The organism is Devosia limi DSM 17137 (assembly GCF_900128975.1).
Taxonomy (GTDB): domain Bacteria; phylum Pseudomonadota; class Alphaproteobacteria; order Rhizobiales; family Devosiaceae; genus Devosia; species Devosia limi.
Genome location: NZ_FQVC01000005.1, coordinates 1 through 55,573, shown reverse-complemented (window position 1 = coordinate 55,573; position 55,573 = coordinate 1). Strand labels below are relative to the sequence as shown.

General features: G+C 63.9%; 57 protein-coding genes. 34 read left to right on the top strand and 23 right to left on the bottom strand.

The genetic code is table 11. The annotated features are described in order from the left end of the window. Positions 1-68 precede the first annotated feature (68 nt). From BUA69_RS09375 to thpR, 3 genes are all read right to left on the bottom strand, one after another. Positions 69-572 carry an invasion associated locus B family protein gene (locus tag BUA69_RS09375; RefSeq protein WP_046135484.1) on the bottom strand — a complete coding sequence of 168 codons (504 nt, stop codon included), beginning with the start codon at positions 570-572 and terminating at the stop codon, positions 69-71. A 146-nt stretch (positions 573-718) separates the two neighbouring features. Next, positions 719-1,240: an invasion associated locus B family protein gene (locus tag BUA69_RS09370; RefSeq protein ID WP_046135485.1), complete on the bottom strand. Its 522-nt coding sequence runs from the start codon at positions 1,238-1,240 to the stop codon at positions 719-721. 220 nt (positions 1,241-1,460) lie between these two features. After that, the gene (gene thpR / locus BUA69_RS09365) at positions 1,461-2,000 is read right to left on the bottom strand and encodes an RNA 2',3'-cyclic phosphodiesterase (RefSeq protein WP_046135486.1); all 540 of its coding nucleotides are present in this window, start codon (positions 1,998-2,000) and stop codon (positions 1,461-1,463) included. A 208-nt stretch (positions 2,001-2,208) separates the two neighbouring features. Here thpR and BUA69_RS09360 point away from each other — a divergent pair, with 208 nt between their 5' ends. Together BUA69_RS09360 and BUA69_RS09355 are read left to right on the top strand one after the other, a co-directional pair. Beyond that, the gene (locus BUA69_RS09360) at positions 2,209-2,979 is read left to right on the top strand and encodes a Bax inhibitor-1/YccA family protein (protein WP_046135487.1); all 771 of its coding nucleotides are present in this window, start codon (positions 2,209-2,211) and stop codon (positions 2,977-2,979) included. A 93-nt stretch (positions 2,980-3,072) separates the two neighbouring features. Continuing rightward, entirely contained in the window at positions 3,073-3,582 is a 510-nt protein-coding gene (locus tag BUA69_RS09355) for a GNAT family N-acetyltransferase (protein ID WP_046135488.1), read from the top strand. A 189-nt stretch (positions 3,583-3,771) separates the two neighbouring features. Here BUA69_RS09355 and BUA69_RS09350 read toward each other — a convergent pair whose 3' ends face one another. From BUA69_RS09350 to BUA69_RS09340, 3 genes are all read right to left on the bottom strand, one after another. Then, positions 3,772-4,119: a DUF2794 domain-containing protein gene (locus BUA69_RS09350; protein ID WP_244468764.1), complete on the bottom strand. Its 348-nt coding sequence runs from the start codon at positions 4,117-4,119 to the stop codon at positions 3,772-3,774. Between the two features lie 362 nt (positions 4,120-4,481). Beyond that, on the bottom strand, positions 4,482-5,219 hold the full coding sequence (locus BUA69_RS09345) for a DUF1223 domain-containing protein (RefSeq protein ID WP_052950577.1): 738 nt from the start codon (positions 5,217-5,219) through the stop codon (positions 4,482-4,484). A 15-nt stretch (positions 5,220-5,234) separates the two neighbouring features. Continuing rightward, the gene (locus tag BUA69_RS09340; RefSeq protein WP_046135489.1) at positions 5,235-5,849 is read right to left on the bottom strand and encodes a TetR/AcrR family transcriptional regulator; all 615 of its coding nucleotides are present in this window, start codon (positions 5,847-5,849) and stop codon (positions 5,235-5,237) included. Between the two features lie 85 nt (positions 5,850-5,934). Between BUA69_RS09340 and BUA69_RS09335 the strand changes: the two genes are divergently transcribed. Continuing rightward, entirely contained in the window at positions 5,935-6,519 is a 585-nt protein-coding gene (locus tag BUA69_RS09335; RefSeq protein ID WP_046135537.1) for an NAD(P)H-dependent oxidoreductase, read from the top strand. A gap of 741 nt (positions 6,520-7,260) precedes the next feature. Here BUA69_RS09335 and acnA read toward each other — a convergent pair. After that, entirely contained in the window at positions 7,261-9,933 is a 2,673-nt protein-coding gene (gene acnA / locus BUA69_RS09330; protein ID WP_046133950.1) for an aconitate hydratase AcnA, read from the bottom strand. Between the two features lie 210 nt (positions 9,934-10,143). On the opposite strand from acnA, the gene ccmA reads away from it, so the two are divergent. Genes ccmA through BUA69_RS09300 form a run of 6 tightly spaced genes read left to right on the top strand, consistent with a single transcriptional unit; the run spans position 10,144 to position 13,411 of the window. After that, a complete protein-coding gene (ccmA, locus tag BUA69_RS09325; RefSeq protein ID WP_046133957.1) occupies positions 10,144-10,752 on the top strand; it encodes a heme ABC exporter ATP-binding protein CcmA in 609 nt (202 codons plus the stop codon). Next, positions 10,749-11,414: a heme exporter protein CcmB gene (gene ccmB / locus BUA69_RS09320; protein WP_046133949.1), complete on the top strand. Its 666-nt coding sequence runs from the start codon at positions 10,749-10,751 to the stop codon at positions 11,412-11,414. The genes ccmA and ccmB overlap by 4 nt, the downstream gene beginning before the upstream one ends. An 11-nt stretch (positions 11,415-11,425) precedes the next feature. Beyond that, positions 11,426-12,190, top strand: a complete 765-nt coding sequence (locus BUA69_RS09315) for a heme ABC transporter permease (RefSeq protein ID WP_046133948.1) — start codon at positions 11,426-11,428, stop codon at positions 12,188-12,190. After that, positions 12,187-12,360 (top strand): heme exporter protein CcmD, encoded by a 174-nt coding sequence (gene ccmD, locus BUA69_RS09310; protein ID WP_072866522.1) that lies wholly within the window; start codon positions 12,187-12,189, stop codon positions 12,358-12,360. Before BUA69_RS09315 ends, ccmD begins: the two co-directional genes overlap by 4 nt. Continuing rightward, a complete protein-coding gene (locus BUA69_RS09305) occupies positions 12,360-12,893 on the top strand; it encodes a DsbE family thiol:disulfide interchange protein (protein WP_046133947.1) in 534 nt (177 codons plus the stop codon). The genes ccmD and BUA69_RS09305 overlap by 1 nt, the downstream gene beginning before the upstream one ends. A 50-nt stretch (positions 12,894-12,943) precedes the next feature. Then, positions 12,944-13,411 (top strand): SRPBCC domain-containing protein, encoded by a 468-nt coding sequence (locus tag BUA69_RS09300; RefSeq protein WP_046133946.1) that lies wholly within the window; start codon positions 12,944-12,946, stop codon positions 13,409-13,411. 246 nt (positions 13,412-13,657) lie between these two features. On the opposite strand, the gene BUA69_RS09295 is transcribed toward BUA69_RS09300, so the two are convergent. After that, entirely contained in the window at positions 13,658-13,879 is a 222-nt protein-coding gene (locus tag BUA69_RS09295; protein ID WP_046133945.1) for a DUF1674 domain-containing protein, read from the bottom strand. 95 nt (positions 13,880-13,974) lie between these two features. On the opposite strand from BUA69_RS09295, the gene htpX reads away from it, so the two are divergent. The 8 genes from htpX (at position 13,975) to BUA69_RS09250 (ending at position 24,836) form a co-directional block, all read left to right on the top strand. Continuing rightward, positions 13,975-14,958, top strand: coding sequence for a zinc metalloprotease HtpX (gene htpX / locus BUA69_RS09290; RefSeq protein ID WP_046133944.1), 984 nt, complete (start codon positions 13,975-13,977; stop codon positions 14,956-14,958). Between the two features lie 9 nt (positions 14,959-14,967). Continuing rightward, the gene (locus BUA69_RS09285; RefSeq protein ID WP_046133943.1) at positions 14,968-16,269 is read left to right on the top strand and encodes an RsmB/NOP family class I SAM-dependent RNA methyltransferase; all 1,302 of its coding nucleotides are present in this window, start codon (positions 14,968-14,970) and stop codon (positions 16,267-16,269) included. Positions 16,270-16,376: 107 nt separating this feature from the next. Beyond that, positions 16,377-18,017 (top strand): heparinase II/III family protein, encoded by a 1,641-nt coding sequence (locus tag BUA69_RS09280; protein ID WP_046133942.1) that lies wholly within the window; start codon positions 16,377-16,379, stop codon positions 18,015-18,017. 105 nt (positions 18,018-18,122) lie between these two features. Then, positions 18,123-19,559, top strand: coding sequence for a GGDEF domain-containing protein (locus tag BUA69_RS09275; RefSeq protein WP_052950374.1), 1,437 nt, complete (start codon positions 18,123-18,125; stop codon positions 19,557-19,559). A gap of 86 nt (positions 19,560-19,645) precedes the next feature. Then, positions 19,646-21,232: a bifunctional phosphoribosylaminoimidazolecarboxamide formyltransferase/IMP cyclohydrolase gene (gene purH, locus BUA69_RS09270; protein WP_046133941.1), complete on the top strand. Its 1,587-nt coding sequence runs from the start codon at positions 19,646-19,648 to the stop codon at positions 21,230-21,232. 309 nt (positions 21,233-21,541) lie between these two features. Then, positions 21,542-22,906: a lipopolysaccharide biosynthesis protein gene (locus tag BUA69_RS09260; protein WP_046133939.1), complete on the top strand. Its 1,365-nt coding sequence runs from the start codon at positions 21,542-21,544 to the stop codon at positions 22,904-22,906. Between the two features lie 107 nt (positions 22,907-23,013). Continuing rightward, a complete protein-coding gene (gene leuC / locus BUA69_RS09255; protein ID WP_046133938.1) occupies positions 23,014-24,420 on the top strand; it encodes a 3-isopropylmalate dehydratase large subunit in 1,407 nt (468 codons plus the stop codon). Next, on the top strand, positions 24,411-24,836 hold the full coding sequence (locus BUA69_RS09250; RefSeq protein WP_046133937.1) for a metallopeptidase family protein: 426 nt from the start codon (positions 24,411-24,413) through the stop codon (positions 24,834-24,836). Before leuC ends, BUA69_RS09250 begins: the two co-directional genes overlap by 10 nt. Before the next feature lie 168 nt (positions 24,837-25,004). On the opposite strand, the gene BUA69_RS09245 is transcribed toward BUA69_RS09250, so the two are convergent. Continuing rightward, positions 25,005-25,304, bottom strand: coding sequence for a hypothetical protein (locus BUA69_RS09245; RefSeq protein WP_046133936.1), 300 nt, complete (start codon positions 25,302-25,304; stop codon positions 25,005-25,007). Between the two features lie 172 nt (positions 25,305-25,476). Then, positions 25,477-26,577 carry a 3-isopropylmalate dehydrogenase gene (leuB, locus tag BUA69_RS09240; protein ID WP_046133935.1) on the bottom strand — a complete coding sequence of 367 codons (1,101 nt, stop codon included), beginning with the start codon at positions 26,575-26,577 and terminating at the stop codon, positions 25,477-25,479. A gap of 210 nt (positions 26,578-26,787) precedes the next feature. Here leuB and BUA69_RS09235 point away from each other — a divergent pair, with 210 nt between their 5' ends. After that, positions 26,788-30,033, top strand: coding sequence for a S41 family peptidase (locus BUA69_RS09235; protein WP_046133934.1), 3,246 nt, complete (start codon positions 26,788-26,790; stop codon positions 30,031-30,033). A 66-nt stretch (positions 30,034-30,099) separates the two neighbouring features. Here the strand turns inward: BUA69_RS09235 and BUA69_RS09230 are convergent, their stop codons facing one another. After that, entirely contained in the window at positions 30,100-31,365 is a 1,266-nt protein-coding gene (locus tag BUA69_RS09230; protein ID WP_046133933.1) for a Glu/Leu/Phe/Val family dehydrogenase, read from the bottom strand. Positions 31,366-31,637: 272 nt separating this feature from the next. Between BUA69_RS09230 and BUA69_RS09225 the strand changes: the two genes are divergently transcribed. Further along, the gene (locus BUA69_RS09225; RefSeq protein WP_072866521.1) at positions 31,638-32,018 is read left to right on the top strand and encodes a GreA/GreB family elongation factor; all 381 of its coding nucleotides are present in this window, start codon (positions 31,638-31,640) and stop codon (positions 32,016-32,018) included. A gap of 11 nt (positions 32,019-32,029) precedes the next feature. Here BUA69_RS09225 and BUA69_RS09220 read toward each other — a convergent pair whose 3' ends face one another. From BUA69_RS09220 to argC, 4 genes are all read right to left on the bottom strand, one after another. Further along, on the bottom strand, positions 32,030-32,671 hold the full coding sequence (locus tag BUA69_RS09220; protein WP_046133932.1) for a CPBP family intramembrane glutamic endopeptidase: 642 nt from the start codon (positions 32,669-32,671) through the stop codon (positions 32,030-32,032). A 14-nt stretch (positions 32,672-32,685) separates the two neighbouring features. Beyond that, the gene (locus BUA69_RS09215; RefSeq protein WP_046133931.1) at positions 32,686-33,075 is read right to left on the bottom strand and encodes a RidA family protein; all 390 of its coding nucleotides are present in this window, start codon (positions 33,073-33,075) and stop codon (positions 32,686-32,688) included. Between the two features lie 71 nt (positions 33,076-33,146). Next, a complete protein-coding gene (gene leuD / locus BUA69_RS09210) occupies positions 33,147-33,752 on the bottom strand; it encodes a 3-isopropylmalate dehydratase small subunit (RefSeq protein WP_046133930.1) in 606 nt (201 codons plus the stop codon). Positions 33,753-33,872: 120 nt separating this feature from the next. Continuing rightward, positions 33,873-34,817: an N-acetyl-gamma-glutamyl-phosphate reductase gene (argC, locus tag BUA69_RS09205; RefSeq protein ID WP_046133929.1), complete on the bottom strand. Its 945-nt coding sequence runs from the start codon at positions 34,815-34,817 to the stop codon at positions 33,873-33,875. 196 nt (positions 34,818-35,013) lie between these two features. On the opposite strand from argC, the gene deoD reads away from it, so the two are divergent. From deoD to BUA69_RS09180, 5 genes are all read left to right on the top strand, one after another. Continuing rightward, positions 35,014-35,724 carry a purine-nucleoside phosphorylase gene (gene deoD / locus BUA69_RS09200; protein ID WP_046133928.1) on the top strand — a complete coding sequence of 237 codons (711 nt, stop codon included), beginning with the start codon at positions 35,014-35,016 and terminating at the stop codon, positions 35,722-35,724. Between the two features lie 77 nt (positions 35,725-35,801). Beyond that, complete coding sequence (locus BUA69_RS09195) at positions 35,802-36,425, top strand: hypothetical protein (protein ID WP_046133927.1); 624 nt, start codon at positions 35,802-35,804, stop codon at positions 36,423-36,425. A 119-nt stretch (positions 36,426-36,544) separates the two neighbouring features. Next, positions 36,545-37,903, top strand: coding sequence for a hypothetical protein (locus BUA69_RS09190; protein WP_046133926.1), 1,359 nt, complete (start codon positions 36,545-36,547; stop codon positions 37,901-37,903). Beyond that, the gene (locus tag BUA69_RS09185; protein ID WP_342019956.1) at positions 37,900-38,718 is read left to right on the top strand and encodes a COG3904 family protein; all 819 of its coding nucleotides are present in this window, start codon (positions 37,900-37,902) and stop codon (positions 38,716-38,718) included. Before BUA69_RS09190 ends, BUA69_RS09185 begins: the two co-directional genes overlap by 4 nt. A 64-nt stretch (positions 38,719-38,782) precedes the next feature. Further along, positions 38,783-39,079 carry a hypothetical protein gene (locus tag BUA69_RS09180; protein ID WP_046133925.1) on the top strand — a complete coding sequence of 99 codons (297 nt, stop codon included), beginning with the start codon at positions 38,783-38,785 and terminating at the stop codon, positions 39,077-39,079. Positions 39,080-39,086: 7 nt separating this feature from the next. Here BUA69_RS09180 and BUA69_RS09175 read toward each other — a convergent pair whose 3' ends face one another. Further along, positions 39,087-40,313: a GGDEF domain-containing protein gene (locus tag BUA69_RS09175; RefSeq protein WP_046133924.1), complete on the bottom strand. Its 1,227-nt coding sequence runs from the start codon at positions 40,311-40,313 to the stop codon at positions 39,087-39,089. 100 nt (positions 40,314-40,413) lie between these two features. Then, positions 40,414-41,436 carry an LLM class flavin-dependent oxidoreductase gene (locus tag BUA69_RS09170; protein ID WP_046133923.1) on the bottom strand — a complete coding sequence of 341 codons (1,023 nt, stop codon included), beginning with the start codon at positions 41,434-41,436 and terminating at the stop codon, positions 40,414-40,416. 228 nt (positions 41,437-41,664) lie between these two features. Between BUA69_RS09170 and BUA69_RS09165 the strand changes: the two genes are divergently transcribed. Beyond that, complete coding sequence (locus tag BUA69_RS09165) at positions 41,665-42,237, top strand: acyloxyacyl hydrolase (protein ID WP_160300090.1); 573 nt, start codon at positions 41,665-41,667, stop codon at positions 42,235-42,237. Positions 42,238-42,494: 257 nt separating this feature from the next. Next, a complete protein-coding gene (locus BUA69_RS09160; RefSeq protein ID WP_046133922.1) occupies positions 42,495-42,863 on the top strand; it encodes a glyoxalase superfamily protein in 369 nt (122 codons plus the stop codon). Positions 42,864-43,091: 228 nt separating this feature from the next. Here BUA69_RS09160 and BUA69_RS09155 read toward each other — a convergent pair whose 3' ends face one another. After that, entirely contained in the window at positions 43,092-44,282 is a 1,191-nt protein-coding gene (locus BUA69_RS09155; protein WP_046133921.1) for a BaiN/RdsA family NAD(P)/FAD-dependent oxidoreductase, read from the bottom strand. 476 nt (positions 44,283-44,758) lie between these two features. Here BUA69_RS09155 and BUA69_RS09150 point away from each other — a divergent pair, with 476 nt between their 5' ends. Together BUA69_RS09150 and BUA69_RS09145 are read left to right on the top strand one after the other, a co-directional pair. Further along, on the top strand, positions 44,759-45,799 hold the full coding sequence (locus tag BUA69_RS09150; RefSeq protein ID WP_046133920.1) for an aspartate-semialdehyde dehydrogenase: 1,041 nt from the start codon (positions 44,759-44,761) through the stop codon (positions 45,797-45,799). A 61-nt stretch (positions 45,800-45,860) separates the two neighbouring features. Continuing rightward, positions 45,861-46,739, top strand: coding sequence for an EamA family transporter (locus tag BUA69_RS09145; protein WP_046133919.1), 879 nt, complete (start codon positions 45,861-45,863; stop codon positions 46,737-46,739). A gap of 80 nt (positions 46,740-46,819) precedes the next feature. Here BUA69_RS09145 and BUA69_RS09140 read toward each other — a convergent pair whose 3' ends face one another. Together BUA69_RS09140 and BUA69_RS09135 are read right to left on the bottom strand one after the other, a co-directional pair. Continuing rightward, complete coding sequence (locus tag BUA69_RS09140) at positions 46,820-47,062, bottom strand: EF-hand domain-containing protein (RefSeq protein ID WP_046133918.1); 243 nt, start codon at positions 47,060-47,062, stop codon at positions 46,820-46,822. A 390-nt stretch (positions 47,063-47,452) separates the two neighbouring features. Continuing rightward, positions 47,453-48,094, bottom strand: coding sequence for a carbonic anhydrase (locus BUA69_RS09135; protein ID WP_046133917.1), 642 nt, complete (start codon positions 48,092-48,094; stop codon positions 47,453-47,455). A gap of 74 nt (positions 48,095-48,168) precedes the next feature. On the opposite strand from BUA69_RS09135, the gene BUA69_RS09130 reads away from it, so the two are divergent. Then, positions 48,169-48,375 (top strand): DUF1737 domain-containing protein, encoded by a 207-nt coding sequence (locus BUA69_RS09130; protein WP_046133916.1) that lies wholly within the window; start codon positions 48,169-48,171, stop codon positions 48,373-48,375. On the opposite strand, the gene BUA69_RS09125 is transcribed toward BUA69_RS09130, so the two are convergent. Continuing rightward, positions 48,362-48,958 (bottom strand): NUDIX domain-containing protein, encoded by a 597-nt coding sequence (locus BUA69_RS09125; protein WP_046133915.1) that lies wholly within the window; start codon positions 48,956-48,958, stop codon positions 48,362-48,364. The two genes, BUA69_RS09130 and BUA69_RS09125, sit on opposite strands and share 14 nt — an antisense overlap. 204 nt (positions 48,959-49,162) lie before the next feature. Here BUA69_RS09125 and sdhC point away from each other — a divergent pair, with 204 nt between their 5' ends. The 5 genes from sdhC to BUA69_RS09100 all read left to right on the top strand — a co-directional run bounded on the left by sdhC (position 49,163) and on the right by BUA69_RS09100 (position 52,963). Beyond that, positions 49,163-49,549: a succinate dehydrogenase, cytochrome b556 subunit gene (gene sdhC / locus BUA69_RS09120; protein WP_046133914.1), complete on the top strand. Its 387-nt coding sequence runs from the start codon at positions 49,163-49,165 to the stop codon at positions 49,547-49,549. Position 49,550: 1 nt separating this feature from the next. Further along, positions 49,551-49,943, top strand: coding sequence for a succinate dehydrogenase, hydrophobic membrane anchor protein (gene sdhD / locus BUA69_RS09115; protein WP_052950371.1), 393 nt, complete (start codon positions 49,551-49,553; stop codon positions 49,941-49,943). A gap of 4 nt (positions 49,944-49,947) precedes the next feature. Then, positions 49,948-51,762: a succinate dehydrogenase flavoprotein subunit gene (sdhA, locus tag BUA69_RS09110; protein ID WP_046133913.1), complete on the top strand. Its 1,815-nt coding sequence runs from the start codon at positions 49,948-49,950 to the stop codon at positions 51,760-51,762. Between the two features lie 79 nt (positions 51,763-51,841). Beyond that, positions 51,842-52,129 carry a hypothetical protein gene (locus BUA69_RS09105; RefSeq protein WP_046133912.1) on the top strand — a complete coding sequence of 96 codons (288 nt, stop codon included), beginning with the start codon at positions 51,842-51,844 and terminating at the stop codon, positions 52,127-52,129. 51 nt (positions 52,130-52,180) lie between these two features. Beyond that, positions 52,181-52,963 carry a succinate dehydrogenase iron-sulfur subunit gene (locus tag BUA69_RS09100; RefSeq protein WP_046133911.1) on the top strand — a complete coding sequence of 261 codons (783 nt, stop codon included), beginning with the start codon at positions 52,181-52,183 and terminating at the stop codon, positions 52,961-52,963. A gap of 84 nt (positions 52,964-53,047) precedes the next feature. On the opposite strand, the gene BUA69_RS20950 is transcribed toward BUA69_RS09100, so the two are convergent. Then, positions 53,048-54,166, bottom strand: coding sequence for a hypothetical protein (locus BUA69_RS20950; RefSeq protein WP_052950370.1), 1,119 nt, complete (start codon positions 54,164-54,166; stop codon positions 53,048-53,050). Between the two features lie 101 nt (positions 54,167-54,267). Then, positions 54,268-55,218, bottom strand: coding sequence for a DMT family transporter (locus BUA69_RS09090; protein ID WP_046133910.1), 951 nt, complete (start codon positions 55,216-55,218; stop codon positions 54,268-54,270). Positions 55,219-55,573 lie beyond the last annotated feature (355 nt).

The following is a 55,573-nucleotide window of genomic DNA, read 5'->3' as shown; positions in this document are numbered from 1 at the left end:
TGGGGGATCGGTGATGACGATGGGGAGAGATGCTGGGGTGGGACGCGGCGGTTCGCGTCCGGCCGGTCCTAGCACTCCGCGTTGATGGCCTGCGAGGCGGCGGTGGCGCCGGAGAGGGAGAAGGTCTCGACGATCTTGATGCCGGCGGCGGAGGTGCCCTCGACGGTCATGCTGGAGCCGGCGCGGATGGCACTGGCCAGGGCGGAGGACTGGCCGGCATCGTCGAGCCAGGCGGCGTCGTTCTGGGTGAAGAGCGTGAAATTCTGGCCGCCAACGCTGACGGTGGCGGTGCTGTCGGGCTGGAAGGCAAAGCCGGCCACCAGGTTGAACTCGTTGGCAACGCTCTCGCCGGGGCGATTGGTGATGTAGAGATGGGCCTGGGTGAAGCCATCGGGGGTCGGGGTAACGGATTTGGGCTTGGTCATGGCAAAGCAGACCTGGCCCGAACCATCGGTGGCCGCGTAGCTGGACCAGTCGCGGAAATCGCCGAGCAGGCGCACCGACTGGGCCGATGCCGCAACGGTCAGGACCAGGCTCAGGGCGAGGGCGAGCGGGACGATGCGCTTATTCATGTCTGCCTCTTGAATGCAGGAATGGGCGAGGGGCCGCGACAGCCTCCCGCCCAGATATGGTCTTTGGGCGCCTCAGGCAACCAAAACCGGTGCCGATGGGATTCGGCACTTTGTGCCAATGGGATCGACACGTTGTGCCAATGGGATCAGGAGCAGGCGCCGTCGATGGCGTTCATCGCCGCGGTCGCACCCGACAGGGAATAGGTGTCGGTGGTATCGGTGCCGCGCTGGCTGGTGCCCTTGATCAGCAGCTTGCTGCCGGCCTTGAACGCCTGCACGAAACCGCCTTCGTCGCCGGTCGAAGCCAGCCAGGCGGCGGTGCCTTCGGTGACCATCGGGTAGGTCTTGCCGTCGATAGTGGCGCTGGCGCCGGCATTGGTGGTGTTGAACGGGTAGCCGATAATGGTCTGGACCTCGTTCTTGGTGCCCATGCCCTTGCGGTGAATGATCATGAAGTGGATCGGATCGCGGTTCGCGCCGGCCGGTTCGCTCGTGGTGGGCGTGGCCGAGATATAGCAGATCACTCCGCTTGCATCGGTCGCCTTCCAGGCGGTCCAGGCATTGAAGGTGCCAAGCTCGGTCGCCTGCTGCGCCTGAGCAGCAGGGGCCAGAGCCATGATCGCGCCGACCGCGAGCCCGCATACTAGGCCGCCGGTTTTCGTCGTCATCGCAAATTCATCCTCTGTTTTAGGGTCGCCAGTCTGGGGTTGCCGCCCGCAAGCTTGCCCGCACATGGTTACCAAGGTGTCAAACGCCGCCGCATTTGATTTATATTGAGTGCAATGAGGGCCAATCGTGACGGCAATTTGGCGCGGCGCGGCGCCGGGGGGAGGGTTTGCCCCCTCAGCGTTAACAATCGTCTAACGAAGCCGTGAAGTGAACAGGGTTTCAGGCCGCCAATGGATAGGTCTGTTCCACCACATAGGGGCCGCCCCCCACCGAATCCTTGCTCGAAAACAGCACGAACCGGCCGACGCCAAAGGCCAGCGGCTCGAAGCGCCCAGCCTCGGCGATGAAGCGTGCGACATCGCCGGCGGCGGCGCCGCGCAGCCGGGCCAGCGAGACATGGGGCACGAATTTGCGGCCTTCGGGGGGCAGGCCCGCCCGTTGCAGCACCCGTTCCTGCGCCGCCTGCAGCCGGGTCAGCGTCTCGTTGAGTTCGAGCCCGGCATAGAGGGCGCGGGGCTTGTCGCCGCCAAAAGCGCCCAGATGGGTCAGGCGCAGCTGAAAGCTGAGGGAATTGGACAGCCGGTCGAGACTGTCGGCCACCTCATTGGCGGTCACATGATCGACATCGCCGATAAAGCGCAGGGTGATGTGATAGTTCTCTGCGTCGATCCAGCGGGCACCGGTGAGCCCGCCTCGCTTGAGGGAGAGGGCAAAAGCCACATCGGCCGGGATTTCCAGGCCGGTAAAGAGCCGGGGCATGGAGCCCTCCTCTTCAGAAAGAGTGCGCAATAGATTCGCTCCAGGAGCCTAGCACACGCACTTGCCGGGACCAGCCCCATCGTCGCAGGCGGGCGATCAACCTTGTAAATCACTGGTTCTGAATCCATATTGAGCCTCAAGTGGCGCAAGAAACGCCTCAGGCGGTGCAAGAGACCGCAAATGTCTGTTAGGGAAAGGGAATCCACCGATGGCTGAATATGACCGTCAGACCCTCAATGCGCGGGCCGGCTCGGCCGCCGCCATTGATGAGGGCCTTCGCAGCTACATGCTGCGCGTTTACAATTACATGGGTGTCGGCCTGATCGTCACCGGTCTGGTCGCCTATTTCGGCGCTGCCGCCGCGATCACTGCCGATCCGGCAAATGCTGTCGGCACGCTGGCCAATGGCCAGATGGTGACGCAGTGGGGCTACCTGCTGTTCGCCAGCCCGCTGCAATGGGTAGTGATGCTGGCGCCGCTGGCCTTCGTGCTGGTGCTGAGCTTTGGCATCAACAAGCTGAGCGTTCCCGCCGCGCAGGCCACGTTCTGGGGCTTTGCCGCGATCATGGGCCTGTCGATCTCCTCGATCTTCCTGGTCTATACCGACGCTTCGATCGCCAAGGTGTTCTTCATCACCGCCGCAACCTTCGGCGCGATGAGCCTTTATGGCTACACCACCAAGCGTGACCTGACCGGCATGGGCTCGTTCCTGATGATGGGCCTGATCGGGCTGATCATCGCTTCGATCGTCAATATCTTCATGCAGTCCTCGATGATGGAATTCATCATCTCGATCGTCGGCGTGCTGATCTTTGTCGGCCTGACCGCCTACGATACCCAGAAGATCAAGGAAGGCTATTCGGAGTCGCATGGTTCCGAAATGCTGGCCAAGGGTGCCATCATGGGCGCGCTGAGCCTCTATCTCGACTTCATCAACCTGTTCATGATGCTGCTCCGCCTGTTCGGCAATCGCGAGTAAGCCTGAAATCCTTGATCGCTGAATCAAGGAAATTGGTTGGACGACATTTTGGACCGCAGTCTAGAAAGACTGCGGTCCTTTTGTTTTATGGGAATGCCTGCCTTGTCCGACTATCAGCTGCGTCCCTTCCGCTGGGCCGACGTGCCCGCGATCACCGCCATCTATGACCACTATGTGGCCACCACGACGATCACCTTCGATACCGAGACGCCGAGCGAGGCCAGGATGGCCGAGAAATTCGGGGCCATGCTGGATCTGGGTCATCCGCTGATCGTGGCGGAAGGCAGCGATGGGCAGGTGCTGGGCTATGCCTATGCCTCGACCTACCGGCCGCGCCCGGCCTATCGGTTTACCTGCGAAGACTCGATCTATCTGCACAAGGATGCGGTGGGGAGGGGACTGGGCAAGGCGATGTTGGCGGAACTGCTGGTGCAGAGCCGGGCGGCAGGGTTCAAGCAGATGATCGCCGTGATCACCGCCGATACCGAGATCTCGATCAGCCTGCACGAAAGGTTCGGCTTCCGCCATGTCGGGCGCTATGAGGCGGTGGGGTTCAAGTTCGATCGTTGGCTGGACATCGTGCATCTGCAACTGGCGCTGTAGGGGGCGTTTTTCGGCGCTGGGCGTTGGTGCGCGCTTTTCATCAGCACACGCGGCGTCACCCCCGGCGAAAAGCCGGGTCCAGTTTCGGTGTGCGTGAGGTAACTGGATTCCGGCTTTCGCCGGGATGACGGCTGGTGGGTTTGGCGGGATTGGTGATTGCAGCAGCCGGGCCTGACCCGAGGCGGGGCGTCAGCCCACCACCACCAGATGCGGATCGAGCACGCGGAGGACCTGGGCCAGGTCGTGGCCGCGCTTGAGGATGCGGCCTTCCTGATTGGTCACGGTATATTGGCCTTGCCGGTTGCGGAGGCGCGGGATCTTTTCGATGATGAAGAGCGGGCGTTCCGACATTCTTGCATAGATGGAAAAGACGGCGCGTTCGCGCAGAAAGTCCATGGCGTAATCGCGCCAGTCGCCCGAAGCGACCTTGCGACCATAGACATTGAGGATCAGGTTCAGCTCGCGCCGCTCGAACGCGACAATGGCCAGGGATTTCGAGCTGGCGGCACTGGCAGACGGCTCACCAACATGCACCAGGGCGATGCTGGCGATAGTCTGATCTGGGGGGCGACCCTGCGACAATGCCTCGTCTCCACGTCATCCAGTCGTCATGATTGCGGCATTCGACGATGGATGCAAGAGGGGCGTGGCGGCTGCCGGTGTCGAAAATTCCGCAATTCGGTCACAGTTTGTCCCTTTCCCCGCCAGAATGAGACGGCACACTTCAACCATTGCCTCCAGTGGCTGACAGCCGGGCCGACCGAGCCCCCAAACCATGAAGTCCGGTTGTCAGCCGCCTAAATTTGTTGACCAGTCAGTCACTAAACTCTCCCGTCTTTGCCCCCATGGACGGGAGTTTTGTTTTTGGGCGGACGGTTTTGGGGCGGGAGCCTGTCGTGCTAACGCTCGAAGGCGGCGGCGCCAAGAATGGCCCCGGGCAGCCCCGATCTTTCCTGCTGCACGATAATGGCCAGACCCGAGGCATGATCGCTCAGCAGCTCGCCAAGCGGGAGCTTGAGATAGGCGCCGGTGGCGGCTTCCCACATGCCCAGTACCTGCCGGCCGGTCACCACCTGGGTATAGACCACCTTCTTGCCGGCATTTTCGCCGCGCTCGATATCGACATCGGCGCGGTCGAGATAGGTCACCAGCCAGACCGTGGCATCGGCGACGCCTTCCTGCGGCGCGATGGCGATCTTGAGCATGTCGCCATCGACACTGAGACTGACCGGAACCTTGAGACTGGCGGCATCGATGGCGCCATGCACCTCCGGCCGCCGCGAGCCGACGACGCCCTTGGTGCCGTTGACGACCATTTGCGGGGTATAGATACGCGAGGACCCCCAGCTCTTGGCGTAATCGCGCTGGCGGTCGGAATTGGCTTCGGCGCCGAAGGTATCGGTCCAGCCGATATAGTCCCAATAATCGACATGATAGGCCAGCGCGATCACGTCGGGCTGTTCGGCCAGACTGGTCAGCAACGCATCGGCCGGCGGGCAGGCGGCGCAGCCCTGGCTGGTGAACAGTTCAACCACGGCGCGGGGGCCGGCGCGCACGCTATCGGCGCCCACAGGAGCGGCCAGCAGCAGGATAGCGGCGATGCCCAAGGCAGTGCCCAGAAAGCGTCTCGAAATCATGGGCACGGTTGTAAGTCAGCCTGGCGCGACCCCGCCAGTCAAATCAGGGTGAGAGGCACTTTTTCCGTTGGGATAGAGCACGCCGAGCAGCCGCGCCAAGGACAGGGTGGCCCGCTGCGGCGCGGCAGCGCATTCCTGCGACACCGCAACATGGACGATGAAGGCCAGCGTCACTTCGGCGTGAAGGCTGGGATCGGCGTGGCCCGCAGCGGCAAAACTGCCCGCCAGGGTCTGGTGCGCCTGCGCCATGACCGGGTCGAGTATGTCATGGCACTGGGTGCCGTCACCGTCGGTGGCGAGCAGGCGCAGCAAGGCGCGATCACTGCTCAGGTAGACGAGAAGCGGGGTCAGGGCCGCGGCCAGGCGCTGCGGGGTGGTGGCGCTCTGCGGATCGGCGGCGAGGCGGACGCAGGTCGTGTTGAGTTCATCGGCGAGGAAGCTGGCCAGGATCGACAGCTTTTCCGAGAAGTGGGCGAGCACCGAGCCCTTGGCGATGCCGGCCTCGGCGGCGATCTCGGCAATGGTGATGGCGTCGAAGGGTTTTTGGGCAAGCAGGCGCGTCACGGCCGCGAGAATGGCGGCGCGTGTATCGAGCGCGCGCTGCTGGCTGCCTTTGATCCGGGTGGTCATTGCACCATGATAACAGAATTGACCGCGGTCAAAAAGAGCCCTATCAAGGCAAATAATTGACCGTGGTCAAATTATGGAGCTGATGATGGGACTGAAATGCCTGGTGCTGGTGGGGCATCCGATTGCCGGGAGTTTCAATGCGGCGCTGGCCGAGCGGTACAAGCAGGTGCTGGCGGCGGGCGGTGCGGAAGTGCGGGTGATGCATCTCGATGCGATGGACTTTGAGGGCAGCCTGCAGACGCGCAAGCCGGGTGATGCCGAACTGATCGGTGACGCGGCTGACTTCTGGAACAATCTGGTGTGGAGCGAGCATTTCGTGCTGGTGCACCCGCTGTGGTGGGGCGGCATGCCGGCCAAGCTCAAGGCGCTGCTCGACCTGACGCTGCAATCGGGCAAGGCGTATCGCTATGAGGGGAAGCCGCTGCCCAATGGGCTGCTCAAGGGGCGGTCGGCGCGGCTGGTGGTGACGTCCGATACCCCGGACTGGTTCATGCGGCTGGCTTATGGCAGTGCCCATTTCAAGCAGATGACGCGGCAGATCCTGAAATTCTGCGGGCTGGGGCCGGTGCGGCGCAGCCATGCGTCGGTGATCAAGGGGTCCACGCCGACGGCGCGCGCCAAGATGCTGGAGCGGCTGGCCCGGGATGCCGGGCGGGATCTGCGGGGATAGGGGCGCGGTTGTTTTGCGCTTTGTCGTCACCATGCGTGGGTGGTGGGAATCGGAGCGGTGACGAGCGTGGAATTGCCCCCCTCCCCTCAAGGGGGAGGGGACGCAGATTGCGGCGCAGGTGGGGAGGGGAGGCCGTAGCGGCTGTCGCGGGATGCGGGGCGGGATCTGCGGGGATAGGGTTGTTTTGCGGTGGGTGTTGGGAAGTGGAGCGTTCAGGCGGCACCATGTGACGTGCTGCGATAGAAATGGACGCGGAGTTTGGATAACGCGCAGCACCCCCACCCTGCCCCCCTCCCCTCAAGGGGGAGGGGACGCAGACTGCGGCGCAGGTGGGGAGGGGAGGCCGTAGCGGCTGGCGCGGGATGCGGGGCGGGATCTGCGGGGATAGGGTTGTTTTGCGCCGTGTCTGGCTAGCACTGGGCTGTCCCCGGACTTGATCCGGGGACCACTCAGAGCGCGTGCCGGGGTGAGGGTGGCCCACGGATCAGGTCCGTGGGCAGCGCGGTGGGTGTTGGGAAGTGGAGCGTTCAGGCGGCACCATGTGACGTGCTGCGATAGAATTGGACGCGGAGTCTGGATAACGCGCAGCACCCCCACCCTGGCCCTCCCCCTCGAGGGGGAGGGGACGCAGACTGCGGCGCAGGTGGGGAGGGGAGGCCGTGGGCCGACTATGGGGTTCGTTGCCCACCAAACAAAAATGGCGGCCCGGGGGCCGCCATTTGCATTCAGGACTGACCAGTCTTACGCGGCGACGAGGCTGCGCAGGACGTAGTGCAGGATGCCGCCATGCTTGTAATAGTCGAGCTCGTTGGCGGTATCGATGCGGCAGAGGGTTTCGATGTTCAGCACGCTGCCATCGGCGCGGGTGATCTTGACGGTCACCTGGGCGCGCGGGGCGATCTCGGTGACGCCTTCGATGTCGATGGTCTCGGAGCCATCAAGGCCCAGGGTCTGCCAGCTTTCACCGTCCTTGAACTGCAGCGGGATGACGCCCATGCCGACCAGGTTGGAGCGGTGGATGCGCTCGAAGGACTGGGCAATCACGGCGCGGACGCCGAGCAGGTTGGTGCCCTTGGCGGCCCAGTCACGGCTGGAGCCGGTGCCATATTCCTTGCCGGCAAACACCACCAGCGGCGTGCCGGCGGCCTGATAGGCCATGGCGGCATCATAGATGGCCATCTGCGAGCCATCGGGGCCCTTGGTATAGCCGCCTTCGACGCCGGGCAGCATCTGGTTCTTGATGCGGATATTGGCAAAGGTGCCGCGCATCATGACTTCATGGTTGCCGCGACGGGCGCCATAGGAGTTGAAATCGCGCGGGGCGACCTGGCGCTCCTCGAGATATTTGCCAGCGGGAGTGGAAGCCTTGAACGAGCCGGCCGGGGAGATGTGGTCGGTGGTGATCGAGTCGAGGAACAGCGCCAGCACCTTGGCCTTCTCGACATTGGTGATCGGCTTGGGCTCCATCGACATGCCCTCGAAATAGGGCGGGTTCTGCACATAGGTCGAGGACGCGTTCCAGCCATAGGTCTCGCCACCTTCGATGACGATGTTCTGCCAGTTGGTGTCGCCCTTGAAGACGTCGGAATAGCGACCCTGGAACATCTCCTTGGTGACGTGCTGGCGCACGATCTCGGCGACTTCCTGGTTGGTGGGCCAGATATCCTTGAGATAGACCGGCTTGCCGTCGCTGGAGGTGCCAATCGGATCCTTGGTGATGTCGATCTTCATCGAGCCGGCGATGGCATAGGCAACGACCAGCGGCGGGGAGGCGAGGAAGTTCGCCTTCACATCGGGGTTCACGCGGCCTTCGAAGTTACGATTGCCCGAGAGCACCGAAGCGGCAACGAGATCGCCAGCCTGCACGGCCTTGGAGATTTCGACCGGCAGCGGGCCGGAATTGCCGATGCAGGTGGTGCAGCCATAGCCGACCAGGTTGAAGCCGATGGCGTCGAGGTCTTCGGAAAGACCGGCGCTGTCGAGATAGTCGGTGACGACCTGCGAGCCGGGGGCCAGCGAGGTCTTGACCCAGGGCTTGCTGTCGAGGCCGAGGGCGCGCGCCTTGCGGGCGACGAGACCGGCGGCAACCAGCACCGAAGGGTTGGAGGTATTGGTGCAGGAGGTGATCGCAGCGATGACCACGTCACCATGGGTCAGGGTATAGTCGGCGCCATCGACCTGGACTTTGGGCTCGTCGGTCTTGCCGAATTCCTTGGGCAGGGCGGCGGCGAAGGCAGCCTTGGCATTGTCGAGCGCGATACGGTCCTGCGGGCGCTTGGGGCCCGAGATGGACGGCACGACAGTGGTCAGGTCGAGCTCGAGGGTCGAGGTGAAGACCGGATCGGGCGAAGAGGTTTCGCGGAACATGCCCTGGGCGCGGCTATAGGCTTCGACCAGCGCGACGCGCTGGGGATCGCGACCCGACGTGGTCAGGTATTGCAGGGTATCGCTGTCGACCGGGAAATAGCCGCAGGTGGCGCCGTATTCCGGGGCCATGTTGGCGATGGTCGCCTGGTCTTCGAGGCTGAGATAGTCGAGGCCGGGGCCGTAGAATTCGACGAACTTGCCGACGACGCCCTTCTTGCGCAGCATTTCGGTGACGGTCAGCACCAGATCGGTGGCGGTGATGCCTTCATTGATCTTGCCGGTGAGCTTGAAGCCGACGACTTCGGGGATCAGCATGGTGATCGGCTGGCCGAGCATGGCCGCTTCGGCCTCGATGCCGCCGACGCCCCAGCCGAGCACGGCCAGGCCATTGACCATGGTGGTGTGGCTGTCAGTGCCGACCAAGGTATCGGGATAGGCGACGGTTTCGCCATTCTCGTCCTTGGTCCAGACGGTCTGGGCCAGATATTCCAGGTTCACCTGGTGGCAGATGCCGGTGCCGGGGGGGACAACGCGGAAATTGTCGAAGGCCGACTGGCCCCAGCGCAGGAATTCATAGCGCTCGCCATTGCGCTCATATTCGAGCTCGACATTCTGGCCAAAGGCCAGGGGCGTGCCGAAATTGTCGACCATCACCGAGTGGTCGATGACCAGATCGACAGGGACCAGCGGGTTGATCTTCTGGGGATCGGCGCCGAGCTTGGCGGTGGCGTCGCGCATGGCGGCCAGATCGACCACGGCGGGAACGCCGGTGAAGTCCTGCATCAGCACGCGGGCCGGGCGGTATGAGATTTCATGCTCGGAGGTGCGGGTCTTGAGCCATTCGGCCACGGCCAGGATGTCGGCCTTGTGGACGGTGCGCCCGTCTTCGAAGCGCAGCAGGTTTTCCAGCACCACCTTCATGGAATGGGGAAGGCTCGAAACGCCCGCCAAACCGTTCTTTTCAGCTTCGGTGATGGAATAATAGGTGTAGGTCTTGTCCCCGACCACAAGGGTCGATTTGGACTTGAAGCTGTTCAATGAGGTCACGCGTGTTCCGCCCTGTCATCTAGAGTTGCGGCAGGCGCACCGGTCGGAGCAAAAGCCCGCAAAACCGCGCAGCAGCGCTGCCTTTCCTGGAATGACTCCAATCTGAAGGGCTTATAGACAAAGAAGATTGCCCTTGCCAGTCCGACCTTGGGTTCAATACGAGATGGGGTCATGACGGAACGGCAAGTCTTTGGCCCCAGCTTTGGCGAAATGGTATTGCGTGCGCAAGGGCTTGCCTGCGGGCGTGGTGGCGTGGTGCTGGCCGAAGCGCTGAACTTCGTGGTGGCCTCGGGCAGGTGCCTGTTGCTGCGCGGGCCCAATGGCGCCGGCAAGTCGACGCTGCTGCTGACGCTGGCCGGGATCGTGTCGCCGCTGGCGGGCGGATCGGTGCTTGAGGGCACCGACGAGGATGCCGGGCCGCAGCTGCATTATTGCGGGCATCGCAATGCGCTCAAGCCGCGGCTGTCGGTGCTGGAAAATCTCGATTTCTGGGCGGCGCTGAACGGGCCGACCGGCATGGCGGCGCCCGATGCGCTGGATCGGGTGGGGCTGGGCCATATTGCCGGGCTCGACGCGGGCTATCTTTCGGCGGGGCAGGGACGGCGGCTGGCGCTGGCGCGGCTGCTGGTGAGCGTGCGGCCGCTGTGGTTGCTGGACGAGCCGACGGCGGCACTGGATGTCGAGGGTCATGCTCTCGTGACCGAGTTGATCGACGCGCATCTCGACCGGGGCGGGCTGGTGGTGGCGGCAACGCATGACCCGATCACCCTGCCGGACCTGACGCGGATGCAAACGCTGGCCATGGGCAGGGCGCGATGACGGGCTTCCTGGCGGTGATCGGGCGCGAGCTGCATCTGGCGCTGCGCGGCGGCGGCGATGTGCTGACACTGGTGCTGTTCTTCGTCATCATCGGGGTGGTGGTGCCGTTCGCGGTGGGGCCCGACCAGGCGCTGCTGGCGCGGCTGGCGCCGGGCGTGGTGTGGATCGCGGCGTTTCTGGCGATGCTGCTGGGGCTCGACCGGCTGTTCCGGGCCGATAATGAAGACGGCACGCTGATCCTGCTGCGGCAGGCGGATCTGCCATTTGCCGCCATTGTTGCCGCAAAAGTGATGGCCCATTGGCTGGTCTCGGCGCTGCCGCTGATCGTGGCCAGTCCGATGCTGGCGGTCCTGCTGGCCATGGATCTAGAGGCGTTCGGGCGCACGGTGCTGTCGCTGCTGGTGGGCACGCCGGCGCTGGCGGCCTTCGGGGCGGTGGGGGCGGCAATAACCGTGTCGATCCGGCGCGGCGGGCTGATTGCGCCGGTGCTGATCGCGCCGCTCTGCGTGCCGGTATTGATCTTTGGCGTCGGGGCGATTGCCACCGGGCCGGGGCCGGACCAATCGGGCCCCGCGCTGCTGTTTCTTGCGGCATTGAGCCTCATGGCACTGGCTTTGGCTCCCTTTGCCGCCGCGTTTGCGATAACCTCCGGCGAAGACTAAAGCAAAGGGCCATGACCATAGAGACCGCACCCAAGCAAAGCTGGTGGAACCGCATCGCCCATCCCGGCCAGTTCGTGGCGATGACGCAGCGCCTGTTGTGGCCGCTGACCATCATCACCGCACTGCTCTTCGTGGTCGGGCTGTGGTTTGCCTTCTTCAACTCGCCCGAGGACTACCAGATGGGCGATACGGTGCGGATCATGTATGTGCATGTCCCCAGCGCCTGGCTCAGCCAGTTCGTCTATGCGGTGATGGCGGTTTCGGCTTTGGGCACGCTGGTCTGGCGCCATCCGATGGCGGATGTGTCGATGAAGGCCGCGGCGCCGCTGGGCGCGACCTTTACCGTGCTGGCGCTGTTCACCGGCTCGCTCTGGGGGCGCCCGACCTGGGGCACGTTCTGGGAATGGGACGGGCGGATGACCTCGACGCTGGTGCTGCTGTTCATCTATCTCGGCATCATCGCGCTGTGGCGCGCCTTTGACGATCAGCTGCGCGCGGCGCGGGTGATTGCGGTGTTCACGCTGGTGGGCGCGGTCAATATTCCCATTATCAAGTTTTCGGTGGATTGGTGGAGCACCTTGCACCAGCCGGCCAGCGTGTTCCGCGCCGATGGCCCGACCATGCCCGGCTCGATCCTGACGCCGCTCTTCGTGATGTTCTTTGCCTTCACCTTCCTGTTTCTTACCCTGCATCTCAAGGCCATGCATACCGAGGTGCGCCGCCGCAAGCTGATGGCGCTGGAGCGGCAGGCCGTACAGGCAGGAGTGTCGGCATGATCGATCTGGGACCGCATGCCATTTTCATCGTCAGCGCCTATCTCGGGGTTGCCGCTGCCATCGCCGGGCTGATCGCCTATACGCTGGGGGATGCGCGCCGCACCGCCAGGCGGCTGGCAGCGCTGGAAGCGCAGGGCATTCGCCGGCGCTCGGCCGGAGCCAAATCCTGATGCGCTATGTGCTGTTCGGTCTGCCGCTGATCTTGCTGGTGGCGCTGGTGGCGGTGTTTGCGCTGTCGATGGACCGCGATCCGGGCCTGGTGCGCAGCGTGCTGATCGACAAGCCGGCGCCGCAATTCTCCCTCGCTGAAGTCGAGGGGCTGGGCGTGCCCGGTTTCGATACGGCCAGCCTCAAGGGCGACGTCACCGTGGTCAATGTGTTTGCCAGCTGGTGTATTCCCTGCCGGGACGAACATCCGTTGCTGATGGCGCTCAAGGATACGGGGGGCGTGCGCCTGTTCGGCATCAACCAGTCCGATGCGCCGGAAAACGCCCGGGCGTTTCTGGAAGAGCTCGGCAATCCCTATATGGCGGTCGGCAGCGACCGCGACCGGCGGGTGTCGATCGACTGGGGTGTCTATGGCGTGCCCGAGACCTTCGTGGTCGACGCCGACGGGGTTATCACCTTCAAGCATGTCGGGCCGCTGACGCCCGATACGCTGCGCAGCCAATTGCTGCCGGCAATCGAACAGGCCCGTTCCTAGCGCAAGGGGCCGGGTCCCATAGTATTGGGTCGCCAAGGCAGGAGGACCAAATGGCAGGACGGACCGACCGCGCCACGCGCATTATCAAGGCATCACCACCGGCGATCTACCGGGCTTTTGTCACCGCTGCGGCGCTGGAACGCTGGCTGCCGCCCAGCGGCATGAGTGGCGAGATGGTGGATTTCGATCCCCGCCCGGGTGGGCATTACCGGCTGGTCCTGCGCTATGACGATGCGGGGATATCCGGCAAGAGCGGCGCCAATGCCGATATCGTTGCAGCGCGCTTCGTGACGCTGGAGCCAGACCGGTTTGTGGTGCAGGCGGTGGATTTTGTCTCCGACGATCCGCAATTTGCCGGGACGATGACCATGCGCTGGGTGCTGACGCCGCTGGGTGACGGCACCGAGGTGGCGATCATTGCCGAGAATGTGCCGGCGGGCATCAGCGCGGCGGACCATGCCGAGGGGTTGGCGTCGTCACTGGATAATCTCGCGGCCTATGCCGAGGGGACGGCTTAGGGGGCCCCGGCACGCTGAATAAGCGATGTCACATTCCGACCCACGGGTCGCCTTGCGCCCGAGGGCAGGCTCCGGCCGGAATCCATGCTGTGCTGTAGTCGCGAACGGGATGGGGGCTGATCACCTTCAGAATGGATCCCGGCCTGCGCCGGGATGACCCGGTGGGAGGCGAGGCATTTAGCGCGTGCTGCGGGTGGCCCACGGGTCAGGCAACCGTGGGCAGCACCGGTTTGGTGGCGCATTCAGCTAAAAATCGCTGGTCAGGCCTTTGATCTCCCAGTCGCCATAGCGGCCGGGTTCGAGGCCGCCGCGGCCGCCCTGCTCCTTGGGGGCGGCGGCGATCCTGGCGTCGATCTCGCGGCGGCGGGCCTCAGCCTCGGCGAGGGCCCGCTGGGCGGCGGGAGAGAGCGGGGGACGGGGCGCGTCTTCGGCGTCAGCCGGAGGGTCTTGCTGGATTTCTTGCGACATGTGGGCCTGCCTGGATTACGGTTTGGTCATGGCACTTGCATGCAACCAATGCCTGCACAACATATTTGGTCAGTTACCAACTTTGTCGAGGCCCCATGTTCAACGCATTTCGCACCGGTGTCCTGTTGGCAGCGCTCACCGCGCTGTTCATGGTCGTGGGTTATTTCATCGGCGGCACCGGCGGCATGATGCTCGCCTTCGGCTTTGCGCTGGTGACGAACCTGTTCAGCTACTGGAATTCCGACAAGATGGTGCTGCGCATGCAGAATGCGCAGCCGGTGGAGCGCTCGCGGGTGCCCGAACTCTACGACATGGTCGACATCCTGTCGCGCAAGGCCGGGATCCCGACGCCGGCGGTCTATGTGATCAATACCGACCAGCCCAATGCCTTTGCCACCGGGCGCAATCCGCAGAATGCCGCCGTGGCGGTGTCGACCGGCCTGCTGGCAAATCTTGAAACCCGGGAAGTCGCGGCGGTGGTCGCCCATGAGCTGGCCCATATCCGCTCGCGCGATACGCTGACCATGACCATTACCGCCACCTTTGCCGGTGCGATTTCGGCGCTGGCGCAGTTCGGGCTGTTTTTTGGCGGTGGCAATAATCGCGACAATCCGCTGGGTTTTGTCGGCACGCTCTTGATGGTGTTCCTGGCGCCGATGGCGGCCATGCTGGTGCAGATGGGCGTCAGCCGGACGCGCGAATACGAGGCCGACAAGGATGGCGCCGAGATCTCGGGCGATCCGCTGGCGCTGGCCTCGGCGCTGCAAAAGATCGCGGGCCTGGCCGGGCGGCAGGTCAACGTGGCGGCCGAGCGCAACCCGGCCATGGCCCATATGTACATCATCAACCCGCTCTCGGGCGCGCGAATGGACAACCTCTTTTCCACACACCCCGATACCGGCAACCGGATTAATGCGCTGCGCAAGCTTGCGGCTGAGATGGGAGTGGACGATAAGGGCCGCAGGCCCAGCCCCCGTCCGCCGTCCAGCAGCGTCGGGAATGCCAATGGCGGCGGCTGGCGCGTGCCGTCTGTCGGACGAACCGACCAAGATGGCGGACAACGCGGTCCATGGGGATAGTTAAGCGCAGTGACTTCCAAAAAAAGCGAACCGGCGGGGCTCGCGCTCCGTCTCGCCGCAGCTGAGCGTCTTCGCAGCGTTCTCAATGGCGACAATTTCGTTCCCCTCGGGCCAACCGAGCTGGCCGACGGGCGCGACCGTGCGCTGGCCAACCGGCTGATCACCACGGCGCTGCGGCGCCAGGGCCAGATCAATTTCATCATTCATGCGCTGCTCGACAAGGGCATGCCCGGCAAGTCCGGCACCTTTGAAGCGGTGCTGCGGCTGTCGCTGGCGCAGCTGGTCTTCCTGCCCGATCTCGGTGCGCATTCGGCGCTGTTTCTGGCAGTTGAAGCCACCAAGCGCGATCCCAAGGCGCGCCATCTCAGCGGGCTGATGAATGCAGTGCTGCGCCGGGCGCAGGCCAATTCTGCCAAGTTCGGCACGCTGTCGGACGACCTGCTGATCCCCGATACCTTTGGCGACACCTGGGTGGATGCCTATGGCGAAGCGGCCATTCCGGCTTTTACCGAGGCGCTGCTGGCCGGGGCGCCGCTTGACCTGACGCTCAAGGATAATGATGCCGAGCTGATCGCCGAGCTTGGGGCGACGCCGGTGATGGCCGATACGGTGCGTATCGATATGCGCGACCGCCCGGTCGAGGCGCTGCCCGGCTATGCCGAGGGGCGCTGGTGGGTGCAGGATGCGGCCTCGGCCATTCCGGCGCGGCTGCTCAAGCTGGAGCAGGGCGCGCGCGTGCTCGATCTCTGCGCGGCCCCCGGCGGCAAGACTGCCCAATTGATCAAGGCCGGTTATGCGGTGACGGCGCTGGACAGCGACGCCCGGCGGATGGAGCGGTTGCGCGAAAACCTGGCGCGGCTCGACTATAATGCCGAGACCATTACCGCAGACGCGGGCACATTCGGGCCCAATTCGCTCTATGATGGGGTGCTGCTCGATGCGCCCTGTTCGGCCACCGGCACCTTCCGGCGGCATCCCGAGGTGGTCTGGCACCGTTCGGTCGCGGATGTGCAGGGCCGGGTGCGGCTGCAGCGGGCGCTGCTGACCAATGCCTTCCGGTGCCTTGATGCGGGCGGAGTCCTGATCTACTGCGTCTGTTCGCTGGAGCCGGCCGAAGGCGAAGAACAGGTCAGCTGGGCCCTCGACAGCCTGCCCGGACTGGAGCTTTATCCAGTGACGGCAGACGAAATGGCGGGACTCGAATCGGCGGTGGACCAGCGGGGGCTGGTGCGCACGCATCCGGGCATGGCGCCCGGTGGTCAGGCGGGGGGAATGGACGGGTTCTTTGTCGCGCGGTTCCGCCGTCGCTGACAACCTGGGATGGCGGTGGGGCGCCAAAGAAAGAACGAGTACGGTTCGTTGACGAATAGAGGCGCAGATTTGCCGGTTCCGCCGCACGGCGGAACGGGAGCACAGTAATGGTGGGTCCGGTTGGTTTTGCAACCCGTCGCCTGGCGCTGGGCGTTGCCGATTACATTCTCACCATGGGCCTGCTGCGCTGGACCTGGCGCGGGCTGGCTGACGATGCCTTTGCGGGCGAATTGCCGGAATTCCGCCCATCCGACCGCGAGACCGTGCGCGACATGATGGCGGGGCGGTACCTGCTGTCGTCCAAGCTGGTGGAAACCGGCGGTGCCTCCCCCTTCAGCCTCGAGATCGAGCATGCCGAATGGGAATGGAACCTGCACGGATTTTCCTGGCTGCGCCATTTTCGCGATGTGCGCGATCCCGGCGAGCGACGCTTTGCCCGAACGCTGGTGCTGGACTGGATCGGGCGCGACGGCAATTTCGAGCGCGATAGCTGGGCGCCGGCGCTGTGCGCGCAGCGGGTGCTGAACTGGCTGCGGCATCTGCCGCTGCTGCTCGATGGCGCCAATGCCGAGCAGTCGCGGACCATCCAGCGGTCGCTGGGCACGCAATTGCAGAGCCTGAAGGTGCGGGGACGGCTGGCGAGCGAGCCGAGCGACGCGCTGTTTGCGGCGATTGCGCTGGTGGGTGGCGAGTTGTGCGACCAGGGCGAAAAGACCGATGTCGAGGGGCGTCTGCGGCAACTCAATGCCCTTTTGGCCAATCAGCTCGATAGCGATGGGCTGCATCTGTCGCGCAGCCCCAAGCTGCAGCTGCAATTGCTGGTCGAGCTGGCCAGCATCTGCCGCGCCCTGGGCGGGCAGAAGGGCGAAGCGGTTGGGGAACTGGCGGCGCAGGTCGAACGCATGCATGAAAGTCTGGATGCACTGACGCTGTCCAGCGGCGAGCCGGTCTATTTCAATGGCTGCGGGCAACTGCCCCATGACGTGCTGATCGCGGTGCAGGCCAATGGCTCGGGCCGGCGGCGCAAGAGCGGCCTATTGGGTGGCTATGGCATCATCCGCAATGGCGAAGCCGTGGTCATCGCCGATAGCGGGCTGGTGCCGCCGCCCGAATTTGCCGGCGAGGCGCATTCGAGCGCCCTGGCGTTCGAGTTCAGCCATGGCACCGAACTGATCCTGGGCAGCTGCGGACCGGCGCCCGCCGATCTGCCGGAAAGCCGGGCGCTGTTCCGGCAGGGCATTGCCCATTCGGCCCCAACGATCGACGGGCAGGATGCCAATCCGCTGCGCCAGTCGGGGCCGCTGGCCGGGCGGCTGCTGTCGTCGGCTACGCCGCCATTGCTGCGGCTCGATGCGGCCGATCACCTGCTGACGCTCAAGACCGCCGGCTATGCCAAGCGCTTCGGGGTCGAACTGGAGCGGCGGCTGACCTTGCTGTCGGAAGGCACGACGCTGGTCGGGCAGGACCGGATGATCGCCACCGGTACGCCATCGGGCAATCTCGACCTGCGCTTCCACCTGGCGCCCGGCGTGATGGTGCGGCGCAATCGCGGCGAAGGCATCGTGCGGCTGGTGCTGCCCAATGGGGCGGTGTGGAGTTTCCTCTGGGAGGGGGCCGAACTGCACGAGGAAGACAGCGTGCGACAATCGTCTTATGTGGGCTTTCACAAGACCCACCAGCTGGTGCTGGAGGCCGATGTGGTCGCCGGGGCCGAAATCGCCTGGATCTTCACGCTCGAGCAGCACTGAGCCCGCTTTATTCCGCTGTTTGCCGGCCAAGGCGACAAAGTTACCCGCTGTCAAACATTGCCGTGCCATGACAGGGTTGAAATTGCAGGCGCCTGGAGTTGTTCGATGGCACATGAACGCAGCGTCATGATGGGCCAGCAGGTGGTGCGCACCGTGCTGGTCATAGCAGCGACCGTGTTCCTGGCCAGCCTGTTCGGCATCCTGACGCGTCCGGTTGGTTACCTGGCGGCAATCTGGCCGGCCAATGCGATCCTGCTGGGACTGATGGTGCGACGGCCTGAATTCGCCTCGGCATGGGGGTGGGGCGCCGCCTTTGCCGGCTATATCGCCGCCGATCTGGTGACGGGGGGCAGATTGGGCATCACCCTGTGGCTGACGGCGGCCAATCTGGCGGGGGTTCTTGCCGGTTATCTCTGTTTCCGTCGCCTCGCAGCCGATCACCGGGCACTGCGCCGGCCGATCTCGGTGCTGTATCTGTTTGCGGTCTGCGTGGCGTCTGCGGTTGCCGCGGCGCTGGTCGGTGGCTGGATGAGCAAGCAGCTCTTCGCCGCCGATTTCATCCATGGCCTGGAATTGTGGTTCACCAGCGAACTGGTCAATACCCTGGTCGTGCTGCCGATGATCCTGACCTTTCCGCCGCGCGACGCGTGGAGATGGCCGCGACTGGGGTTTGGCCGGGCGGATCTGGAACACGCCGCGCCAGCGCTGGCGCTGCTGCTCAGCTGCATGGCCAGCGGCCTGATCGGCGGGCCAGGGGCGCTGGCCTATCCGGTGCCGGCGCTGCTCTGGTGCGCCCTGACCTATGGGCGTTTCACCACCGCGGCCGCCACTGCGGCGGTCAGCGCTTTTCTGCTGGTTCTGGTCACCGGCGCCGTCGGTCCACAGGTGGAGGCGTTCGCCGCGATCAATTCGACGTCCTCGACGCGGTTGGGAATTGCGCTGATGGCGCTGGGGCCGCTGACCGTGGCCAGTGTCAATTCGGCCCGCAATGAAGTGCTGGCGTCGCTGTCGCTGGCGGTCAACCACGATGGGATGACCGGGGTGCTGTCGCGGCGCGCCTTCATGCGGATCAGCCGCGCCATTCTCGCCAAGGCAGCGCGACACCGTCGGTCGGTGACCCTGTTGATGTTCGACATCGACAATTTCAAGCAGATCAATGACGGCCATGGCCACCAGGTGGGCGACGAGGTGCTGATCATGGTGGCCAAGGTACTCGACCGCGAACTTGGCGCCCATGGACGGCTGGCGCGGATCGGCGGCGAGGAATTCGCCGTGGTGGTGGCGGACCTGTCGGCAGAATCGGCGCTGGCCCTGGCCGAGCGGCTACGGGCGGCTGTGGAGGCAGCACCACAGGGCGAAGGCGCGGTGGTGCCGTTTCCGATTTCGACCTGTGTGGGGGTATCGCATATGCTGGTGGCGCCCGATGGCGATCCCGATCACGGGCTGAGCCTCATGCTGGGGCTGGCCGATGGGGCGCTGTACCGGGCCAAGAGTGCCGGCCGCAATAGCGTGGTGAGCGCGGCACAGGCCGCCATCGCATAGCGTGTTTCGGCACTCGCCGGGTTTTCTTGGCAGGCGCAACGTGCTAGCCCACGCCCAACTCCAAATTCAGGGCGAGACACGGTTTCATGGGCAAGACAGTCAAGGTCGGGCGGGCGCTGCTTTCGGTATTCGACAAAACCGGGATGGTGGACTTTGCGGCGGGGCTGGCGGCAGCCGGTGTCGAGCTGGTTTCCACCGGCGGCACCCATAAGCTGATCGCTGGCGCCGGCCTGCCGGTGCGCGAGATTGCCGACCTGACCGGCTTTCCCGAAATGATGGATGGCCGGGTCAAGACCCTGCATCCCAAGGTGCATGGCGGGCTGCTGGCCGTGCGTGACAATGCCGAACATGCCGCCTCGATGGATGAGCATGAGATCGGCGCCATCGACCTGGTGGCGGTCAATCTCTACCCGTTCGAGGCGACCATCGCTTCGGGCGCCGGCTATGACGACGTGATCGAGAATATCGATATTGGCGGCCCGGCCATGGTGCGCTCGGCGGCCAAGAACCATGCCTATGTGACCGTGGTGGTCGATCCCAGCGATTATCCGGCGATCCTGGCGGCCATCGCCGCCACCGGCGGCGTGCCCTATGAGATGCGCCAGAAGCTGGCGGCCAAGGCCTATGCCCGCACCGCTGCCTATGACAGCGTCATCTCGGGCTGGTTCGCCAAGGAATTGAACTATCCCGAGATTCCGTATCGCTCGTTTGCCGGGACGCTGCGCGAAGTCATGCGCTATGGCGAAAACCCGCATCAATGGGCGGGCTTTTATGCCAATGGCGATAGCCGTCCGGGCGTGGCCACGGCGCGGCAGGTACAGGGCAAGTCCCTCAGCTACAACAATATCAACGATACCGACGCGGCGTTCGAGCTGGTCAGCGAATTCGATCCGGCACAGGTGGCGGCCGTCGCCATCATCAAGCATGCCAATCCCTGCGGCGTGGCGCTGGCGGGCGATCTGGTCACGGCCTATCGCAATGCGCTGCGCACCGACCCGGTCTCGGCCTTTGGCGGCATTGTCGCCACCAATCGCGAGATCGACGCGGCGACGGCCGAAGAGATCGTCAAGGTGTTCACCGAGGTGATCGTGGCCCCCTCGGCAACGCCGGAGGCGGAAGCCATCATCGCCGCCAAGAAGAACCTGCGTCTGCTGCTGACCGGCGGTATCGCCGATCCCAAGGCAGAAGGGCTGAACGTCAAGTCGGTGGCGGGGGGGCTGTTGGTCCAGACCCGCGACAATGGAAATGTCGACGATTGCGAACTCAAGGTGGTGACGCAGAAGCAGCCGACCGCGACCGAGCTGGCCGATATGCGGCTGGCGGCCAAGGTGGCCAAGCACGTCAAGTCCAATGCCATCATCTATGTCAAGGGCGGCGCCACGGTCGGCATCGGCGCCGGGCAGATGTCGCGCGTGGATTCGGCGCGGGTGGCGCATCGCAAGTCGATCGATGCGGCCGAGGCGGCCGGTGTCGAGGGGGCGCTGACCCAGGGTTCGGTTGTGGCGTCGGATGCGTTCTTCCCGTTCGCGGACGGGCTTGAGGCGCTGGTTGCTGCGGGTGCCACGGCGGTGATCCAGCCGGGTGGCTCGATGCGCGATGCCGAGGTGATCGCGGCGGCCGATGCGGCGGGGATTGCCATGGTGTTCACCGGGATGCGGCACTTCCGGCACTAGGGCTGCCACTCACTCGCAAGCGCCCACGAACGCGGCGTCACCCCGGCGAAGGCCGGGGTCTAGTTTGGGCGGCGAAGAAAACTGGATCCCGGCTTTCGCCGGGATGACGTCGTGGGTGGGGCGCTGTTTGCGAACGATCTCGGATCGGCTGGCGTAGAACCCCACCCCGGCCCTCCCCACAAGGGGGAGGGAGAAGAGCGGGCCCAACCCACAATGTCATAGCGCTTGGGCCAGTAAGACCTTCTTGAGATTGGCGTGGCAGATTGCGCGTGAACCTGGTGGACCCACCGCCGGGGCTGGGGCTTCTGCATGCGGCTGCGCATTCCTTCCGATCTGTCGGCGTTGCTGGCCACCGGGCTCTGGCGCTCGGTGGGCTCGCTCGGCATCAAGATGGCGACGGCGGGGCTGACCTATCTGGCCTATGTGGTGCTGTCGCGCACCCAGACCCCCAATGAATATGGCCACTTTGCCTTTGGGCTGGCGCTGGCCACGGTGCTGGCGATTGCCGCCAGCGCGGGGCAGCCGACGGCGATCCTGCGGCTGTGGCCCGAAGAGAATGTCGCCGGGCGCCCCGACAAGGCGATAGCGGCGGTGCGGTCGGGGTCGATGCTGACCATCCTGTGCGGCCTGGCCATCGCCCTTGGGCTGGTGGGCCTCGTATTCGTCTTCGTGCAGGTGGCGCCGTTCGAGGGCACGGCCAATCATTTTTATGGCGCGGCGTTTCTGGTGCTGCCCATGGCGCTGGCCGAATTCAATTCGGCGGCCCTGCGGGCGCAGGGTTCGCTGTGGACGGCGCTGGTGCCGCGCGACATCCTGTGGCGGCTGGCGCTGCCGGCGGCCGTGCTGGGGCTGTTTGCCGTTGGCGTGGTGCTGAGCGGGCCCGATGCGCTGGTGCTGTCGGCGGCGCTGCTGGCCGGGGCGCTGGCGCTGCAATTCTGGAATGCGCAGAAGCGCGGCTATGCGCTGCAGCCGGCCTGGGCCGGTACGCGGCAATATTGGGCCGAGCGTGGCCGCATCAGCCGCTGGCTGCTGCTGGGCGCGCTGATCGAAACGGCGGCGCTCAATGCCGACGTGATCCTTGTCGGGTTGATGGTCAACCTTGAAAGCTCGGCGATCTATTTCAACGCCTTCCGCACCGCCGGGCTGATGACGCTGTTTACCTTCGCCATCGAACTGGTGATCGCGCCAATGGTGGCGCAGCATTTCCATGCCGGCGAGATGCGCAAGGCACAGGCGATCACCGCGCTCTGTTCCTGGGCCGGGTTTGGGTTTTCGCTGGTGATCTTTGCCGGCTTTGTCGGCTTCGGGGATCCGATCCTGTCGCTGTTCGGCCCCGCCTATGCCGAGGGCACGCTGGTGCTGATCCTCCTGGCGTTCGGCCTGCTGTTCGATGCAGCCACCGGCCCGTCCAAGATCGTGATGATGATGACCGGCCATGAGCGGGCCTATGTCGGCATTTTCGGCGCGATCATGGCACTGGGCTTTGCCGTGCAGATCGCCGTGATCCCGGCCTTTGGCATTGTCGGGGCAGCGGCGGCCAATATGGGCGCCCGTATCCTGGCGCAGATCGCCATTGCGCTCTGGTGCCGCTACCAGGTTGGGCTCGATACCAGCCTGTTGGGGGTTTTCGCCGTGCGAGCTATCAAGGATCGGCCGCTGGCCAATGGCGCCTGAGCCATGCGGCTAACCGTACCCATGATTACGGTTGCTGCTTGACCCATGGCGGCGCGCGGCTTAGAACGGCTCCAAATTAGATTTCTCACGCCCTCTGGAACGCACACATGACCAAGGCCCGCACACTCTACGACAAGATCTGGGACGACCATCTGGTCCAGAACAACGAAGACGGGACCTCGCTGCTCTATATCGACCGGCACCTTGTGCATGAAGTGACCAGCCCGCAGGCGTTTGAAGGCCTGCGCCTGAATGGCCGCAAGGTGCGCCATCCCGAGCGCACGCTGGCCGTGGTGGATCACAACGTGCCCACCACCGACCGTTCCCTGCCCAATCCTGACCCGGAAAGCGCGATCCAGATCGCCGCTCTGGCCGAGAACACCAAGGATTTCGGCATCGAATATTTCGATCCGTTCGACAAGCGTCAGGGCATCGTGCACATCGTGGGTCCCGAACAGGGCTTCACCCTGCCGGGCATGACCATCGTTTGCGGTGACAGCCATACCTCGACCCATGGTGCCTTTGGTGCCCTGGCCCATGGTATCGGCACCTCGGAAGTGGAGCACGTTCTTGCCACCCAGACGCTGATCCAGCAGAAGGCCAAGAACATGCTGGTGCGCGTGGATGGCAAGCTGCCGCCGCACGTCACCGCCAAGGACATCATCCTCGCCATCATCGGCGAAATCGGCACGGCCGGCGGCAATGGCCACGTCATCGAGTTCGCGGGCGAAGCCATCCAGTCGCTGTCGATGGAAGGCCGCATGACGGTCTGCAACATGACCATCGAAGGCGGCGCCCGCGCCGGCCTGATCGCCCCCGACCAGACCACGTTCGACTACGTGGAAGGCCGTAATCGTGCGCCCAAGGGCAAGGCCTGGGACATGGCGCTCGATTACTGGAAGACGCTCTATACCGACGAAGGCGCGGTCTATGACAAGGTGGTCATCCTCGATGCCGCCAAGCTGCCGCCGATCGTCTCCTGGGGCTCCTCGCCAGAGGACGTGATCTCGGTCACCGGCACCGTGCCGAATCCGGACGATATTGCCGACGAGAACAAGCGCGCCTCCAAGTGGCGGGCGCTGGACTATATGGGCCTCGTCCCCGGCACCAAGATCACCGATATCCCGGTGGAGCGCATCTTCATCGGCTCCTGCACCAATGGCCGCATCGAGGACCTGCGCGCTGCCGCTGCCGTCATCGGCGACCGCAAGGTCGCGGCCGGCGTCAATGCCATGGTCGTGCCCGGCTCGGGCCTGGTCAAGGATCAGGCCGAGGCCGAGGGGCTGCACACGGTGTTCATCAATGCCGGTTTTGAATGGCGCGAGCCCGGCTGCTCGATGTGCCTGGCCATGAACCCCGACAAGCTCAAGCCGCAGGAACGCTGCGCCTCGACCTCCAACCGCAATTTCGAAGGCCGCCAGGGCTTCAAGGGCCGCACCCATCTGGTGTCGCCCGCCATGGCCGCTGCCGCCGCGATTGCCGGCCACTTCGTCGACATCCGCGAGTGGCAGTAAAGCCAAACGAATGGGGGGCGCGCTTCGCGCCCTCCCTTGACGATTTCGAGGCGCTGGCGCTTGAAGCGCTGGCCGCCCTGCCTGAACCCTTCAAATCGCTGGCTGCCGACGTCACCTGCTCGGTGGCCGAATTTGCCGAGGACGATGTGCTCGAAGGCTTTGGCATGGAAAGCCCGTTCGAGCTGATGGGCCTGTTCCAGGGGATCGGGCTGACCGAGGACGGGGCCGTGCCCCAGACCGGACAACTCCCCAATAATGTGCTGCTGTATCGCCGCGCCATTCTCGACTATTGGGCCGAGAACGAGGACACGCTGGGCGAAATCGTCACCCATGTGCTGGTGCACGAAATCGGCCACCATTTCGGCTTTTCCGACGATGACATGGAAGCCATCGAAGCCTCCGGCGACGACGACTAGGGGACTGGTCCCCTTCGCCTTCTCTTTCACTCTCAACCATCGCTGTGCTGCCCTCGGGCTCGACCCGAGGGCCTCTCATCACGCCTGCGGTGCTGAGAGTGATCCCCGGATCAAGTCCGGGGACAGCGGGGTGAGCGGGGCGAGAATGGTGGTGGTATCGAGCGGCGGCTAGGGCCGCGCCACAAACTCGAATTCGGCTTCGTTGCCGCCGGCGGGGTCGTCGGAGACGCGCAGCGCCAGTTTGTTTTCATCGAGCGCCGTGAACCAGTCGTCCCAGCTGACCAGCTGGAAGCCGCCCAGGCGGTCGGGGCCCTCATTGCCATCGGTATTGAGCTCGTACTGGCCGAAGGTCAGCTGCAGCAGCGTACGGCTGCGCGTGCCATCGGGGGTTTCCATCAGCATCGGATTGCCGCCGCGCGCAATTGCCCATTGGCGGATGTCTTCGCGATCGGTGAGGGTCTTGGCCATGGAACAGGCTCCTTGTTTTGTCTCAGGTGACAATCGTGGCCGGGGGACTTGGTTCCGCCCGCCGCCCATGGAGGAGACGCCTTTTTCACCGGTGAGCGCAAGGGCTTGTCGCCGACAACAAAAAGCCCCGCTGCCTTGGGAGCAGCGGGGCTGATGTTTCAGGCCTCGTGGCTTACGCCTTGAGCTTGGCCAGGATGGCGGCGCCCATCTCTTCGGTGCCGACAACCTTGCGGTTGTCCTGGGCGATGTCGCCGGTGCGCAGGCCATCATCGAGCACGCCGGCAATGGCGGCTTCGACGCGGTTGGCCAGTTCGATCTGGTTGAAGGAATAGCGCAGCGCCATGGCAAAGGACGCGATCATGGCGATCGGGTTGGCAATGCCCTTGCCCGTGATGTCGGGGGCCGAACCGTGTACGGGCTCGTAGAAGGCCTTGCGCTTGCCGGTGACCGGGTCGGGCGCGCCGAGCGAGGCGGAGGGCAGCATGCCCAGCGAGCCGGTCAGCATGGCTGCAACGTCGCTGAGGATATCGCCGAACAGGTTGTCGGTGACCATGACGTCGAACTGCTTGGGATTGCGCACCAGCTGCATGGCGGCGTTATCGGCCAGGATGTGCTCGAGCTTGATGTCGGGATAGTCCTTGGCGACGCCCTTGACCACTTCGTCCCACAGCACGCCCGACTTCATCACGTTCTTCTTGTCGGCCGAGTGGACGCGACCCGAACGGGTGCGGGCCAGATCGAAGGCGACGCGGGCAATGCGGTCGATTTCATAGGTCTCGTAGACCTGGGTGTCGATGGCACGCTTCTGGCCATCGCCGAGATCGGTAATGGTCTTGGGTTCGCCGAAATAGACGCCGCCGGTCAGCTCGCGCACGATCAGGATGTCGAGGCCTTCGACCAGCTCGCGCTTGAGCGAGGAGGCTTCGGCCAGCGCCGGATAGCAGATGGCGGGGCGCAGATTGGCGAATACGGCCATTTCCTTGCGCAGGCGCAGGAGAGCCGCCTCGGGGCGGTGCTCATAGGGGACATTGTCCCATTTGGGGCCACCAACGGCGCCAAAGATCACGGCATCGGCGGCGAGCGCCTTGGCAGTGTCCTCGTCGGTGATGGCAACGCCATGGGCATCATAGGCCGAACCGCCGGCCAGGCCGCGATCGGTCGAGAAATCGGTCAGACCCTGGGCATTGGTCCAGTCGATCAGCTTTTCGACCTCGACCATGATTTCGGTGCCGATACCGTCGCCGGGGAGAAGGAAAAGGGAATGGGTGGCCATGCTGGATCCTTGCCGTACTGGTGGTTACGCCTCTGGCGGGCACATAGCGTCATTTCGCGCATGGACGCAAGCGTGGCCTGACACCTGCAGGACCCCGCGCGAAAGCTGAAGGCAAAACATTTATTGAGATTCAACAAGTCTTTACACCCGGCTGCTTAGGTCCGGACAGGCGGCAGTATTTTGTGCTGCAGACGATTTGGAGGTTATTTCATGTTGAAGCGAGTGGGAGCCATTTCGCTCCTGGCCCTGATGGCGGGCATTGTGCCGGCCATGGCGCAGCCGATGGGCGAACAGCCGCGCTGGATCCGTGATCCCGCGATTGCGCCAGACGGGGAGACGCTGAGCTTTACCTATCGTGGGCAGGTGTTTCTGGTCGACGCCGAAGGCGGCCTTGCCGTCCCACTCACTGCCGCCGGCAGCTACAGCCATGGCGCGGTCTGGGCCCCCGATTCCGAGCGCCTGGCGCTGGCTTCGGAGGTCAATGGCAATGACGACCTCTATATCACCGACTTCTCCGGCAGCCTGCAGCGCTATAGCTGGTCGCAGGGCAGCGAAGTGCCCACCAGCTTTGCGCCCGATGGCCAATCGCTGCTGTTCACCAATCTGGGGATCGGCGACGCCGAGCGGAGCGTGCAGGGACTGCTGAGCTACAAGCCGCAGCTCTATTCGGTCGATGTTGCCACTGGCCGCGACCGGCTGGTGCTGCCGAACCAGGCGGCCGAGGCGCGCTGGAATGCCGACCAGACCAAGCTGGTCTATACCTACGATCCCTCTATCGATCCCAGCGAACGGCAGGTGCGCGTCGCCGCCAATGCCCGCCAGATCTGGGTCTATGACGCAATATCGGGCGTGCATGACAGGCTGTTTGCCGTCGATGGTGCTGATCGGCTGAACCCGGTGTGGTCGGCCGATGGGCAGAGCCTCTATTATCTGTCGGAGGCCTCGGGTCGGCTCAATGTCTGGCAGGCAAAGGCTGATGGCAGCGCTGAAACCCAGCTGACCCATTATACCGACGATCCGGTCCGCGACCTGTCGATTGCCGATAATGGCACCATGGCCTTTGCCTATAATGGGCGCATCTACGTCAAGGCGCCGGGCGCTGCCGAGTCGGTGCCGATCGAAATCCTGACGCTGGATCAGCATGCCGGGCACGCGATGAACTACCTGGCCGATGCCATCACCGAATTCGTGTCGTCGCCTGATGGGCAGCGTCATGCGCTGGTGGCCAATGCCAATGTGTTCCTGCTCGATCGCAGCGGGCTCTACCGCCAGATCACCGCAACACCGGGCGAAGAACGCAATATCGCCTTCTCGCCTGACGGATCGACGCTGGTCTATGCGGCGCAGCGTGAGCATGAATGGGGGCTCTACGGCGTCAGTCTGGACACCGAAGAGGGCGGTGAGCCGCTGGCGCTGCGCTATGAAGAGACCGCGCTCTACGTGCCCGAAACCGGCAATGCCCTGCAGCCGGCCTTCTCGCCCGACGGCAACAAGCTGGCTTTCATCGCCGATCGCCGCGAGGTCAAGGTGCTGGACCTGGAGACGGGCGCCGTCGCCAGCCTGTTTGAGCCCGGCGACTACAATACCTCCTATTTCGATGGCGACCTGTGGTTCTCCTGGTCGCCGACCTCGCAGGACCTGTTGGTGCAATGGCGCTCGATTGCCGTGGGCGAGCAGGTGCGGCTGGCGATTGTGCCGGCCGATGGCATTGGTGAGCCGCAGCCGCTTCCTGCCGCGGTCAACGCGCTCTATTGGGGCGTCTGGAGCCAGGATGGGACGCAGATCCTGGCCGGTACCGATCATTTCGGCCTGCGCTCGGCGAAGCTGGACCGGATCAACTCCGACCTCTACCGGGTATTCGTCTCGGAAGAAGCGCGGCAGGATTTCCTTGATGCTGCCGAAGGCGACATCTCGCCCGATCTGATCAATGAGGACGGCAATCTGGTGCCCCAGCGCTATGATGCCGGGGGATTCCGGTCACAGCGGCTGGAAGGCCGGCTCGGCGACGGGTTTTCGACCCAGCCGCTGATGGTGCCGTTTGATCAGCAGAACATGCTGGCCGTGCAGGCAGGGGGCGATGACCAGTATGGCATCTTCCTGCTCAACCTGCAGACCGGGGAGCCAACGCTGATCCAGGAGGTCACGGTTCCCGGGCTGATTTCGGCGAGCTATGTGCCGGCGCTGGGTATCGTCGATCTGGCCAGCGCCGGGAGCATCGTTTCGATCCCGCTCGCCGAGCCCGAGACGATCAGCGCCACGCCACTGCGCCTGTTCTATTCCGCCAATCGCGAAGCGTCGCGGGCAGCGGCCTACGAGCAGGCCTGGGCCGATATCAAGTATCGCTATTACGACGCCAATCTGGAAGGGCGGGACTGGGATGCCATTGGCGCCAAGTACCGGGCCTATCTCGGTTCCATCGCCAGTGATCGCGAACTGGCGGACCTGATCCGCGCCATGTATGGCGAGCTTTCGGCATCGCACATGTTCATCCGCGACGATGGCAACCGTGCGCCGGCTGACGGTATCGGCACGCAAAGCGCCTCGCTCGGGGTCTATATCGACCATGGCTATGACGGCGAAGGCCGCCGGGTGGCGGCACTGGTGCCGGGCGGTCCGCTCGACCGCAGCGGGCTTGGTATTGATCCGGGTGACATCATCACCTCGATCAATGGCACGCCGGTGCCAGAGGCCGGGGGGCTCGAGCGCCTGCTCGATCTCAATTTCGGCAAGCAGGTGCTGCTCGGGATTGTCGACCATGACAGCGACGGCAAGCAAGAGCGGCTAGTCTATGTCAAACCGATCCACTGGTTTGCCGAACTGACCCTGGCGCGTGAGCGCCTGCTGGATGCGCGCCGGGAGATGACAGAGCGTCTGTCCAATGCCTGCGTCGCCTATCAATATGTGCCTGGGATGAACAATCCGGCCTATCTGGAGGTGCTGGGTCGTCTCTCGTCGGCCCGGCACGTCGCCAAGGCTGCGATCATCGATGTGCGCTCCAATACCGGCGGTAACCTGACGCGCGAACTGGTGACGCTGCTGACCGGGCAGCCTTATTCGACCATGGGTGTGGATGGACGGCCGGGCGAAATCGAGCCGAACAACCGCTGGGTGTGGCCAAGCGCGGTGCTGGTCGACAGCTTCGGCTATTCGGACGGCTCGGTATTCCCACAGGCCTATCACGATCTCGGGATCGGCACGATCGTGGGGGATACCGTGCTCAATACCGGTACAGCGGTCAATTACGTGCAGAGCAAGGTGGTGCCCAACCTCAATTACGGCATTCCCGTGCTGCCCAGCCGCCGGCTCGATGGCACCTATTACGAGAATGCGGTGATCAATCCCGATATCCATGTGCCCTTCGATCCCAACAATGCCGGGATCGGTGTCGATCCGCAGCTGGAGGCGGCCGTTGCGGCGCTGATGCAGCAGATCGGGCCGGACGCGGACTGCCGCTAGGCGCAGTCTGGACAAACAAAAAGGCCGGGCGTGAGCCCGGCCTTTGCATTGATCGATCTGGTCGGCCTAGCTGGCGAAGAATGGCTGGGTGCCGTGGGCTTCGATAGCGGTCGAAAGGCGGCCCAGCGCGTGGATATAGGCGGCGGTGCGCATGGAGACGCCACGATCCCGCGAGATGTCCCAGACGGCGCGGCCTTCGCGTTCCATCATCTTGAGCAGGCGGGCATGGATTTCTTCCAGGTCCCAGTAATAGCCCTGACGGTTCTGGACCCATTCGAAATAGGACACGGTCACGCCGCCGGCATTGGCCAGGATGTCGGGCAGGACGACGATGCCGCGCTCGGCCAGGATCGTGTCGGCGTCCGGGGTGACCGGACCATTGGCCAGTTCGAGAATGACCTTGGCCTTGATGGTGCCGGCATTGTCGGGGGTAATCATGTCTTCCAGCGCTGCGGGCACCAGCACGTCGCATTCGACGGCCAGCAAGGCATCGGCCGAAATCACCTGCGCGCCGAGTTCGCCAGCGAGGTCGGCAACGCGCTTGCCACTGGTCTTGCCGGCGATCAGCTTGTCGACATCGAGGCCGTCGGCCTTGAAGATGGCGCCGTTGGAATCGGAGACCGCAACCACCTTGTTGCCATCGGCGGCGGCGAGCTGGGCGAAGTACTGGCCAGCATTGCCAAAGCCCTGGATCGCCACGGAGCGCGAACCGGAGAGGCCGAGTTCCCCGGCGAGGTGGCGCACGAGGTAGTAGCCGCCGCGGGCGGTGGCGTCATTGCGGCCGAGCGAGCCGCCCAGGGCAATCGGCTTGCCGGTGATCACAGCGGGGGAAACCTCGCCCTTGATCTGGCTGTATTCGTCGGCCATCCAGCCCATGATCATGGCATTGGTGTAGACGTCGGGCGCCGGGATATCGCGGTTGGGGCCAACGATATTGGCAAAGGCCTGGATATAGGCGCGCGACAGGCGCTCCAGTTCGGACTTGGACAGGGTGCGCGGATCAACCCGCACGGCGCCCTTGCCGCCGCCATAGGGCAGGTTCATCACGGCGCATTTGAAGGTCATCCAGAAGGCGAGGGTCTCGACTTCCTCGATGGTGGAGTCGGGGTGAAAGCGGATGCCGCCCTTGGTCGGACCGCGGGTGTCGTCATAGCGGCAGCGCCAGGCCAGGAACGACTTGCGCGAGCCGTCATCCATGCGGATCAGCAGGCGCATCTTGGTGGTTTCGCGGGGATATTTGAGTTTTTCCAGGACGTCCTGGTCGATCTTTAGGTGACTCGCGGCGTCTTCGAGACGAACAAGCGCGCGATCCAGGAGATTGTCATCGGTCATGGAAATTCCTCAGAGGCTAATAATTAGGCACCGGGGGCAGATGTGCGGCATATGGTTTTCCATATCCTGTTAATTAGGTCAATACCATTGACCGATTATGCCTGCCGCCTGTGCATAGCGCCTATTGACGGTGCATTTTCGGCCGGTAGACTGGCCCAAATGACGGGGTTTGGCGGATTGACGCATTGGTGAAAGGGAAGTCCTTGACCTGATGGCGCGCGGTCGGGTCAAACTCCCCATCGCCGACCCACTCCAATATCGAGCCGTGATCCATGCTTCCCGCAGGTCCCTTGCCGGACATCCTGGTCAATTCCGATGATTATAATCGCGTGCTGATGCTGGCCGAAAAGGCCGTGGTGCAGATGCCCTATGTCGCGGCCTATCTGGAACGCGAACTGGAGCGGGCCGAATTGTGCCAGCCTTGGGATCCCGCCGGGGTATCGATGGGCAATCGCGTGCTGTTCCAGCTCGATGACCAGCCACAGCAGCGCCTGGGTCGGCTGGTCTATCCGCATCGCCTGCCCGACAAGGGCGATGTGCCGATCCTGGGCGCCCTGGGCGCGGCATTGATCGGCATGCGCCGGCAGAGCTGCATCGAGTGGCTGGATGGCGGGCAGCTGCGCCGCGTTACCGTGCTGGATTACGGCTGGTAGCCGCGACGCCTTCAGATGAAACTATTGGCCTCGAACAGCACCCAGAAGGTCAGGGTGTTGGTCAGGCCATGGGCAAGACTGGTCCAGAACACCGAGCCAGTGCGCCACGCAATGGCCGACCAGAGCAGGCCCAGTGCCGCCGCACCGCCGATCAAGGCGGGCCAGCCGCCTTCAAAGGCAATGCCGTGGCTGAAGGCCAGCGGGATGTGCCAGGCGCTGAACAGCACCCAGCCGATCCAGAAGCCGAGGCGTGGGCGATTGGCAAACACCGTCATGAAGCCACCGCGCCAGGCGGTTTCCTCCAGGGGGCCATTGATGATGCCGATGCCGGTGGCCAGCATGACGCCGGCAGTGGTCAGGATACTGGTATGGGGGGTAACCGCGGCCAGCGCGATTGCAGTCACCTGTGCCAGCAGGACCAGCGGCACCCACCAGTCGCGCCAGGCGAGGCGTTCGGAGAACAGCCTGGTGCTGCGCTGGCGCCAGACATGGATGGCGATGACCGGCAGGCAGAAGCCCAGCCAATAAAGCACGAGGACCAGCAGATAGCCATGCGTGCCCAGCGCTGCGGTGAGCGCCGGGACCAGCAGGCCCATGGCTGCAATCAGCAACAGGGCATGGGCGATGAGGGCGAGCTGGGCTCGGGTCAGCATGCCTGAGGGCCGGATCAGCTCTTGGCGGCGCCGATGCGGGCGGTCACTTCGATCTCGATCTTCATGCCGGCCTCGATCATCTGCACGATCAGCATCGAGGCGGCGGGCCGGATATCCTTGAACACCGGGCCAACGGCGGCAACGACATCATTCACATCGGCACGGTCGCCGACATAATAGACCACGCGGACGGTATCCTCGATCGAGGAGCCCGCTTCCCGCAGCGCCTTGTCGATGGTGGCCAGCGCATTTTTGGCCTGCTCGCCAATGCTGTCGGGCATGGTCATGGTGGCGTAATCATAGCCGGTGGTGCCCGAAACATAGATTGTGTCGTCGTGGCGCACGGCGCGGGAATAGCCGAACGTGGCTTCGAAGGGCGAGCCGGTGGAAACGCGTTGAACCATGGGGTCAGGACCTGTCGGAGAATGAAGGGGGGAACGAAAAACCCCGCCAGCCGGGCTGACGGGGTTGATGCTTAGAGCCAGGGGCGGGAAGCGGCCATCTGGGTTTCAAAACCAGTGATCGCCGGATCGGACTTCAGCGTGCCGGCAATGTCATCGAGGCCTTCGAGCAGGATCTGCTTGCGCGAGGGGTCGATGTCGAAATGCAGCGTGCCGCCATCGGGACCCATAATGGTCTGGGCTTCGAGATCGACGGTCAGGGTGGCGTTGGAGCCGCGCTCGGCATCGTCGAGCAGCAGCTTGAGCTGCTCGGGGGTCACCACCAGCGGCAGAATGCCGTTCTTGAAGCAGTTATTGTAGAAAATGTCGGCGAAGCTGGTGGAGATGACGCAGCGGATGCCGAAATCCAGCAGGGCCCAGGGGGCATGCTCACGGCTGGAGCCGCAGCCGAAATTGTCGCCGGCGACGATGATCCTGGCGCCGCGATAGGCCGGCTTGTTGAGCACGAAATCGGGGTTCTCGGTGCCATCTTCATTATAGCGCATCTCGGAGAACAGGGCGGTGCCCAGCCCGGTGCGCTTGATGGTCTTGAGGTATTGCTTGGGGATGATCATGTCGGTGTCGATATTGATGATCGGCAGCGGCGCTGCGACCCCGGTCAATGTCGTGAACTTATCCATGAGCATACCTTCCTTGTCTGGGCCGCTTAATGGCGCAAAGCCAGGCTTTTGGTCAAGCCGGGATTGGGCAAATGCGTTCGGTAGAGGAGAGCCCCCGGGCATAACCCGAGGGCGCATTGATCAGAGGCTGGTGCGCGGGTCGACGCCGAGCATCAGGTTGAGGTTCTGCACGGCGGCGCCGGACGCGCCCTTGCCGAGATTGTCATAGACGGCGACCAGGAGGACCTGCGCCCGCGCGTCATTGGCAAAGACGTGCAGCTTCATCTGGTTGGTATTGTTGTAGATCTGGGGATCAAGCTCGGGCGTTTTGGCGAGCTCTTCATAGGGGGCGACGGTGACGAAGCTGTCCTTGATGCCAGCGAAATGGCCGGCAATGGCGGAGTGGATCTGCGCCCCGGTCGGCACCTTGGCGAGACCGCCCAGCTGCAGGGGCACGAAATCGACCATGCCCTGGGCATAGTCACCCACCGAAGGCACGAATAGCGGCGCATGGGCCAGCCTGGAATAGCTGGTCATTTCGGGCACGTGCTTGTGCCCGAAGGTCAGGCCATAGGGCATGAAATGGCTGGCCGCCGGGCCGGCGGCCTCATATTCGGCGATCATCTGCTTGCCGCCACCGGAATAGCCGGAGATGGCGTTGACGGTCAGCGGGAAATCGGCGGGCAGGATGCCGGCCTCGATCAGAGGGCGCACCGTGGCGATGACGCCCTGCGGATAGCAGCCGGGATTGGAGACGAACCGGGCCCGGGCGATCGTGTCGCTCTGCTCGCGGCTCATTTCGGCAAAGCCATAGGCCCAGTCGGGATCGACGCGATAGGCGGTCGAGGCATCGATCACCCGCGTGGTGCCATTGGTGATCAGCGACACGCTTTCCCGGGCTGCGTCGTCGGGCAGGCAGAGGATCGCGACGTCTGCCTGGTTGAGGAGGGCCGCGCGGGTGTCGATATCCTTGCGCTTGTCGGCGGGGATGGAGAGCACGACGAGGTCATCCCGGCCGGCCAGGCGCTCGCGGATCTGCAGACCCGTGGTTCCAGCTTCACCATCGATGAAAATCTTCGCGACCATCTCATGTTTCTCCATTGCGGCAAGCGTAAATGGACCGTGCGGGGGGCAAGGTCAAGACGGCCGATAGACTAGCAGGATTGTGATGGCGGAATGATGCCAGTCCGGGTGGCGGGACGCAGACCTGGCGCCGGTCTTGCCGATCCGGCGCAGCAATGGCAATGATTTGACCAAGTGGACAAAATCAGGAGGAAAGCCGATGACGCCCCATAACCATGCCAAAGCGGGTGACTATGCCGAGGCGGTGCTGCTGCCGGGGGACCCACTGCGCGCCAAGTGGATTGCCGAGACGTTTCTGGATGATCCCAAGCTGGTCAATTCGGTGCGCAATTGCCTGGGCTATACCGGCACCTACAAGGGCAAGCGGGTTTCGGTGCAGGCCAGTGGCATGGGGCAGCCATCGCTGTCGATCTATGTGCATGAACTGATCAATGTCTATGGGCTCAAGACGCTGATCCGCGTCGGCACCTGTGGCGGGCTCAATGCCAAGGTCAAGGTGCGTGACCTGATCCTGGCGCAGGCGGCCTCGACCGATAGCGCCATCGTGCGCGACCGGTTTGGTGCCTATAATTTCGCGCCAATCGCCGATTTCGGCCTGTTGCGCGCGGCGGCGGAAAAGGCCGAAGCCCGCAACATGCGCTTCCATGCCGGCAATATGCTGAGTTCGGACATTTTCTATCATGCCGATGGCTTTGCCGGCTACGACAAGCTGCCCGACCATGGCGTGCTCGGGGTCGAGATGGAGGCGGCGGCGCTCTATACGCTGGCGGCCCGTTTCGGGGTCAAGGCCCTGACCATCTGCACCATGACCGATTGCCTGATCACCAAGGAAGAGATCGACGCCGACCAGCGCCAGACCTCGCTCAAGGATATGGTGACCATCGCCCTGGAAGTGGCGATCGAGGCTTAGCGGCATCCGCGCTTGTCGAATGGCACGGTCATGACAATATCTGCGGGCCCGATCCCGGTGTTTCCCAAGGTGCTGCCATGACCGTACTCGACCGACTTGCCGGTGCCCTCGAGCGACGCGATGAGCAGCCCAATGTGGCGTTGGCCGAAGATATCGTGGCGCGTGACGACAAGGCGGCCATTGTCGAACTGGCCGAGGCGGTGCGCTCGGGCACAGCGCGGCAGGCCAATGACGCGCTCAAGGTGCTTTATGAAGTGGGCGCCCGCCGGCCCGATCTGGTGGGTGGGCAATGCCCGGTGTTCATCGAGGCGCTCAAGAGCTCCAGCAATCGCCAGGTCTGGGGGGCGATGACGGCGCTGGATGCGGTGGCCGAGCAGCGCGCCGAGACGCTGGTGGCCGAACTGCCCGCCATTATCGCCGCCGCCGACCGCGGCTCGGTGATCGCCAAGGACCATTGCAATTCGATCCTGGTGAAGCTGGCCCGCGCCGGCTATGGCGACAAGGCGGTGCCGCTGCTGGTCGAGCGGCTCAAGACCGCAGCCCCCAATCAGTTTCCCAGCTATGCCGAAGCGATGGCGCCGGTCATCCCGCCCGAGGACAGGCCGGGCTTTTTGGCGGTGCTCAAGGCCCGGCTGGGCGGTATCGTGCAGGCCAGCAAGCGCAAGCGCGTGGAAAAACTGATGAGCAAGCTGAACGGCTAGGTCTTGCCAGGGGCTTTTTCACGCGCTCGTCATCGCCACGCGCAACGCTGCCCATTTCTTGCCGGGATCGCTGTGTTAACCTCTGCTTAACGCCCGTTCGGGCCGGGGGGCCCAAACCAATGCAGCTCAAGAACAACGCCTATCGCCTCAACGAGACCGTCAGAGGCGTCGAGACGATGAGCCGCTTTGCGCTCGCCGTGCTGGCGCTGGCCTCGGGTGTCTATACCTATCTGGGCGTGCGCGGCCTTCTGGATGGTTCGGCCAGCTTCGTGTTCTTTGCCGCCATCATCTATTCCGCCGCGGTGTCGGTGGCGATTTATGCGTTCTGGACCTTCATGATGCGTTTCGTGCCGCTGGTGACCCGCGGGGCGCAGCGGGTGGCCTTGTTCGTCACCATGGCGATTGGCTGCGCCATGATCATCGCCATGAGCTCCTGGCTCAATGCTGCTGCACTGGCCGGATCGGCGGCGCTGGAGCAGCACATGGCCGTGACCCTGCAGGGCTATGCAGAGGACCTCGACGATGCCCATGCCAATGCACTGTCGGCGCAGAGCCTGCTGCCGGATGTGCAGCGCGCCTCCGAGCGCTTTGCCCGGCTGGCGGCCAATGAGCGCGAAAGCGGGGCGCTGACCGGCACGACCGGTTCGGGCAGCGTGGTGCAATTGCTCACCCAGATGAGTGCGCAGATGGCCGAGCTGGGCTCGACCATTACCGGATCGCGCGCGGCCGTGGCGGGGCTGTTCGAAGAAGGCTCGGCGCGCCTGGCGACGATGCGCGAACTGGTATCGACACCGGGCGCCATCGAGCCGCGTTCGGACAGTTTCCAGTCCGAAGCGGTGCAATTGTCGGCGGTGATCGCCGCCCTGCAACAGACTGATGTGGCCGCCTCGGTCAAACGGGCTTCGGCCGATCTTTCGGCCGGCTTCATCGCTCCCGTGGCCAATGGTTCGACCCTCGACCTGGTCAACCGACAGGACCAGGTGATGGAAACCGTGCGCGCCTCGGTGGCGGCGCAATCGGCGGCGCTCAGCCAGGCGGCCGATGAAATCCTGGCGCAGCCGCGGGTTGAGCAGCGCCGCTTTGTGCCGCTGTCCAGCGCCGAGGCGGTGATCCGCTATTGGAGCGATTTCATTCCCTCCTGGGCCGGGGCGATATCCATCGATCTGCTGCCCGTCGTGCTGGTCCTGGTGCTGATGATCGTCAACGATGCGCTGCGGCGCGAGGCCGAAAGCCTCGAAGGGGCCGAGAACATCACCGCAGCCGAAATGCTGCGGGCCATGGCGCTGTATCGCCGGATGGAGGTGGCGGGTGCGCTGCCAACAGAGAGCGCGCCTGTTGCCGCCCCGCCGGATGCTTCGGGCGAGCCTGAACCGGAGGAAGCGCCGGAGGCGCGGCGCGAAGCCGAGGCCGTCGACGCCATAGTCACGCCGATCGATGTGGCGCAGCGCAAGCGTGGCGACGGTCCGGTCCGGCCATGAAGACAGCGGCCAATGCACGCGCCGATGATGGTGAGGGGCCGTTCTACCGGCGCTTCGTCTCCTGGCTCGCCCGCTTGGAGGATGGTGCCATCATGCGGGTGGCCTTCTTCACCTTGCTGGCGGGCACGCTGTCGGTGCTCTATGTGGACTATCGCGCCCTGACCGAGGGGGAGGGAGCCGCCCCGTTCCGGCCGATGCAGCCGATACTGCCGCCGTTCAATCGCGATGCTCCGGCCGGTGGGGCAATCCCGGTCATCACCAGCAGCCCCGCGGTACTGGAAGCGCCGCTGGCAATTGCGCTGGGGGCCGGTGGCGTGCTGAGCCTGACCGGCACGTTTGATCCGGGTTCGGCCGACCGCTTTGCCAGCGAGATTGCGGCGCGCGGCGAATATGTGCGCACTGTCGTGCTCGATTCGCCGGGAGGTGCGGTGGTGGATGCCCTGACAATCGGCGCCCTGATCCACGAACAGGGCCTGGCGACTTCGGTTGCAGCGGGGGCCCTTTGCGCCTCGTCCTGCCCAATTGTCTTTGCCGGGGGCAAGGAGCGGATCGCCACGCCGCAATCGGCCATCGGGGTCCACCAGATCTACGCCGCCGCGCTGTCGGCCGACCAGCAGAATGGCTTGCAGCGGGCCGGCTCGGCCATGGCCGATGCACAGCAGATTACGGCTGACATCACCCGCCACCTGGCCCTGACGGGGGTGGATCCGGCGCTGTGGCTGCATGCGCTGGAGACGCCGCCCGACCGGCTTTACTATTTTTCAGCAGAGGAGATGATCGCGCTCAATCTTGTCACGGACATGCGTCAGAATTGACGGGAACCGGTGGAGGACCGGACTCGTTTTATCGCTAATGGATCCAATAGGGCGGGAGGCCACTATGAGTGACGACCATACAATGACGCGGCATCGAGACATCCAGAACTGGGTGACCGACCGCCAGGGCATTCCAGCAATAGCGCGGGTGCGCAATCGCTTCGGCGAAGTTCACACCCGGCTGCAGCTGAAATTCGGCAAGGCCAATGCCAAACCAGACCTGACGGGTCTGGACGACGGCATCAGCCCTTGCTCCTGGACCGCCTGGCTGGCCGAGCTGGATCGCCAGCAATTGGCGCTGAAGGTTTCGGACCGGGAGGCCGAAGCATTCGAACTGGTCGATCGCAATCGCCTGAGTTGAGGCCGGTTCAGTCGCGGCGCGAGCCGTTGCGGCGGCGGCCGGGACTGGGCTTGCCGGACAGGGTGGCCAGACCGGCGGCGCTGGGCTGTGTGACGCGCACATCGTTGCGGCCGCCGCGCTTGGCCTGATAGAGCGCGGCGTCCGCCCGCCGCATGACATCGGACAGGCTGTCGCCGGGCAGGAGCGGCGCCACTCCGAAGCTGGCGGTGACGCTATGGGCGTTGTCGAGCCCGGCAACATGCATTTCGGGGACGGCGGCGCGGGCGGTTTCGGCAAACAGCCGGGCTGCGGCCAGCGACCCATCGGGCACGAAGACCGCGAATTCCTCGCCCCCCAGACGCCCGGCGATCATGGTCGGGGTGGCGCTCGATTGCAGCGTGCGCGCAAAGGCGACGATCACCTGATCGCCGGTTTGATGGCCATAGGTGTCGTTGACCTGCTTGAAGAAATCGAGATCGGCCACCACCATGGCCGCGGCACTGCCGGTGCGGTGGGCATGGAGCATGGCCTTGATGGTGCGGTCCTCAAACCCGCGGCGGTTCAGCATGCCCGAGAGCTGGTCGGTCTCGGAGCGCGCGGTCATCTCGCCCATGACGTCGCGGACGATGATCAGCAGCATTGCGAGGCCATTGGCCACCAGCAGGAAGGCGGCCAGCGTTTGCGAATAGGCTGCATAGGTGCTGCCGAGATAGGCCTGTGGCGAGGCGCCCGATCCGATCAGCATGGCCAGAAAAGGCTTGGACAGGAAATGCATCGCGCTGGCGGCGAACAGGACCAGCAGGACAATGTCGAGGCTGCGGCGCCGGGGGGCATGAAACACCACCCACATGGCCACCAGCTGCAGCGCGAAATACGGGAATTGGTAGAGCAGGGCGCGCAGGAAGTTGTCGCGCGGCCAGTGAATGGTCAGCGACACGGTGATCAGCGCCACGATGACGATGCTCGCCAGCACCAGCCGTGGCGGTGAGCGGCGATAATGATGCGACAGCCCAATGATGCAGAAGGTCAGGGCAAACAGGAACGTCGCGAAGATGGCGATGCCGACCGGGCGTGCATCCTGCTGGAAGGGCAGGATGAACTCCAGGCCGGCATTGATAATGCCGAGCCCATAGGCGACAGCCAGCCAGCGGGCTCCTATCGAGGATCGTTCATAGGCCGCAATGATGCCAAACGCGCTGGCAAAGACTGCGGCGACGAACAGATTGATGGCCAGCACGAAAGCTGCGGCGCTCATGATATTCCTGCAGTCAGAGCCGTGACCTTACCGGCCGGGCCAAAACGAGAGGTTAACGTGAGGGCAGGAATTCCATTGCGTCAGCGCCGAACCGTTGCGATCAGCCGACAGACGGGCCGCGCGGCGCAATGCCCAGGGCTTCGGCAATCAGGCGGTAAGAGCGGCGGCGCAATTCATAGCTGTGGATGGTGGTGGTGACCATCACCTCGTCGGCACCGCATTCGGTCGCCTTGGCCATGATCTGATCGCGCACCGTCTCCGGCGAGCCGACGATCCACAGGGTCGACTGGTGGTTGATGATGCCCTGCTGCTGGGCCGTCAACACCCGGGCGTGGGCATCTTCCGGGCTCATCAGCCGACGCTGCTCACCGGTGGTGAACAGGGCCCATTGCACGGCCTGGGAATGCGACAGGTATTGGGCTTCCTCATCGGTCGGGGCGCAGACCACCGACACGCAGAGCATGGCGCGCGAGGTCGGGAAGGCCTCACTGGCCTTGAAGCCATAACGATAGGCCTCGAAGGCGGGTGCCGCCGGGGTATGGCTGAAATGGGCGGCGAAGGCGTAGCCGATGCCGAGCTGGCCGGCGGCCTGGGCGCTGGAACCGGAAGACCCGAGCAGCCAGAGCGGCGGCAGGCTGATACCGCCCGGGGCCACGGCAACGCGCGAATAGGGATGATCAGCCGGGAAACTGTCGGTTTCGAAGGCCAGCATTTCGCTGAGATAATTGGAAAATTCCTCGCCGCCGCCGGTGCGCAAAGCCCGCATGGCATAGCCATCGCCGCCGGGCGCGCGGCCGAGGCCGAGATCGATACGGCCGGGATGCAGCGCCTCGAGGGTGCGATAGGCTTCCACGATGCGCAGCGGGGCATGATTGAGCAGCATGACACCGCCCGAGCCGATGCGAATCGATTTGGTGTGGGCGGCGGCGCTGCCGATCAGGATTTCGGGCACCGATGAGGCAATCGAGGGCATGCCGTGATGCTCGGCATACCAGAGGCGGGTAAAACCGAGTTCGTCGCCCAACTGTGCCAGCTTGATGGTTTCGGCCAGCGCGTCGGGGGTGGATGTGCCCTCGGCAATGGGGGCGAGGTCCTGGATGGACAGGGCAAAAGGAGCGGTCATGGCTGCGCATCTCGATCGGAGAATAGAAAAGTTGACCCCTTCTATCGGCAAATGACGATGAAAGCGAGACGCTGTTTTGCCGCGTTCAAATGGTCGTGCAAAGCGTGTTCCCTTCATCACACAAGACAACAATTGCGGCCATGGCATTGACTCCATTGGCCACTAGCAGGCTCAATATGGGCTGGTTGCGTGGAGTGTTTGACGATGATGGCCGTGCGGGGCTTGGGATTGGCAGCGATTATGCTGCTTGGCGCGGCGCTGCCGACGGCGGCACAGAGCCTTTATACGCCAGAGCCATTTGCCGGCATTGTCGATGAATTGCGCTTCGGCCTGCATGCCCATCAGGTGCATCACGCGGCGTTGCCGTTCATGGTGTCCGATTGGGATATCAGCCGGGTCGAGGACATCAGCTTTGACGTGCTGTTCACCTCGCCCGACCTCGATGTGTTCCGCTGGATCGGTTCGCCCCGTCCCGAATTGGGCACCACGATCAACCTCGCCGGCCGTGATAGCCTCTTGCATCTGGGCCTGACCTGGCACCTGCCGGTGTTCGATACGCCGCTGTTTCTCGAAGGGACCTTGGGCGCCGCCGCCAATAATGGCTACCTGACCGGGGCACCAGCGGGCCGACAGAATTTTGGCTGCCGGGTCAATTTCTACCAGCGCTATGGCGTTGGCGTGAATCTGAGCGAGCAGGCGACCGCCACGGTCACCTATGAGCACACCTCCAATAATGGCTGGTGCGGCGAGGCCAATGACGGGCTGTCCAATTTCGGCGTCCGGCTCGGCTGGAAGTTCTAAGCTAGGGCTCAGTTCGAGGGTTAGGGGGCGAGCCGACAGATCTTGCTGGCTGCGCTTGCGCTTCCGGTCCCCATTGCCGTTCCCATCACCGCGCTGTCCACGGGCTTGACCCGTGGATCACTCTCAGCGCGGCACCAGCGGCGAATGGCCCCCGGATCAAGTCCGGGGGCAGCGCGGTGGGGCGGTCGGCGTAGAGACACCCTTAACGCTGGATTTTCAGTCGCCAAGGCGCTTCAATCGTCGGCAGGAGACCTGCCATGCCCCTGACCCATGTCCAGACCGTGCCGATACTGCGCAGCTTCAGCGAGGCCAAGGCGCGCGAATTTTACCTCGATTTTCTCGGCTTCCAGATCGATTGGGAGCATCGCTTCGAGCCCAGCCTGCCGCTCTATCTGCAGGTGAGCCGCACCGGCATCGTGCTGCACATTTCCGAGCATCACGGGGATGCGACGCCGGGCAGCGCGGTGCGTATCGGCATTTCCGGCTTGCGGGATTTTCATGCCGAACTGATCGGCAAGCATTACGGCAATATGCGACCGGGATTGCAGACCCCGGAATGGGGTGGGCTGGAAATGACGGTGATTGATCCGGCCGGAAACCGGCTGCATTTCGTTGAGGCGGATTGATTTTTGGGCGTGGGCGCGCGCCATTTTACCCCGGGGTCGCGCTCTTAATCACCAACCATCACCGCGCTGTCCACGGGCTTGACCCGTGGACCATTGTCAGCGCGGCACAAGCGGCGAGTGGCCCCCGGATCAAGTCCGGGGGCAGCGCGGTGGGTGGGGTGGGCAGTGAGAGTAATCGGCGCGGACGGAAACCGAATGCTTGAGAGATCCGCGACCTGCTTACGCCGCCTAGGCCGCTTGCCCTGCGGCCCAGCCTGAGGCCCAGGCCCATTGGAAATTGTAGCCGCCGAGCCAGCCGGTGACATCGACGACTTCGCCGATGAAGAACAGGCCGGGGACGGCGCGGGCGGCCATGGTCTTGGCGTCGAGGTCGCGGGTGTCGACGCCGCCCAGGGTAACTTCGGCAGTGCGGTAGCCTTCCGAGCCGACGGGCTTGAGCGTCCAGGCCTTGAGGATGGCTTCGGCTTCCGCCAGCTTCTTGTCGGAGAAGTCGCCGATCATGCCGGGCAGGTCGAGTTCTTCGCCGAGGAGTTGCGCCAGCTTCTTGGGGAGCAGATTGCCGATCACGGTCTGCACCTGCAATTTAGGATTTTCCTTGCGGGCGGCGCGCAACAGTTCGCCGGCATCGCGATTGGGCAAGAGGTCGACGCTGATGGCGTCGCCTTCGCGCCAATAGGAGGAAATCTGCAGGATGGCGGGGCCGGACAAGCCGCGATGGGTGAACAGCAGGGCTTCTTCGAACCTGGTCTTGCCGCAGCCGACAATGGCGTCGGTGGCAATGCCGGAGAGCGGCTTGAGCCTTTCCAGCGCGCCGGTTTCAAAGGTCAGGGGCACCAGGGCCGGGCGAGTATCGGTGACGCGCAGGCCGAACTGGGCGGCAAGTTGATAGCCGAAACTGGACGCGCCCATTTTGGGGATGGATTTGCCACCGGTGGCGACGATCAGGCTGTCGCAGGTCAGCGCCGCGGTGGACAGGCGGACATCAAAGCCGGTCTCGGTCCTAGTGATGCGCTCGACCTCGGTCTTGAGCGAGAGCAGAACGCCGGCTTCGCGCATTTCGCCCAAGAGCATGGTGTTGATCTGGGTGGCGGGGCCATCGCAGAACAGCTGGCCCAGGGTCTTTTCATGGAAGGTGATGCCGTGGCGGCGGACCATGGCGATGAAATGTTCCGGGGTGTAGCGGCTCAGCGCCGAGAGTGCGAAGCGCGGGTTCTGGCTGAGAAAGCGGTCGCGGCCGATTTCGGTCGTGGCGTTCACATTGGTGAAATTGCAACGTCCGCCGCCGGAAATACGGACCTTTTCGCCGGCATATTGGGCATGGTCGACAACCAATACGCTGCGACCGCGCTTGCCGGCCTCGATGGCGGCCATCATGCCGGCAGCCCCGGCGCCGAGGACGATCACGTCGTAATGGGTCATGCTTTGGGCCTTTCGGGTTTGGCGCAGTTACAGCCAAGGTGAGCTGGGTGGCAAGCGGGCACGGGCGCTTTCCCCGCCACCGCACCAGGCCAGTGCGGGGTGAACTTGTGCATGGCGGTGGCGTGGCGAAGGTGGATTGCCCGGACGAGCCGGGCAATGACGGCTACGAATGGCAGGATTGCTCCCCTTGAGTGGCAAAAAAGCCAAATTCATTGACTCTTTCCTATTTGAGAGTATGAGAAGTCCTGCTTTCAACTAAAAGCAGTCACAAGATGCGCAGCGTTCTCGACATGGCCAACATGCCAACCACCCGGTTCATCGCCGGTTGTGTCGCTGCACTCATGACCAAAACCACCAAAACCGCCTGACGCTTTTCCCCGGGTCGCCTCCCGACGGGGAGAGGCCGAAACGGACACGGCCGCGATCCACAGTGATCGCGCGGGGGCGGAAAATGGTAAGGGACTGGAGTTCCAAAAATGGGTTATCGCGTCGCCGTCATCGGTGCCACAGGCAATGTGGGCCGTGAAGTTCTCAATATCCTGGCCGAACGCAAGTTTCCGGCCGACGAAGTCATCGCGCTGGCCTCGTCGCGCTCGACCGGCAAGGAAGTCAGTTATGGCGACAAGATCCTCAAGGCCAAGAACCTCGATGATTTCGATTTTACCGGGGTCGATTTCGCCATCATGTCGGCCGGCTCGACCATTTCCAAGGAATGGGCACAGCGCATAGGCGCGACCGGCTGCATCGTCATCGATAATTCCAGCTATTGGCGCTATCATTCGGATGTGCCGCTGATCGTTCCGGAAGTGAACGCGCATGTGCTGGATGCCTATATGGCCAATCCGAAGCGCCAGAACATCATCGCCAATCCCAATTGCTCGACCGCCCAGCTGGTCGTGGCGCTCAAGCCCCTGCATGACTTCGCGCGGATCAAGCGCGTCGTCGTCGATACCTATCAGTCGGTCTCCGGCGCCGGCCGCGAGGGCATTGACGAGCTGTGGAACCAGACCAAGGGCATCTTCGTCAACGACACGGCGACCCCCGGCAAGTTCCCCAAGCAGATCGCCTTCAACGTCATTCCCCATATCGACGTCTTCATGGAAGACGGCTCGACCAAGGAAGAATGGAAGGTGATGGCCGAGACCAAGAAGATCCTCGATCCCAAGATCAAGGTGTCCTGCACCGCCGTGCGCGTGCCGGTGTTTGTCGGCCATTCCGAAGCGGTCAATATCGAGTTTGAAAACCCGATCTCGGCCGATGAGGCCCGCGATATCCTGCGCGAAGCGCCCGGTATTTCGGTGATCGACAAGCGTGAGGCCGGTGGCTATGCGACCCCGGTCGAGTCGGTTGGCGAATACGACACCTTCGTGTCGCGCATCCGCGAAGACAATACGATCGAGAACGGCCTCAATATCTGGGTCGTGTCGGACAATCTGCGCAAGGGCGCGGCGCTCAATACCATCCAGATCGCCGAAGCGTTGATCGAGCGCGGCCTTCTGGCCCGCAAGGCCGCCTGATGTGGTGACGGCGGCCTTGGGCCGCCGTTCTTTTCTCTCTCGACAGTAAAGGAGCGGCGCCATGCCGCTTCGCGATCTTGCGCTGGCCCTGGCGGTCGTCACCATCTGGGGCCTCAATTTCGTGGCCATCAAATGGGGCGTCAGCGAAGTGCCGCCCTTCCTGCTGACGGCGCTGCGCTATCTCGGCTGCGCCCTGCCGGCCGTATTGTTCATACGCCGGCCGGCCGTCAGCTGGGGGCTGCTCATCGCCTATGGCCTGACCGTCGGCGTCGTGCAGTTCGGGCTGCTGTTTTCGGCCGTGCAACTGGGCATGCCGGCAGGCCTGGCCAGTCTGGTCATGCAGATGCAGGTGTTTTTCACCATGGTGCTGGCGGTGTCGCTGCTGGGCGAACGGCCGGGCCCGTTCCAGATTGGCGGCGCCCTGGTGGCGCTGGGCGGGCTGGCGGTCATCGGCGTCGAGCAGATGGGCGGCGCGGTGCTGCTGCCGCTGCTGATGACCGTGGCCGCGTCGCTGTTCTGGGCCGTTTCCAATATTATCACCAAGCGGGCCGGCAAGGTCGACATGCTGGCCTTCGTGGTGTGGGGAAGCCTCGTGCCGCCCATCCCGATGCTGGTGCTGTCCTGGCTGTTCGAGGGGCCGCAGGCCTATGCGGCGCTGGCCCATATCAGTGCACTGGGCATCGGCTCGGTGCTGTTTATTGCTTATGGATCAACGCTGTTCGGCTATGGCGGCTGGGCCATCCTGCTCGGGCGATATCCGGCCAGCACGGTGGCGCCGTTTTCGCTGCTGGTGCCGGTCGCGGGCTTTGCCAGCGCCATGCTGCTGCTGGGCGAGGCTGTCAGCATGCTGGAAATGCTGGGTAGTTTGCTGATCTTTGCTGGTTTGGTGCTGAATGTATTCGGGCCGCGGGTGCTGGCGCGCTGGCGCTCGCCAAAATAGGCCCAAAACAGCCGAAGCCACTCCAACCGGTGCTGGAGTGGCCTCGTTTATCGCCCCACAGGGACGGGGCGCGTCGTCGCCTAGTTGGCCGGGGCGGCGGCCATCAGGGCCGTATATTCGTCTGCCGAAAGCTCACCGCTGGCATCGACGTCAGCTGCCTTGAACTGGTCTTCAGTCAGATCGGGCCATGCAACCTGAGCTTCGGCCAGGGAGATGCCACCATTGGCATCGGTATCAACGGCCACGAAATCGGTCGCAGCCTGAGCGAATGCGGCTGTGGACAGGCCAAGAACGACAAGCGACGAAAGGATGATCTTCTTCATGGCACTAAGCTCCATGTTGGGGAGAAAAACGGCTCCGGGTCAGCCCGTTGCCGACGACCCGCTCTCCTGCGGTCCGTGAGACAGAGACTGACGGCGCATTGTGGTTCGTCCGGGCCGGAAAATGGGCGCGGCTCGGCATATATTCGGGTCATTTCGGGGCGGGGCGTTTTGAAGTTTTCGTGAAGTGAAAAACCAGTGAAAGCCCCATGGCGGGAAACGAATCGCCGCCGGTTTTTTGTTCGGGAAAGACACGGATGGTCCGATCCCGGCGCAGCTTGGTGCAATTTTGTGGCAGGCAGTATTGCTGCGATCACGCGGACGTGATCGCCAGGTATAACGGTACCAGGGCGCCGTTCGGAGGCGCTCAATATTGGTTAACGAAAGATGACTTCAGAGATTGGGGCGGATGAAGTCGCCGCTTTGGGCATCCATGATCCACAATTCGCCGGTCGAAATATCGAACCAGGCGCCATGCACTGCCAGTTTCCCGGCGGCTTCCAGTTCTGCCACATAGGGGAAGGTGCGCAGATTGTGGATCGAATTGCGGATCGAAATCCGCTCCAGTGCGGTCTGCCGTTCGCCGGCGGTCATCAGGCCGTTCTGGCCAACCTGTTCGGGCAGGCCACCCAGCATGCTCATCCACTTGCCGATGAAGTCGCCATCGTCCAGCGGGCTGGAATCCGGGCTCAGAGCGGCCTTGATGCCACCGCAGCGGCCGTGGCCCATCACTACGATATTGGCAATGCCCAGCGCCTTGACGGCAAACTCGATGCCGGCGGAGGTGCCGTGCTGACCGCCATCGGGCTGGTAGGTCGGCACCAGATTGGCGACGTTGCGCAGCACGAAGAGTTCACCCGGCTCGGCATCGAAGATCATTTCGGGTGCCGCGCGGCTATCGCAGCAGGCAATGATCATGGTCGTGGGGTTTTGTCCGGAGGCCGCCAGCTCGCGATAGCGGTCCTTCTCGCGAATATATCGCCCCGCCATGAAATTGGCGTGGCCTCGAAGAAGATGATCAGGAAACCGATGCATGGACACTCGATTAGCGCTAAGACCGAAGAATATCAACTAGGCGCCTTCATGCGCTGATGTATCGGGGGCATGCAATGCAAATTTATCGTTTCCTCACCGGCGAGGATGACTCGGCGTTTTGTCACAAGGTCACCAAGGCACTGAGCGAAGGCTGGGTGCTGCATGGCAATCCCACCTATGCCTATGACGCGGTCAGCAAGAAGATGCGCTGCGGCCAGGCGGTGATCCGGGTGGCCACCGACCAGCCCTATGACCCCGACAAGAAGCTCATCGACTATTGAAGTCGGCGGGCGCCGGGCGATGCAGGGCCACCCAATGCAGCAGCATGATGGTCTTGCCATCGATGATCTCGCCTGACGTGATCAACTGGAGCGCCCGGCCGAGGTCCATTTCGAGCAGTTCGATCTCCTCGCCTTCATGGGCAAGTCCGCCGCCGGCCTCTTCGGCAGTGGTCTCGTCATAAAGACCCAGGAAGAAGGAGACGCGCTCCTGTACCGAGCCGGGGCTCATATAGGCATCGAACAGATGCTGGACCCCGTGGGGGCGGTGGCCGGTCTCTTCCATGGCCTCCCGCATGATGGCGGCCATGGGATGATCGCCATCGAGCAGTCCGGCACAGGCCTCGATCACCCAGGCATTGTCCTCATTGGCAAAGACGGGGTAGCGGAACTGGCGGGTGAGCAGGACGGTGCGCCGGACCGGATTGAACAGCAGCATGGTGGCGGCATTGCCGTGGTCGTAGCATTCGCGCTGCAGGGGCTGCCAGGAACCATCGGCGCGGCGATAGTCAAAACTGGCCTTGGTGAGCTTGCCCCAGTCGTGCGCCAGCGTTTGCACGCCGGTGATGCGAATACGGTCATCCATGGTCAGGCTCCCCAATCGGGCGAATCCGCCCCGTGCAATCGATGGCAGAGATAGAGGAGGGGCGCGCAAAGCGATAGTCGGGTCGCTGGAGCCAAACTTTATGACGTTCGAGGCGTTTCCGGCTTTGACGAGGCGGCTCGCCGACGCTAGAAGTCTCGAACAATTCCAAACTGGCGCGGTCCAGCCGCGTGGCAGCGAGGCTCTATGACGGTTCGCCCCCGCCCAACTTCTCCGCATCTGCAAATCTATCGTTGGACCATCACCATGGTGATGTCGATTGCGCACCGCGCAACCGGTATCGCCAATTATGCTGGTTCCGCCCTGCTCGTACTCTGGCTGGCTGCGGCCGCCTGGGGGCAGGAGCCACTCAATGTGGTCAATGCCATCTATGGCAGCTGGTTCGGCCAGCTGGTGCTGTTCCTCTATAGCTGGAGCCTGATCCACCACATGCTGGGTGGCCTCAAGCATTTCGTCTGGGACTTTGCCGAGATGATGGAACCCGGACAGCGCGAAATGCTGTCCTGGGCGACATTGGTCGGCTCGGTCGTGCTGACGCTTCTGGTCTGGACCATTTTTGTGTGGGTGCGTTGAGATGCGTGAACAAGTCATCACTCCCCAGGTCATCGCCAATCCCAAGTCGAAATACGGCAATGCCAAGGCCTCGACCCGCCATTTCATCACCCAGCGGCTGAGCGGGGCGATCAATATCGCTTTCCTGGGCCTGCTGTTGTTCGTGGTGGTGCAGCTGGCCGGACAGGATCGCGCCGACATGGTGGCGACGCTGGGCAATGCCTGGATCGGGGTGCCGCTGGCGCTGCTGCTGGTCATTGTCACCGTGCATATGCGCAACGGCATGCGCGACACGCTCGAAGACTATTTCGCCGGACGCTCCTACCAGTTGCTGATGATGCTCAACACCGTGTTCTGCATTCTCATCGCATTGGTGGGCGTCGCCTCCATTTTCAAGCTCGTCTTCTGGGGTTAAGCCTGTGGCTTCTGCTTACGAAATCATCGACCACGAATTCGACGTGGTCGTCGTCGGTGCCGGCGGCGCTGGGTTGCGGGCAACCCTGGGCATGGCCGAGCAGGGGCTCAATACCGCCTGCATCACCAAGGTCTTCCCCACCCGCAGCCATACCGTCGCGGCACAGGGCGGCATTGCCGCCTCGCTGCAGAATATGGGCCCCGACAGCTGGCAGTGGCACATGTACGATACCGTCAAGGGATCGGACTGGCTGGGCGACAATGACGCGATGGAATATCTGGCGCGCGAAGCGCCGGCTGCCATCTATGAGCTCGAGCATTACGGCGTGCCGTTTTCGCGCACCGAGGCCGGCAAGATCTATCAGCGCCCGTTTGGCGGGCACATGACCGAATTCGGCGATGGCCCGCCGGTGCAGCGCACCTGCGCCGCCGCCGACCGCACCGGCCACGCCATCCTGCACACGCTTTATGGCCAGAGCCTGCGCCACAATGCGCAGTTCTATATCGAATATTTTGCGCTCGACCTGATCATGGGCGAGGACGGCTCGTGCCAGGGCGTGATGGCCTGGAAGCTCGATGACGGCACGCTGCATCGCTTCCGCGCCAAGCTGGTGGTGCTGGCCACCGGCGGCTATGGCCGCTCCTATTTCTCGGCGACCTCGGCCCATACCTGCACCGGCGACGGCAATGGCATGGTGGCGCGGGCCGGACTGCCGCTGCAGGACATGGAATTCGTGCAGTTCCACCCGACCGGTATCTATGGCGCGGGCGTGCTGATCACCGAAGGGGCGCGCGGCGAAGGCGGCTACCTGACCAATTCGGAAGGCGAGCGCTTCATGGAGCGCTATGCCCCCAATGCCAAGGACCTCGCCTCGCGCGACGTGGTCAGCCGCTGCATGACGCTGGAAATCCGCGAGGGGCGTGGCGTTGGTCCCAAGAAGGACCATATCCACCTGCACCTCGATCATCTCGATCCCAAGGTGCTGCATGAGCGCCTGCCGGGCATCACCGAATCAGCCAAGATCTTTGCGGGGGTCGATCTGACCCGCGAGCCGATCCCGGTGCTGCCGACGGTGCACTACAATATGGGCGGCATCCCGGCCAATTATCATGGCGAAGTGCTGAACCCGACCGAAGCCGATCCCGATCGGGTCGTGCCGGGCCTGATGGCCGTGGGCGAAGCCGCCTGCGCCTCGGTGCATGGCGCCAATCGGCTGGGTTCCAATTCGCTGACCGATCTCGTGGTATTCGGCCGCGCCGCCGCCCTGCGCGCCGGCAAGGTGCTCGATCGCGCCGCGCCGGTCCCCGGCATCAATGCCGCGCAGGACGCGAAAATCCTCGCCCGCTTCGACCGGCTGCGCAACGCCAATGGCGACAAGCCGACGGCGGAACTGCGCGATGCGATGCAGCACACCATGCAGGAAGATGCCGCGGTGTTCCGTACTTCGGAATCGCTGTCCTCGGGCGTCAAGCGCATGAGCGCAATCTATGGCCAGCTCAAGGACGTCAAAGTCACCGACCGCTCGCTGATCTGGAACTCGGACCTGGTGGAAACGCTGGAGCTGGAAAACCTGATGGCCAATGCGATGGTCACCGTGGTCTCGGCCGAGGCGCGCCAGGAAAGCCGCGGCGCCCATGCGCATGAGGATTATCCGAGCCGCGACGACGTGGTGTGGCGCAAGCATACGCTGAGCTGGATCGATACCGATAGCGGCGCGGTCACGCTGGGCTATCGCCCGGTGCATGTCGATCCGCTGACCCCGGAAAGCGAAGGCGGGATCGACCTCAAGAAGATCGCGCCCAAGGCACGCGTTTATTGATGAGCGGCGCGGCGGGTTATTCCGGCACGCCGCTGGCGACGGATATTGCCGAGGACGTGATCCGGAGGGACTTGCGTTGATGGGCCGCTGGATCGTTGTGCCTGCCCTGATGCTGATGGCGGCGCCGGCTGTTGCGGCGGCACCGACCGCCGAGCAGAAGGCTGAGTTCTATAAGGTCTGCGTGGGGATCAGCAGCAATGTGGCGCTGTGCACCTGCAAGGCCGATGCGGCGATGGACCTGATCGACGAGCGCTTCATGGGCATTGTCATTGCCTCGATGAAGGGTGGCTCGCCGGCCGGGGGCGATTATGCGGCGTATAACGCCTATGTCGCCAAGTCGAACCAGATCTGCAAGCCGAACTACTAGGAATTCCGCGCCCCGGAGCAGGCGGCGCGTGTTGAGAAGGAAGACCGAGATATGGCCGAACTGATACTCTCCAAGGCTGACCGGCCGGCCAAGGGCAAGACCTGGCCCAAGCCCGCCAGCGCCAAGCGCCTGCGCGAGTACCATATCTATCGCTACGATCCCGACCAGAATGCCAATCCGCGCATCGACACCTATTTCGTCGACCTCGACGATTGCGGGCCGATGATCCTGGATGGGCTGCTGTGGATCAAGAACAAGGTCGATCCCACCCTGACGCTGCGCCGCTCGTGCCGCGAGGGTATCTGCGGGTCGTGCTCGATGAATATCAACGGGCTCAATACCCTGGCCTGCACCAAGGGCATGGATGACTCCACCGGCCCGATCAAGATCTACCCGCTGCCGCATATGCCGGTGGTCAAGGACCTGGTGCCGGACCTGAGCAATTTCTACGCCCAGCACCGCGCCATCGAGCCCTGGCTCAAGACCACCTCGCCGACGCCCAAGACCGAATGGCTGCAATCGGTGCCCGAGCGCGCCAAGCTGGACGGGCTCTATGAATGTATCCTGTGCGCCTGCTGCTCGACCTCGTGCCCGAGCTATTGGTGGAATGGCGAGAAGTATCTGGGACCGGCGGCGCTGCTGCAGGCCTATCGCTGGCTGATCGACAGCCGCGACGAGACGCAGAGCGAGCGCCTCGATGACCTGGAAGATCCGTTCAAGCTATATCGCTGCCACACGATCATGAACTGCGCCAAGGTTTGCCCCAAGGGGCTGAACCCGGCCAAGGCGATTGCCGAAATCAAGAAGATGATGGTGGAGCGCAAGGCCGCCTGAGGCGCCGCGCTCGACGATTAACTCAAGACAAAGAAAAACGGCGGGGCAGGGCCCCGCCGTTTGGCGTTTCAGGGTGCGGTGCGTCTAGGGCAGCAGCACGATCTTGCCCGCTTCGAACAGCGCCTTGCAGTCATTGCGATCATGGCGCAGGTCGCTGTCGAGCAGGGTGGTGGCAGCGCCAGGGCCTTCAAAGCGCGGGTCATCGCACTGGTCGTCATCGGCATAGTCGGACTTGTTGTCGCCGAAATCGATGGCCGAGCCGTCATAGGGGGCACCGGCGGCATAGGCGGGGTCATAGACCGGACGGATTGTGACCTTGCCTTCGGCTTCGAGGGCCTTGCAGTCGGTAGCATCGCCGAACATGTCCTCGGCCAGCAGCTTCTTGTCGGTGCCCTCGCCCATGAAGCGCTTGTCGTCGCACTGGCCGTCATTGGCCCAGCGGGAGAAGTCGCTGCCATAATCGAATTCGGTGGCGGCGGCGGTGTCGCCGACGCTGTCGCCCTTGAGCGTGGCGGTACCGGCTTCGACCGCGGCACGGCAGTCGGTGGCGTCGGCCTTGAGGTCTTCCTCGAGCAGGGTGCTGGCTACGCCCCGGCCGGTGAAGCGCGGGTCATCGCATTCGCCATCCCTGGCCCAGTCGCTGCTGTCATCGCCATAGTCGATATCGACAAGGGCAGGGGCGTCCGTGGCGCCGGTCCTGAGGGTTGCAGTGCCGGCCTCGACGGCGGCGCGGCAATCGGTGGCATCCTTGCCGAGATCGGCATCGAGCAGTTCAGCGGCGACGCCGGTGCCGATGAAGCGCGGGTCGTCGCACTCGCCATCCCGGGCCCAGTCGCCGCTGTCGTCGCCAAAATCGATGTCGGCGGCGGTGATGGCCGGGGCGGGTATATCGGCGGCGGCCCTCAGAGTGGCGGTGCCGGCTTCAACAGCCGCCCGGCAATCGGTGGCGTCCTTCATCAGGTCGGCATCGACCAGTTCGGCGGCGACGCCGGTGCCGGTGAAGCGCGGGTCGTCGCATTCGCCGTCCCTGGCCCATTCGCTGGTGTCGTCGCCGAAATCGATCGCGGTGGCGGCTGCGGCACTCGCCGCTACGGCGGGCGCCGTGCTGTTGGAAAGCTTGTCGGCAAGTGACGGGGTCACGAAACCAAGGGTCAGCGTGATCGCCAGCGCCGTGCCGCCCAGCCATGTCGTGGTGTTGTTCATTGGTGGTTTCTCCTGGGGTCGGTCCACAAGACTAGTTCGCACAGTACCGCGCCTTGGCAGCGGCCAAAAGCCTGCCAGCGCAGAAACAATGACTAAACCATTCAAAGTGGACGATTTCTGGCCTGCCGCTCCGCCCGGGTGAAGACAATCGAGCCGAGCAGGACCAGGGCCGTGCCGATGGCATGGAATATGGTGAACGGTTCGGAAAGAACGATGACGGCAATGACGATGGTGACGATGGGGCCAAAGGCCGCCGTCGAGGACGTGGCGCGGGCGCCGATGCGCGAAATGCCGGCATTCATCAGGAATGAAGGCAGCACGGTGCCCAGAATGCCCAGGCACAGGCCATAGATCCAGACCTGGCCGGACAGTTCCAGATAGCTGCCGACGCCGTTGAGGGCGGTGTTCTGCAACAGGGCGCAGATGGCGGCGGTGGCCATGCCGATACAGGTGAACAAACCCGAGCCGATCTTGACCATCTGTCGCTTGGCCAGGTGCTGATAGAGCGCGAAGGTGATGGCCGAACCCAGCACCAGGAGGGTGCCGACGACGAGGCCGTCGGGATCGGTGGCCAGGTTCCAGCCAAAAATGACCAGCAAGCCGGCATAGGAAATCAGCATGGCCGGGACAACGCGCCAGACCATGCGTTCCCCGAACAGCCAGACGCCAAAGATCAGCACGAAGAACGGGTAGGTGAACAGCACCAGCCGCTCATATTGCGCCGAGACGAAATTGAGCCCGAGGAAATCGAGATAGCTGGAGAGGTAATAGCCCAGCATGCCCACGGCCATGCTGGCGATAACCACTTTCGGCGTCAGCGCCCGGCGGATTTCCGGCTCGCGGCGGAGCAGGGTGACGAGAATGACGAGATAGAAGGGCAGCGCCACCACCATGCGGAGCGCGAGCAGGGTTTCGGTCGGCACGCCCTGGCCATAGGCGAGCTTGATGAAAATGCCCTTGGTCGAAAACAATACGGCGCCAGCGACGGCAAAGGCATAGCCCATGGGGTCGGAGCGGTCTTGCGGCAGGGTGGTGGTGGCGGCGGATGACATGGAAAGTCCCTGAAGGGTCCGCCATCAAGTCACCGGGAGCGCCTGAGGGCGGGCCGGTGAAAACGAAGTGCCTAGACGTCAGCGCTCGTTCCGGTCCCAGATGGAGCCAGAAAGCCAAAGCTTGGAAATGAGCAGGGCGCGCGAGTGCATGGCGATTTGGTACACGGGCAAGCGTGGGGCGTAAAGGGGGCTATAGCCAAGGCCAGGGGCGACGGGCCGCGATAGTGTGGCTCTCGGACCCCCTCCCGGACCCCCTCCCGGCCTCCCCCTGGAGGGGGAGGGGAAGGAAGGAGGGAAGGAGGGAAGGAAGGAAGGAAGGAAGGAAGGAAGGAAGGAAGGAAGGAAGGAAGGAAGG

Coding starts and splice junctions, on each gene's coding strand:
- BUA69_RS09375 (WP_046135484.1), bottom strand. CDS start 572: ATGAATAAGCGCATCGTCCCGCTCGCCCTCGCCCTGAGCCTGGTCCTG.
- BUA69_RS09370 (WP_046135485.1), bottom strand. CDS start 1,240: ATGACGACGAAAACCGGCGGCCTAGTATGCGGGCTCGCGGTCGGCGCG.
- thpR (WP_046135486.1), bottom strand. CDS start 2,000: ATGCCCCGGCTCTTTACCGGCCTGGAAATCCCGGCCGATGTGGCTTTT.
- BUA69_RS09360 (WP_046135487.1), top strand. CDS start 2,209: ATGGCTGAATATGACCGTCAGACCCTCAATGCGCGGGCCGGCTCGGCC.
- BUA69_RS09355 (WP_046135488.1), top strand. CDS start 3,073: ATGCCTGCCTTGTCCGACTATCAGCTGCGTCCCTTCCGCTGGGCCGAC.
- BUA69_RS09345 (WP_052950577.1), bottom strand. CDS start 5,219: ATGATTTCGAGACGCTTTCTGGGCACTGCCTTGGGCATCGCCGCTATC.
- BUA69_RS09340 (WP_046135489.1), bottom strand. CDS start 5,849: ATGACCACCCGGATCAAAGGCAGCCAGCAGCGCGCGCTCGATACACGC.
- BUA69_RS09335 (WP_046135537.1), top strand. CDS start 5,935: ATGGGACTGAAATGCCTGGTGCTGGTGGGGCATCCGATTGCCGGGAGT.
- ccmA (WP_046133957.1), top strand. CDS start 10,144: ATGGTATTGCGTGCGCAAGGGCTTGCCTGCGGGCGTGGTGGCGTGGTG.
- ccmB (WP_046133949.1), top strand. CDS start 10,749: ATGACGGGCTTCCTGGCGGTGATCGGGCGCGAGCTGCATCTGGCGCTG.
- BUA69_RS09315 (WP_046133948.1), top strand. CDS start 11,426: ATGACCATAGAGACCGCACCCAAGCAAAGCTGGTGGAACCGCATCGCC.
- ccmD (WP_072866522.1), top strand. CDS start 12,187: ATGATCGATCTGGGACCGCATGCCATTTTCATCGTCAGCGCCTATCTC.
- BUA69_RS09305 (WP_046133947.1), top strand. CDS start 12,360: ATGCGCTATGTGCTGTTCGGTCTGCCGCTGATCTTGCTGGTGGCGCTG.
- BUA69_RS09300 (WP_046133946.1), top strand. CDS start 12,944: ATGGCAGGACGGACCGACCGCGCCACGCGCATTATCAAGGCATCACCA.
- BUA69_RS09295 (WP_046133945.1), bottom strand. CDS start 13,879: ATGTCGCAAGAAATCCAGCAAGACCCTCCGGCTGACGCCGAAGACGCG.
- htpX (WP_046133944.1), top strand. CDS start 13,975: ATGTTCAACGCATTTCGCACCGGTGTCCTGTTGGCAGCGCTCACCGCG.
- BUA69_RS09280 (WP_046133942.1), top strand. CDS start 16,377: ATGGTGGGTCCGGTTGGTTTTGCAACCCGTCGCCTGGCGCTGGGCGTT.
- BUA69_RS09275 (WP_052950374.1), top strand. CDS start 18,123: ATGGCACATGAACGCAGCGTCATGATGGGCCAGCAGGTGGTGCGCACC.
- purH (WP_046133941.1), top strand. CDS start 19,646: ATGGGCAAGACAGTCAAGGTCGGGCGGGCGCTGCTTTCGGTATTCGAC.
- BUA69_RS09260 (WP_046133939.1), top strand. CDS start 21,542: ATGCGGCTGCGCATTCCTTCCGATCTGTCGGCGTTGCTGGCCACCGGG.
- leuC (WP_046133938.1), top strand. CDS start 23,014: ATGACCAAGGCCCGCACACTCTACGACAAGATCTGGGACGACCATCTG.
- BUA69_RS09245 (WP_046133936.1), bottom strand. CDS start 25,304: ATGGCCAAGACCCTCACCGATCGCGAAGACATCCGCCAATGGGCAATT.
- leuB (WP_046133935.1), bottom strand. CDS start 26,577: ATGGCCACCCATTCCCTTTTCCTTCTCCCCGGCGACGGTATCGGCACC.
- BUA69_RS09235 (WP_046133934.1), top strand. CDS start 26,788: ATGTTGAAGCGAGTGGGAGCCATTTCGCTCCTGGCCCTGATGGCGGGC.
- BUA69_RS09230 (WP_046133933.1), bottom strand. CDS start 31,365: ATGACCGATGACAATCTCCTGGATCGCGCGCTTGTTCGTCTCGAAGAC.
- BUA69_RS09225 (WP_072866521.1), top strand. CDS start 31,638: ATGCTTCCCGCAGGTCCCTTGCCGGACATCCTGGTCAATTCCGATGAT.
- BUA69_RS09220 (WP_046133932.1), bottom strand. CDS start 32,671: ATGCTGACCCGAGCCCAGCTCGCCCTCATCGCCCATGCCCTGTTGCTG.
- BUA69_RS09215 (WP_046133931.1), bottom strand. CDS start 33,075: ATGGTTCAACGCGTTTCCACCGGCTCGCCCTTCGAAGCCACGTTCGGC.
- leuD (WP_046133930.1), bottom strand. CDS start 33,752: ATGGATAAGTTCACGACATTGACCGGGGTCGCAGCGCCGCTGCCGATC.
- argC (WP_046133929.1), bottom strand. CDS start 34,817: ATGGTCGCGAAGATTTTCATCGATGGTGAAGCTGGAACCACGGGTCTG.
- deoD (WP_046133928.1), top strand. CDS start 35,014: ATGACGCCCCATAACCATGCCAAAGCGGGTGACTATGCCGAGGCGGTG.
- BUA69_RS09195 (WP_046133927.1), top strand. CDS start 35,802: ATGACCGTACTCGACCGACTTGCCGGTGCCCTCGAGCGACGCGATGAG.
- BUA69_RS09190 (WP_046133926.1), top strand. CDS start 36,545: ATGCAGCTCAAGAACAACGCCTATCGCCTCAACGAGACCGTCAGAGGC.
- BUA69_RS09185 (WP_342019956.1), top strand. CDS start 37,900: ATGAAGACAGCGGCCAATGCACGCGCCGATGATGGTGAGGGGCCGTTC.
- BUA69_RS09180 (WP_046133925.1), top strand. CDS start 38,783: ATGAGTGACGACCATACAATGACGCGGCATCGAGACATCCAGAACTGG.
- BUA69_RS09175 (WP_046133924.1), bottom strand. CDS start 40,313: ATGAGCGCCGCAGCTTTCGTGCTGGCCATCAATCTGTTCGTCGCCGCA.
- BUA69_RS09170 (WP_046133923.1), bottom strand. CDS start 41,436: ATGACCGCTCCTTTTGCCCTGTCCATCCAGGACCTCGCCCCCATTGCC.
- BUA69_RS09160 (WP_046133922.1), top strand. CDS start 42,495: ATGCCCCTGACCCATGTCCAGACCGTGCCGATACTGCGCAGCTTCAGC.
- BUA69_RS09155 (WP_046133921.1), bottom strand. CDS start 44,282: ATGACCCATTACGACGTGATCGTCCTCGGCGCCGGGGCTGCCGGCATG.
- BUA69_RS09150 (WP_046133920.1), top strand. CDS start 44,759: ATGGGTTATCGCGTCGCCGTCATCGGTGCCACAGGCAATGTGGGCCGT.
- BUA69_RS09145 (WP_046133919.1), top strand. CDS start 45,861: ATGCCGCTTCGCGATCTTGCGCTGGCCCTGGCGGTCGTCACCATCTGG.
- BUA69_RS09140 (WP_046133918.1), bottom strand. CDS start 47,062: ATGAAGAAGATCATCCTTTCGTCGCTTGTCGTTCTTGGCCTGTCCACA.
- BUA69_RS09135 (WP_046133917.1), bottom strand. CDS start 48,094: ATGCATCGGTTTCCTGATCATCTTCTTCGAGGCCACGCCAATTTCATG.
- BUA69_RS09130 (WP_046133916.1), top strand. CDS start 48,169: ATGCAAATTTATCGTTTCCTCACCGGCGAGGATGACTCGGCGTTTTGT.
- BUA69_RS09125 (WP_046133915.1), bottom strand. CDS start 48,958: ATGGATGACCGTATTCGCATCACCGGCGTGCAAACGCTGGCGCACGAC.
- sdhC (WP_046133914.1), top strand. CDS start 49,163: ATGACGGTTCGCCCCCGCCCAACTTCTCCGCATCTGCAAATCTATCGT.
- sdhD (WP_052950371.1), top strand. CDS start 49,551: ATGCGTGAACAAGTCATCACTCCCCAGGTCATCGCCAATCCCAAGTCG.
- BUA69_RS09105 (WP_046133912.1), top strand. CDS start 51,842: ATGGGCCGCTGGATCGTTGTGCCTGCCCTGATGCTGATGGCGGCGCCG.
- BUA69_RS09100 (WP_046133911.1), top strand. CDS start 52,181: ATGGCCGAACTGATACTCTCCAAGGCTGACCGGCCGGCCAAGGGCAAG.
- BUA69_RS20950 (WP_052950370.1), bottom strand. CDS start 54,166: ATGAACAACACCACGACATGGCTGGGCGGCACGGCGCTGGCGATCACG.
- BUA69_RS09090 (WP_046133910.1), bottom strand. CDS start 55,218: ATGTCATCCGCCGCCACCACCACCCTGCCGCAAGACCGCTCCGACCCC.